This is a genomic window from Garicola koreensis (assembly GCF_014195445.1).
In the GTDB taxonomy this organism is placed as follows: Bacteria; Actinomycetota; Actinomycetes; order Actinomycetales; family Micrococcaceae; genus Nesterenkonia; species Nesterenkonia koreensis.
On record NZ_JACIBT010000003.1, the window covers coordinates 114,098 to 159,951 of the forward strand.

Below are 45,854 nucleotides of genomic sequence, written 5' to 3' on the forward strand. Positions count from 1 at the left end.
CGAAGCCGGATGGCTCTTCGGAGGTTTCTTCAGATGCGGCTTCCCCGCCCTCATCTGAAGAAGCCGCAGCAGGCTCCTCGGCTTCCTCTTCCTCGCTGAGGGCTTCTTCATCTTCGACCTCGGCATCGGCGGCTGCGGCGCTCACCTGAGTCTGCTCGGCATCTGCGCGCAGCTGCTGGATCCGGTAGGTCAGCTGCTGTTCGTCAATCTCGCCGTTCTCATCGAGGAAATCGGCATTGCCCAGGAAGTTATTCAGAAAGCTTGCGAAGTCGCCGTCCCAGTCCTCAAGGTGGCTCTTCACAATTGAGGGTGTAGTCCCGGACTGTGGGCGGATGGGCGCGTCGGTGGCCGGATAGGGGTCGAGGCCTTCCGATGATGGAAGTTCTCACACTGCCTATCTGGAAGACCTCGACGTGGCTGACGCTACCTTCAATGACCCTGACCTGACGAGATTCGCCCGCCTTGATGAGCTCGGCCTGGAAGCCACTGGCCAACGTCCTCGTACCCAAGTGCGATCCAAATTTTTCCCTTGAACGCTTGAGCAATTTTGCCTTGGAGGATCACATAGTCGAGCTTCAGATCATCGGTGAACTCTCGTGCCTCATCGGCTGTGAAGTCGGTAGGTGAGAGCGGTGCGCTCATGCTGCCACCACCTTAGGATCATCATTCGGCTCGAATGGATTGTTATCCGCGCCGGCGAGGATGGTCGCGAGTGGTAGATCCCAAGTTTCAGCAAGCTTGAGGAGTTCCCCGAGTTTCCAATCGACATCCCCATGAAGACGGCGTGAAACGTTCTTCTGCGATGTGTCCAGGACCAGCGCCACATCGGATTGACGCAGTTCTCGTCTCCCCATCTCCGCCAGGACATTCGCTCGTACTTGTTTCGAATACCTCATGCTGCCTACCGTAGGCGCTCACAATCTACGACACAATGCCTGACACGGCATTTTCGGGTCTTTCTAGGCGCTCATCGTTTACAGCCGACCTTCTACGACGTAACCTAGACACATGACAATCCCGACCGCTGAAATCACAGAAAATGAACGTGTGGGCCGAGAGATCAAAGCTTGGCTGGCTCGCCATAGCTTGAAACAGACCGATCTAGCAGACGTAATCGGTGTCGCTCAGAAGAACGTGTCTCGTCGCTTGCGTGGCGAAATTCCCTTTCGCATTGACGAGCTTCTGGCTATCACGCAAGCACTGGACATCACATTGGGCCAGCTCTTGGGGAATGACCTGGTTAACGAGAAGAACCCCCACCTGGTGTCAGGTGAGGGTTCTCGTGGCCAAACTTCGGGCCATTTCGTTGCGGGGGATGGATTTGAACCATCGACCTCCGGGTTATGAGCCCGGCGAGCTACCGAACTGCTCCACCCCGCGTTGGGACTTAGCCAGTTTACACCGGCATGAGCACGACACAAAATCGTGGGAATCGGGGCCCGGCTGTTCGGCCGGGCCCCGATTCCTCAGCGATCACTGGGACTGCGCATCCTGATTCTCCAGGAGCTGCTCGAGCACCTGGTCCAATTCGATCTCCGCGTCATAGTACTCGGCGCGGTCACCGGATTCCCAGGCCTCGTTCTTCTCGTTGAGCAGCTGGCCTGCCCGGTCGAGGAGCTCCTGGGAGTCGGCATCATCCAGGACCGGACCGGGGGCAGGCGAGGTGGTGTCCTCCTCGGGCTCCTGGGTGGCCCCGGCATCCTGGGTGGCCTCGTCCTCCGGGGCGGGGCTCTCCTGGCCGTCGTCGGGAGCGGCTGTTTCCCCCTCAGCGCCAGGATCCACACCAACTTCCTGCTCCACGGCGTCGGGATCGACACCGGCACCCTCGGCCGCCTCGACCCCGGCGTCGCCGTCGAAGATCATGTCCAGGGCTTCCTGCAGGTTGTCGCCGTGGCCGACTTCCTCGCCGAAGGCGACCAGCACCATCCGCAGTGCGGGATAGGCCGCATCGGTGCCGGAGGACTGCACGTAGACCGGCTGTACGTTGAGAATGCCGTCACCGGCCGGGATGGAGAGCATGTTGCCGCGGATCACGTCTGAACCGCCGATCTCCAGCACATTGAGCTGCTGAGCCACGGCCGAGTTCGAGTCGAAGTTGGCCTGGGTCTGTCCCGGGCCGGGAATCGCGGTGTCGCGCGGCAGCTCCAAGAGCTGCATAGTGCCGTAGTTCTCGTTCTTCACTCCGTCTTCGCCGGTGCCGGCGTCCCCGGAGGCACCGAGGAACCCGTAGAGCACGTTGCGCTGGGTGCCGTCGGCTTCAGCGGCTGGCAGGAACGTAGAGGTCAGCTGGAAGCTTGCCTCATCCTGGCCCGGCAGCTGCAGGGTCATGTAGTAGGGCGGCTGATCCACGTCTTCGCCGCTGGTGGGGTCACCGGGAATCGACCAGGCGTCGTTGCCCTCATAGAAGGTGCCTGGGTCGGTGACGTGGTACTCGGTGAGCAGCTCGCGCTGGACCCGGAACATGTCCTCCGGGTAGCGGACGTGGTCCATCAGTTCCGCACTCATCTCGGAGTAGGGCTTCAGCGAGTTGGGGAAGACCTTCTGCCAAGCCTGCAGGATTGGGTCCTCATCGTCCCAGGCGTAGAGCTCCACCGAACCGTCGTAAGCGTCCACAGTGGCCTTGACCGAGTTGCGCAGGTAGTTGACCTGCCCGGTCAGAGCCGGAGCACCCTGGGTCAGCGCGTCCGTGGTGGCCGACTCCAGCTGCTGCTGCGTGGAGTAGGGGAAGTCGCTGGAGGTGGTGTAGCCCTCAAGGATCCATTTGACGCTGCCGTCAACGATGGCCGGATACATGTTCTGGTCCAGCTCCAGGTAGGGAGCGACCTGCTCCACGCGCTCACGGGGGTGGCGGTCATAGAGGATCTGTGACTCTTCGGTCATGTCGTCGGCTAGGAGAATCTCCGGGGCCTGGAACTGCAGAGCGTAGACCAGGCGGTTGAAGACGTTGCCCACTGCGGGTCCACCATCTCCCTGGAAGGTGTACTGCGCATCGCGGCCCTCGTCAGCTTCTGCCTCTTCCGCCTCCTCCTCAGTGAGCTGGGTGGCCGGGCGATCCAGCTCCATGGGAGAGACGCCCTCGGGTGCGCCGACGATCGAGTACTGCGGCGAGTTCTCACCGAAGTAGATGCGCGGCTCGTAGTCCTCATCCGAGGCGAGCTCCCCGGTGGTCGGGATGCCCTCCAGGGTGAACTCCGGGCGTCCCTCGGCGGTGACGGTGTTCGCGTTGGCGGCCACCAGGCCGTAGCCGTGGGTGTAGATGAGGTGCTGGTTGACCCAGGAGCCCTCGGAGGGGGCGTTGACCTCGCGGGCGGTGATGACGGTGTCGCGAGTTTCGCCGTCGATCTCATAACGGTCGAAGCTCAGCGTGTCCGGGAAGCTGTAGTAGGGGCGGAACTGCTGGAACTGCCGAAACGCCGGGGAGACGATGTTCGGGTCCAGCAGGCGGATGTTCTCAACATTGAACTCATCGCCGGCCAGCGCCCCCTCCTCGGCCATCGGCTGCGCGTCGTAGAACTCCTGATTCATGTCGTCCAGGTCGTAGGCGTAGCGGGTCAGCTCCATGTTCCGCTCGATGAACTCGGTCTCCAGGGTCTGCTCTGACGGGTTGACCTGGTATTCCTGGACCAAGAAGGGGTAGACGCCGCCTCCGATGATCGCAGTGAGGATCAGCATGGCGGTGCCGATGATGGCCAGCCGCCAGCGCTTGGTGATCGCAGTGATGATGAAGATCACCGCGACCAGCCCGGCAGCCACTGCCAGGATGGTTTGGGCCGGGATGACGGCGTTGACGTCGGTGTACATGGCGCCAGCCCAATTGCCACTCTGGTCCTGCATCGTCGCATAGCGGTCCAGCCACCAGTTGACCCCCTGCAGGGCCAGGACGACGGCGGCAGTGACAGCCAGGTGCCAGCGGGCGGCCTTCTCGATGACGAACTTGCCGGACTGCTCGATGCGGATCGCGCCGAACAGGTAGTGGCACAGCAGGCCGGCGATTCCGGCCACCAGCACAGCAGAGATCAGAAAGCCGTTGATGAAGCCCAGGAAGGGCAGGGTGAAGACGTAGAACGCGTAGTCCAGGCCGAACTCAGGATCGGTCTGGCCGAAGGGCTCCTGGTTGAAGAACAGCAGGATGTTCTGCCAGTTGGCCTGCGCGGCGCTTCCGGCGAATACGCCCATGAGCACCGGAAGGCCGAACATCAGCAGCCTGCGCATGGAGGTCAGCATGGACTGGTAGCGGGCCACCGAGTCGTTGACGTTCTGGGCCGCCCCCGTGGGTCGGGTGCGGAAGGCCAGGAAGAGGCTGAGCCACACCAGCAGGCCCATGACCAGGAAGGCCGCTGCGAAGACGAGCACCCGCGAGAGCCGTTCGGTCCAGAACACCTCGGAGTAGCCCACTTGGTTGAACCACAGCACATCGGTGTAGAAGCCGGATGCGGCGACGAAGATGCCCACCAGCACGGCGATGATGATGATTGTGATGATCAGCGCCGATGGGCGGCGTGACCTGCCCTCCCCGGAACCGGATCCGCCCGACCTGTTGCCGCCGGACCCGCCTGACCGGGGGCTGTCGCTGTTACCCGATCCGGAGCCGAAAATGCCCCCGGAGAAGGGGTTCGAATTGCCGAATCCCTGAGAGAAGCTCACCCTTGTGTCCTAGTCTCTAGTGCTGTCACTGTGTGCGTGCGATTCTGCTGACCGTAATCAGCGTCCGCAGGGCTCTACCCCTGCGAGAAAGTCCTCATCGCCGTCTCTGACGGCTTCGACAACTGCGACGGCTTCGTCAACATCTTCGACGCCGTAGACATCGAGTCCCTGCGGAAGCCTACCCTCCAGCTCATCACAGTTGTCCCGCGGCGCCAAGAAATGCTCAGCGCCCTGCTCCTGAGCACCGACCAGCTTCAGCGGCGCCCCGCCGATGGGTCCGACGGTGCCGTCCGGGTCCACTGTTCCGGTGCCGGCCCAGTCCTGGCCCCCGGTCATCGACTCCTGCGTCATGGTGTCGATGAGCCCGAGGGAGAACATCAGTCCGGCCGAGGGCCCCCCGACGTCCTCCAGCTGAATCTCGGCCTCGACCGGGAACTCGAACTCATTGCCCAACAGAATGCCGACATAGTACTCACCGTCGGCCTCCTGATAAGTCGGAACCTCGACGTTGACCTGGCCCCCGTCACGGGCCACGGTCAATTCTATCGGTTCTCCGGAGGCTTCGTTGACTGCGGACCGCAGCCCTTCCAGTCCGGTGACCGACTCTCCGGCGGCCCGCAGGATGCGGTCGCCGGCAGTCAGCAGCTCATCAGTGCCGGCCTCGACCGCATCGGGGGTGAAGTCGGCGACGAACAGCTCCACCTCAAAGTCGATCTCAAGGTGGTCAAGCGCTGCCGCCAGGGAGAGCTGCTGGGAGGAGGCCATCGCCTCGGTGTTGCGCTGCCGGACCTCCTCCGCTGTGGTGCCGCTGGGGTATACCAGCTCATCCGGGGTCATATCGGTGTCCCCCGAAGCCCATCCGCGCACCGCCTGCGGCACCCGAACTGTTTGGGTGGGCGCACCGGTGACGTAGATCGTGGTCAGCGCCAGGGTGCCTTCGGCGTCGAAGGTCTCAGCACCGGTGACACTGGTGACCGGCTGATCCTCAATCTCTCCAGTGGTGTTGAAGGTCGGGCCGGGCGACTCCAGCATGTAGGGGCTGGGCATCGCCAGGGAGGCCGCAGCCAACAGCAGGGCACCGGTGCCCGAGGCGAGTTGGACCGTGCGCCGCAGCGGCAGGGTCAAGAGTCCTCTCCCCGGGGGTCCTCAGTGCTGCCGTAGCCGCCGTCGAGGAGCTTCTTCAGCTCGTCATCGATCTTGGCTGACTCTTCTTCGCGCTCGGCACGGCGGGTGAAGAAGCCCTCCGGGTCATCCAGATCCTGTTCGTCGGGCTGGACGTCGGGGTGGCTCCACACCTCATCGCGGCCCTCGATTCCGGAGGTTTCGCGCAGGTGGGCCCACAGCGCGGCCGCATCGCGCAGCCGACGCGGGCGCAGCTCCAGTCCCACCAGCGCGGCGAAGGCGTCCTCAGCGGGGCCGCCGGTGGCACGACGACGGTTCATCGTCTCGCGCAGCTTCTCCAACGAGGGCAGGTGGGCACCGGCCTGGGCGACGACGTCGTCGACCCATCCTTCCACCAGCGCCAGGGTGGTCTCGATCCGGCGCAGCGCGGCCTCCTGCATGGGGGTCCGGTCAGCCTGGAAGAGCCCGTCGCCGAAGAGGTCCTCGATCTCCTGCGGGTTGCTGGGGTCGATCTGGCTGGCGGCCTCCTCGATGCGCTCCATGTTGATGTGGATGCCAGCGGCGTACTGGGAGACGGCGTTGAACAGGTCATCCTCCAGCCAGGGCGCCCGGACGAAGAGCCGCATCCGGGCCGCCTCACGCAGCCCGAGGTAGAGCATGACCTCCTCGTCCTCGACCTGCAGGCCCTTGCCGAACTCAGTGATGTTCTGCGGCACCAGGGCCATGGTCTGCCCGGCCATGGGAAGCCCGATGTCTGAGCCGGAGTGCACCTCTGCGGCGAGTTCGCCGACGGCCTGGCCGATCTGGGCGCCGAAAGAGATTCCGCCCATGCGCTCCATCATCGACGCCACCTGGTCGCCGGCGCCGGCGGGCAACATGCCCTTGAGTTCCTCGGGGATGCCTGCGCCTTCGCCGTCCTCCAGCTGTTGGCGCACGACCTGGCCCATGGCCCGGCCGACTGACTCGGCGACCGGTTCGGTCAGCCGCTTCCACGATTCGAATGTGCGCTCCACCCACTGTTTGCGGCTGAACCCCTGGCCGATCTGACCCAGCGATTCGAACGTGGTCGCCTCGTTGAGCCACATCTGGGCCAGGCGCAGGGCGTCGTCGATGGTTTTGGACTCTGCGGGGGTCACGGCTGCGTCGTCGTTGTCGATGGAGCTCAGCGCGGCCTTCTTGGTGATGTCCCAGTTGACCACCTCGTCGGAGTCCTGATTCTGCATCGCGGAGAACATCGCCTGGACCTGCCCCATGATCTGCTGCATCATCTGCGGGTCAGCGCCGAGGCCACCGGGCAGCTGCGAGGGGTCGAATCCGGGCGGGAAACCGGGGAAGCCGCTCTGCTCGCCGCCTCCGGAGCCGGAGGACCCCGGGTTGCCGGTGAAGCCCATCGACGGCCCGGACTGGTCAGATTTTCCGGATTTGTCAGCGTCTCCGGACTTCTCGTCGTCGTTCTGGTCCTTCTGGCCGAAGGCCTCGCCGAAGAGCTTGCGCAGGAACTCCTCGTCGGGGCCCTGGTCTCCGGAACCTTGGCCGCCGGAACCCTGGTCGCGGTCTTCGCTGTTGCTCATGGCCTTACGCTCCCTGCCTCAGGTCTGCCTGCCGGTGGTGGTTGAAGTCGGTAGGACTGCAAGGGTAACGCTGCGGCCTGGGATTGTCCGCCTGTCAGCGCACGCGTTCGCCGCGGGATGACACGATTTTGATCAGCTGCCGGTGACCAGCGCCTCGCCGCTGGTGATGTGAGGACGCTGACGACGACGCCGCACCCCGGCCCGGCTGCGGTCTGCACGCAGATAGGTCAGGCACCGGCATTCCGGGTGCGGGCTCACACTGCGGTGGTCGATGCGTCCGGTGGCGGTGCGGCCGATCAGTGCCCCGGATTGGACTGCTGCGGCGCTGTCGCCGTCGATCAGCACCTGCACCTGGTGGGCGGCGATCCCTGCTGCGATGGTGCTGGTCGTCGCCGGCGCGATTGCCCTGCTGCCGCGCTCATCGCCAGCCTCGGGATCCTCGGCGAGCCCGTGCAGCACTAAGCACTGGGGGCAGAGTCCGCTGCCGGCGGCGAGCATCGGCCCGATGCAGAATCCGGATGCGGACAGCTCCACCGGCAGCACGGCAGTCTCGCCCTGATCTGCAGCCCGCAGCCTGGCCCAGGCCGGCTCGCCGTCAGCGACCACCAGGCGCAGGTCCAGGCCGATGAGCGCTGAGTCTTCGGGAGCTTCCAGGACTGCGCTGCGCGAGTCCGGGCGCTGAAGCATCCGGCAGGCGACGTCGGCGCGCGGCCGGCCGCGGTCTGCACGTCGGTAGGCAGGGTCGGAGGCGGTGATGGGGCGCTCATCACGCAGCAGCACTGTTCCGATGCCCAATTCGATGAGCTGCTCAGCGATGCGGATACCAGTGGTCCCCAGGCCTTCGACCAGCACCGTGGCGAGCCGGCGGCGGGCGGTTCGGACAGCGTCAGGATGGTCAGCGGCAGGATGGTCAGCGCGGCAAGTCATTGGACACCTTTTGATGTGGTTTGAACGTATTAAGTGCTGATCATTCTTCCTGAAAATCGGCGGCGCTGCTGCGGTTATGCACAGCCGCGGCGTCCGTGCCGCCGATTAGAGTGGAGTTGTGAGTGGGCAGATTGAAGATTCAGTGGTGGTCGACGATGAGGCCGTGATCGTCATCCGTTCGGCCAAACGCAGACGCACGGTCACCGGGGATCTGGTGGCGGGCCAACTGCGCCTGCGCGTGCCGATGCGTTTGGGCCGCGCCGACGTGGAGGCTCATGCCCGCGCCTTCCGGAAACGACTGGTGGGTCGCTCGGGGCACTCGGCAGCAAGCGACGAGCAGCTGCTGACGCGGGCCCAGGAGCTGGCTGTGCAGTACTTCGAGGGCTCGGTGCAGCCCCGTTCGGTCAGCTGGTCCTCGCGGCAGCTGAAGCGTTGGGGTTCCACCACCTCGACCACCGGCAGCATCAGGCTCTCCGCCCGGCTGCAGAATATGCCGGGTTGGGTGGTGGACTCGGTGCTGGTCCACGAACTGGCACACCTGATCGAACCAGACCACGGTGAGCGTTTCCAACAGCTGGTGGCACGGTATCGGCGCACTGCCGAGGCCGACGCGTTCCTCGCCGGGGTCAGCTGGGCCGAACAGCATCTGGTCGCCGGCGACTAAGCCTCACCCGGCCTCGACATAGCTGAAGATGGCGGCTTTGAGCCGTTCCCCGTGCTGCTGCAGCTTGCGCTCACCGATGCCTGGAATCTTCAGCAGCTCCTCATCGGTGGTGGGTTTGTGCTCGGCCAGCAGCTCCAGGGTGGCATCGCCGAGAATCATGAAGGCCTTCATCTGCAGCTCCTTGGCGTAGGAGAGCCTCCAGGAGCGCAGCTGCTCGAAGAGCTGCTCGTCGTAACGGACGGGGCAGTCCTGGCAGCGGCGGCGCTTGATCTGGGTTCCGACGGTGAGGACGTCTCCGCATCCGGCGCAGGTGATCGGCCGGCGTCGACGAGCCGCGGCGTTGGGACTGAGCGTGCCGCCGCCGGGGGCGATGCGGCGCGCCTGCGGTTCGAGTCCGAGCGTTCTGCGCAGCGGGATGAGGAACCGGGAGGGTCGGCGTCGTCCCCTGCCCCCGGCGTGGCGGGCGGAGGCGGAGCTCAGCGACAGGTGGGTGCGTGCCCTGGTGATGCCCACGTAGAGCAGCCGGCGCTCCTCGTCGATCTTCAGCTGGGAGTCGGCGAAGGAGATCGGCATCAGCCCTTCGTTGAGTCCGGCCAGGAAGACCGCGTCCCACTCCAGCCCCTTGGCGGAGTGCAGGGAGGCCAGCGTGACGCCTTCGACCGTGGGTGCGTGCTGGGACGCCGAGCGCTCATCCAGTTCTGCGATGAAGTCACGCAGCGTCATGCCGTGGCGCTCGGAGGCGAGCTGGTCGGCCAGGGCCACCAGTGCGGCCAGGGACTCCCAGCGTTCCCGCACCGCTCCGGCACTGGTGGGTGCCTGGGCCTTCCACCCGTGGGAGGAGAGCACGGCACGCACCTGGTGGCCCAGCTCCTCGGAGCCGTCATCGGCCGTCACAGAGGAGGTCCGCAGCGCGGCCAGCGCCTCCCTCACCTCGGGGCGGGAGAAGAAGCGTTCGGACCCGCGAAGCTGGTAGGAGACTCCGGCGGAGGCCAGGGCCTGTTCGAAGGTCTGGGACTGGCCGTTGGTGCGGTAGAGCACAGCGATCTCGCTCAGCGGTGTCCCTGCATCACGCAGCTGCACGATCTGCTCGGCGACCCAGGATGCTTCGGCGTCGTCGTCGGCGTGCTCGGTGAGCGTCGGCGTGGGCCCGGCCTCCCGCTGGGAGATCAGCTGCAGCGGCTCAGGCCACGGAGCCGCTGAGCTGCTGCGCCGGTCCGCGAGCAGCTGATTGGCCAAGGAGACCACCTGGGGTGTGGACCGGTAGTCGCGGACCAGCTTGACCATCTCGGCGTTGGGATAGCGGCGCCGGAACTTCAGCAGATAATCGGGGGTGGCGCCGGTGAACGAGTAGATGGTCTGAGCGGCGTCGCCGACGACGCAGAGATCGTCGCGGCCGCCCAGCCAGAGGTCCAGCAGCCGCTGCTGCAGCGGTGAGACGTCCTGATACTCATCCACCACGAAGTGCCGGTACTGCCGGCGGACCTGGGCTGCGACGCGCTCCTCGTTCTCCAGCATCCCGGCGGTGAACAGCAGCACGTCTTCGAAGTCCATCAGCTGCCGGTCGGCTTTGATGTCCTCGTACGCCTGGTACAGCTTCGCGAAGCTCTGGTGGTCGGCCCCGCCGGGCTCCGGACGGTCAGCGGCCTGGGCAAGGTACCCCTCGGGGGTCAGCGTGGAGACCTTGGACCACTCGATCTCGGAGGCGAAGTCACGCAGGCTGGCCCGGTCGGTGGTGATGCGCAGCCGTTTGGCCGCCTCGGCCAGCAGACGCACCTTGTAGTCGAGGATCTGCGGCAGCGGCCCTCCTACAGCCACCGGCCAGAAGTACTGCAGCTGGCGCAGCGCGGCCGCGTGGAAGGTGCGCGCCTGTACGCCCGGGGCTCCCAAACCAGTCAGCCGCGAGCGCATCTCGGCCGCCGCCCGGGCGGTGAACGTCACCGCCAGCACCCGATGGGGATCATAGGTTCCGGTGCGCACACCGTAGGCGATGCGGTGGGTGATCGCGCGCGTCTTTCCGGTTCCGGCACCTGCCAGGATGCACAGCGGCCCGGTCAGCGTGGCGGCGGCCACGCGCTGTTCTTCATCGAGTCCGGCCAGGACCCCCTCAGCGTCGGTCATGGCATCTACGGTATCCCCGCAGGCGGACTCTCCGCGCCGAGTTTCCACAGGTTCCCGCGTTGCACCCGTGAACTCGGCCCACGGGTGGCTAGGCTGACCTGCGTGCGATGGACTTCGATGGAACTGGCCGCCCTGGCCACGCGTGCCGTTCCAGGGCTCTCCCCGACCGGGGTGGCAGATGCCCCCGATGATGCGCGCGACTTTATGGCCGCCGTCGTCGTCGACACCTCCGGGAATCGATGGCGGGTCCGTGGCCCCCAGCACGCTCAGGCCGCGATGCGCCTGGAGACTGAGGTCCAGGTGCTGCGCGGATTCTCTACCGCGATCCGCGCGGAGCTCCCGTTCCGGGTGCCCTCGGTGGCCGGGGCCACCCGGGTGGACGATATGCGGGTCTTCGTCTACAACCACCTGCCCGGTGCCACCAGAGATCTGGAGCAGCTCACGGCCTCCGGGGCTGAGCTGACTGAGGACCTGGGCCGGACCATGGCCGCGATCCATGACCTCTCCGAAACGGTGGTCGACCATGCCGATCTGCCGCGGCACACCGCCGAACGGCTGCGGCAGCGGCGGCTGAACGAACTGGACTCCGCCGCCGCCACGGGTCAGGTGCCGCCCGCGCTGCTGCGGCGCTGGGAACACGCCATGGAGGACAAGGACCTCTGGAACTTCACGCCTGCTGTGGTGCACGGCGACCTGCACGAGGACAATCTGCTCGTCGAGGGTGAGCGCGTGGTGGCGGTCACCGGGTGGACCGATCTGCACATCGGCGATCCTGCCGATGACCTGGCCTGGCTGATCGCCTCACCGGAGCGGCAATTCTCTGACGCCGTCGTCGCCGCCTACCGGGCTCAGCGCAGCAGTGAGCCCGATGAGCATATTCTGCGCCGTGCCGCACTGGCTGCCGAGTTCGCGCTGGCGCAGTGGCTGGTGCGCGGCCGGGCCGGGGAGAACCAGCAGATGACCGATGAGGCCCTCGGGCTGCTGAAGCAGCTGGCCTCCGACATTGACACCTACGGCGGACGGCCGATCGCGCTGACCCCACCCGAGTCCGAGGCACCTCAAGCTCCTGCCGAGGTGCAGGATTCCAAGCCGGTGATGCGCCCAGGCGCTGCGGCGACGATCGCCGACACCGGTGAGGTGGAGGGCACCCGGCCCACAGTGGCCGATTCCGAACCGGCGGAGGATCCCGACGACGAACCGGCAGTCATCACAGACGCCGACACCCACGAGGGCCCCACCGGCAAGGTCACAGCACTGCACCCGCGACCCGCGCCGGATCACGGTCCTGCACCGGATCAGGGAGCTGCGGCAGATCAGAATGATCCTGCCACAGAAGAGATCCCCGCCTATGTGGAGGACCACTTCAGCGAAGACTCCCCCACCGACTCTTTCGCCCCGGTGTCCGAGCCGCACCCCACCTCGGGGTCGCTGCCGATTCAGCCGGATTCCACGTCGGAGAACCGCGCGAAGCAGAGGAACTTCTTCCCCGCTTCCGCGGCCTCGGCCGCCTCGGGCCGATCGGCCCAGTCAGCCCAGTCTGCCTCGGGCTCATCAGCGGCCTCTGCTGACTCAGCAGCCGAGGCCGAACCCTCCGCCCCCTCCCCCAATTCCGCCTCCCCCAGTTCTCCGGCAGAGAGCTCCCCGGGTGAGAGCACTCAGGGTGACTCGGACGCCGCCACGGACGGGGCCGGCTCGGTGACTCGTGACACCGTCTACTCTCGGCACCCGGGGCTGCGCCCACCGAGCTGATCGGCGATCTTTGACGATCCGCTCGGTGGGCAGCCTCACCGCGTGCCGTGGTGTGCTCCACTGAAGTCCCACCCCCTCAGGAGCGCCGGGAATGGCACGTGTTCAGAAAGGGTTGGATGCTAGGTGACTGATCAGAGCTCATCTCAGCGGCCCGAGGATGCTGATCCTCAGCAGGCCTCGGCCCCAGCGGCCTCAGGTGCCGCCGCACCGCTCGTGCGACCAGAGCAACCGCCGATGAGCCGCACTCAGATCGCTCTGGCGATTCTGGCCCTGTCGATCGGCGGCTTCGCGGTCGGGGTCACGGAGTTCGCCGTGATGGGTCTGCAGCGGGAGATCGTCTTGGACCTGGGCGTCTCCTACGCCGAGGGCGGGCTATTGGTGACCTTCTACGCGCTGGGCGTGGTGATCGGCGCCCCGGTGCTGGCGCTGCTGGGCGCCAAACGAGAGCGCAAACGGTATGCGCTGTTCCTGCTTGCGCTGTTCGCCGGCGCCCACGTGCTGAGTCTTCTGGCCCCCAACTTCGAGACGATCCTGGCCGCCCGGTTCCTCTCCGGCCTGCCGCACGGGGCGTTCTTCGCCACCGCCGCACTGATGGCCGCGCAGATGGTGGGGCTGGCCAAGCGTGCCCGCGCCATCGCGGTGGTGCTGGGCGGGTTGGCGATCGCCAACGTGAGCGGCGTCCCGGCAGTGACCTGGGTGGGCCAGCAGTTCGGCTGGCGGTGGATGTTCGCCGTGGTCACCCTCCTGGCGCTGATCACCATCGCTGCCATCACCGTCTATGCTCCCCACCAGAAGCCGCCGGAGGGCGCTTCGATCCGCAGAGAGCTGAAAGGGCTGGCGAATCAGCGGCTCTGGGTGGGGATCGGCCTGGCCGTGGTCGGGTTCTCCGGGATGTTCGCGATCTACACCTACCTGTCCCACATCTCGGTGGAGGTGGCTGGCCTCTCAGACTCTGCACTGCCGTGGGTGGTGTTCGTCTTCGGCTCCGGGATGGTGGTCGGCAATTTCGTCGGCGGCTGGGGGTCGGATAAGTCGGTCCTGGGCACCGTGCTGACCGCGATGACCCTGGTGGCGGTATTCATGGCGCTCTTTGGGCTGTTGGCCCACATTCCGTGGCTGATGGTGCTGCTGCTGTTCCTCATCGGCACCTCCGCCAGCGCGCTGAGCCCGTCGATGCAGACACATCTGATCGACACCGCACCGAACGCACCACAGCTGGCGGCAAGCTTTCACCATTCGGCGTTCAACGCTGCCAACGCCATGGGCGCGCTGATGGGCGGGATCGTGATCGACGCCGGGCTGGGGCTGCGCGCCCCGGCCTACTCCGGTGCTGTGGCAGCGGGGCTGGGGGTGCTGATCGCCCTCTACGCGATCGTCTTGACCAAGCGGGCCGGGCAGAAGGTCTGACACCGATGCACGGGCTGCGGTGCAGCCGGGCGATCACCGGCTGAACTGTTGCTGGGCCTGATCAAGGAGCTGTTCCAGACGCTGTGCCGTGGGCAGCTCCTGGTGTGGGATGGTCTTGGTCTCACCGGACTCCCCCTGGTCAACGTAGTGGAATGATGCGGTGATCTTCTCCAGCGGGATGCCGTACATGCGGTGGAACGCGAGCCGGTAGACGGCCAATTGGATCTTGCGGGCCTCCCACACCTTCTGCTCGCGGGGTGGGGATCCGGTCTTCCAGTCCACCAGGTGCCAGTCTGCCTGCAGCATGCGCTGATTGCGCTCGGCGATGGGCTGACGATCGTATCTGTCCTTATCGTCCAGGGTCAGGTACCGCTGCTGGGTGGGGTCGTAGCCGTAGATCGCATCAATCTGTCCGCGGATCACGGTTCCGCCCACCGGTGTGGCAAAGTTCATCTCCAGGGCGAAGGCGCTGCGGTGGGCCCATGGGCTGCGCAGGAATTTCGCCCGCGTGGAGGCCTCGGCGAAGACAGTGCCCGTACTGTCCTCGCCCGGATCCTCAGATTCGAACGCCGGCTGCTGTATGTTTCCCAGGCGCTCTTCGATCCACGAGTGCGTCTGGGTTCCCCGGCGGAATGCGGCACGCGGCTCCTGCGGAATCGGACGGCGCAGTCTGGCCAGCGCGGCGCTGCGATCCTCCTCCAGGGCCACCAAGTTGGAGGCGCTGAGGTGCTCGGGGAACGGGATGATGTCATCCTCGCGGCCCTCGGCCAGTTGGGCGAGAATCAGCTCCGCCTCTTCTGTCCACTGTGCAGCCTCTTCGAGCACCGGTTCTGCCGCCGGGGGCTCTGACTCAAGTGCTTCGATGACCCACGCGGCTGCGGCATCGACCGCTTCCCGTCGGCTGGCTCCGCTCAGCCGCAGCGTCTGCCGCTCCGGGACCTCGTAGTCGGCGGCGGTGCCCTCGCCGTCGAACACCCGCGTGGCGGTGCGGCCCTGCAGCGGGTCGTAGGGCCACGCTGCCTCCGTGGCATAGAGCGACGCAGGATTCTGGGTCCGGGTGAATCCTTCTTCGGCGGCGTCGATGGCCTCGGACTCTCCAATCGCGGCAGCGACCTCGGTGAGGAACTGGGAGGGCCGCATCTTCTGGTTGCGCCGCTTGCCGCTGTGGTCAGTGCCTTTGCCCGCCCCGGAGAACAGGCTCCCGGAGACGATCAGCTCGTCGGCGGCCCGGGTCGCGGCCACATAGGCCAGGCGCCGGTCCTCCTCGGCCCGGAATTCAGGCAGCTGGGTCAGGTACGGGTCGGGCATCCAATCGTCCTGGGCTTTGGCCGGTTTGCCGTTGAGCAGCCAGCTCCACACCTGCCAGCTGTGGGTGAGGTTGTCCTGGAGCCATTCGTCTCCGGAGGCGAAGTCGCCCCAGCGGGGCAGATTCTCAGCATCGGCGCGCAGCGGCCAGGGAAGCCAGCCGCCGCCTGAGGTCCAGGGGTCTTTGGCCGTCTCATCGGGGAAGTCTGGGGCCCGCCACCCGATAGTGGCCACAATGTCCCATTCCAGGCCTTTGGCGGCGTGCATGGTCATCAGTTGGACGGCTTCGGGGTTGCTTTCCACCTCAGCGGGCTCCAAACCCTTCTCCTGGTCCTCGGCGGTCTCCACCCAGTCCAGGAAGTCCTGCAGCGAACCCTGCGGGCTGGTGAGCTCGAAGGTCTCCGACTCTTCGATGAACGCACTGAGCTGGTGGGAGCCCGTTGATTGTCCGCCGTGCTTGGCCTGGACCTCGGCGGTGAGCCCGATCTGGTCAATGACGCGCTCCACCAGGGCGGTGATGCCCTGTGTGCTCCACTGCCGCAGCGTGGAGAAGTTCTCCCACAGCTCACTCATGCGCTGCAGCGCCTCCTCTGAGATGCCCTGCTCAGTCGGGCCCTGCTCAGTCGGGCCCTGCTCAGCCGGGCCAGCTTGGCTGGGCCAGCCCGCAGCGCGGCGGCCGCGGATCAGGTCGGCCAGAGCATCCAACAGGGTCCGCTGCTCCTCGGTTTCGTCGCCGGTGCTGAAGCGGCGGCTCAGCCGTGCGGCGTGCTGACCCAGCGCGTAGAGGTCCCGCGGGCCGATGCGGTATTTGTCTCCGGCCAGAATTCGGATCAGCACCTCGGAGCGGGTGGGATCTGCCAGGACTGTGAGATAGCAGAGCACCTCACGGACTTCGGGGGTGCTCAGCAGTCCGGAGAGCCCGGTGCGTTCGTAGTGGAGGGCGTCCTCCCCTGGGACTGACTGTCGGTCGAAGGCTTCGGCGACGACGTCGAGCTGCCGGTGTGTGCGTGCCAGCACCGCAACTGTGGGTCGCTTGGGAGGCTTGCCTGAAGCCTCAGCCGTGCGCTGTCTGCGCTGCCATACCCGGGCATAGGCATCCTTAAGGTTCGCCACGACGGCATCAGCCTCCTCAGCGCTGGTTTCGAACCAGCCCACACTGACCCGCCCCGGGTCGTCGGCATCCCGGTGCGGGTTCGGCGTCAGACGTTTCTGCGCCTGGGGCCCGGAGAGCTTGGAGACCTCATCGGCGGTGGCGGTGTGCCACGGCTTCTGCAGGGTTTCGCTCTGCCCGAAGTAGCTCAGCAGGGTATTTGCCACCGTGAGGATCTCTGGGCCGTTGCGCCACGCGGTGGTCAGGTACTTCACCTCAGGTTTGACCCCGGCGGCGGTGGGGAACCGGTCTCGGAAGGCGAAGAGCTGGCCGGCGGAGGCCCCGCGGAACCCGTAGATCGACTGGTTCGGGTCTCCCACGGCGGTGACCGAGTGTCCATCGCCGAACAGGCAGTAGAACAGTTTGGACTGCACAAAGGAGGTGTCCTGGAATTCGTCCAGCAGCACGACCCGGTACTGCGAACGCTGCTCCAGGCGTGCCCGCTCCAACTGTTCGGCAACGGTGACTGCCCCGGTGAGCTGATCGGCGTAGGACAGCAGACCCTCCTGCCGCCGTCGCTCATCGAAGTGGGCAGCCAGTATGCCGATCTGCTGGCGGTACCGGAAGTTCTGCACCAGGGTCTTCAGCGCGGCGGGGCTGGCGGGCGGCTCGCCGTGTGTATGGATGCGCGTGGTCAGCAGGTGGTCCAGCCATTGGGCGACGGCGTAGGGGTCTTGGCCGTGCTCGGCGCACTGATCCGACATCTTCATCAGGTCAGCGGTCACCGTGCTGGGTGCACGGTCGGCCTCCAGCAGCACGTTGATGTCCACGGCGGGACCCTCTGATGAGTCGTAGCCGGGCCCACCGAGCCGGTCCACGATGCTTCGGGCCAGCTGCCAGAGGCGGGCCTCGCCGCCGAGGTCGGCGTGGGGCTCGACCCCGACCAGGGTTCCGTACTGCTTCAGCAGGCTGTTGGCATATGAGTTGTAGGTGGAGACTGCCGGTGCCAGCAGGTCGCGCAGCGCGACGTCGTCGCGCTGGTGGGAGCCGGCCCCCTGTTCGCCGGTGATCAGCTGCTGGGCAGGAACCAGCCCGGAGGCGGCGAGCTTGCCCAGCTGTTCGGAGACTTTTCGCTTCAGCCCGGAGGCCGCCTTATTGGTGAAGGTCACTCCGAGGATCTGATCCGGTCTGACGTGCAGATTGGCGCAGAGCCACACCACCCGGTCGGCCATCGTGGTGGTCTTGCCGGACCCCGCCCCGGCGACCACCAGCAGTGGCGCATGCGGGTCTGCTTCGATCACCTGTGCCTGTTCTTTGGTGGGGACGTCACCGCCCAGTGCTGTGGCCAGGCAGACGGCGCAGAGGCAGCCTGGCTGTTCGCCGTTGGGGCAGACGGCGATCACATCGCCCGCCGCCGGTGTCGCAGTTTCGCTGCTCATGGTTCGCTGACCTGCTTTCCTGTGCTGCACAGCGGGCACAGCAGTCCGGCATAGCAGCTGGTGCTCGTCGGTTCGTGGTGTGCCCAGAATTCAGAGCCGGACATCACTCGGGCGGCTTGGGTGATCTGTTCGGGGGCCCGCTGAGCGGCCTCGGCTCCGGCTTCCTGTATTTTCAGCTTCTGGTTCGTGGTGCCCAGTTGGACCAGGGCGGCACCGGCCACCGGCTGCTGAAGGTCGGGGTCGAGTCCGACGCGGACCCGGTGGTCGCCGACGGGGATGGTCAGGGACTCCGCCTCAGGGTCGACGTCGATCCCGGAGATGGCGAAGACGGTGAGCAGGTTCTGTTTGGTCTCCAGCTCCCGGGGCTGCAGATCCGCTTCATCGCTGGTCAGCAGCAGCCGCATCAGGGAGGTGACGGCACCTTGGACGGCGGCCCACTGGTAGATGTCTATCTGTGGGTACCACTGAGTGACTTCGTCGTCTTTGGGGACGCCCTTTCCGGTCTTGAAGTCGACGACGTAGAACCCACCGTCCGTGTCAGTCTCAGGGTCGGGCGGCGCCCATTCCACACGATCAGCTTTTCCGGAGATCTCAATGGTGCGTGTGGACCCCTCGGGTCCGGGGACCTCGAGGCGGTGGTGCAGGAACAGCTCGGTTCCGATCAGCACCCGGCCTGTGCCCTTGGCTTCGGCGTAGTAGAGGCCTAAGAAGCGAATGATCTTCTGCGCGCGGGCCTTGTCCCGGGCGTTGGCCCATGAGGCCCCGGTGCGGAAGGCGTCCCACTCCTGATCGAGCACCGCGTTGAGGGTGTCGAGGTCAGCGTCGGGATGGCGTTCCGCGATGTCGTGAATGAAGGTGCCCAGTGACTGCTGCGGCGAGGATGGTGCTGTGCCGCCGGCGGCATCGGTGAACCAGCCCAATGGGTTGCTGACAGCGGCATCGACTTTCGACGGTGAGAGTCTCAGAGTCTGCTCCGCATCGATGATGGGTTCCTCCGCAGCGGTCATGGGGCGATACCCCCACCAGGAGTCGGGGTGGGCTCCGTGAACCCCGGCCTGATGAAGACGCGCCAGCAGGGACGCGGCGACCCTGTGGTCGCCCGCTGCGAGACGGCTGGGCTGAGCACGGTTGGCTTCAGCGGACCCGCGTTCCAGTACCCCGCCTTCCAGTACCCCGCGCAGCTCCGCCGCCAGCGCCCGGCCTTCGATGGGTCGGGGCACTCGGGTCAGCACTGGCCGGGGGTGCTTCACCCCGTGCCCGTCGGTGGTTTCGGCAGGACTGGCCACCTCGAACAGTGAGCTTGGTGCCGACTCGTCGGCGTCGACGGCGATGAGGGTCACCTGCCGGCGGGCCCGGGAGACGGCGGCGGCAAAGAGCCGGTACTCGTCCTGAAGCGTCTGGGCGCGTTTGCCGCGCAGATCCGTGGTGACGGCCTCTGGGCCGACTTCATGCAGCGCGACCAGGTCGGAGGAGCCCAACAGTTCGCCGCGGGGCTGCAGATTGGGCCATGCCCCCTCCTGCAGCCCGCTGATGATCACCGTGTCGAACTCTCTGCCGGCGGCGGTGGATGGTGTGAGGACTTCGACCGACTCGTACTGCTGCCCGGTCTCCGCGATGGAGTCCATGGGCAGATCCAGGCTGCCGATGTAGTCGATGAAGTCCGCCACGGTGGCACCACTGTGCTGCCCGACGAAGCGTTCTGCTGTCTGGAACAGGGTGATCACGGCGTCCAAGTTGCGGTTTGCTTGGCGGGCAGCGAGATCCTTTCCTCCGGCCTGGTGCTGCCAGCGCTCTGCCACACCGGCAGCCGCCCACACCCGCCAGAGTGCCTGCTCCGGTTCGGCGGCGAGGCTCTCGCGACGGATCGCGGTGCGTGCTGCCTGGGCCATCTGGCGAATGCGGTCCAAGGGTCTGAACACCCATCCGAACTTCTCATCCTGCGCGGATTCGACCGCCTGCAGCTGCTCAGCCAGGCCCTCCGTGGTGATGGCGTGAAGCAGCAGCAGCTCGGCCCGGCTGAGCTCGGCGAAATCGTCGGGCTGCGCCAGTTCCGGAGCCTGGTCTGCGAGACCGCAGTCCAGGGTCAGCAGCTCCTGGTGCAGTCGGCGCAGCTGGACGGCGTCGACTCCCCCATAGGCGCTGCTCAGCAGGGCGAGGACGTCCTGGTAGTTCAGCCCCATAGTGTCGTGGGGCAGGCTGGGGTCCTGGGGCAGGCTGGCGGCCTCCAGCAGTCGCAGCAGAGGTTTGATCGCCGGCTCATCGTGCAGGACGGTGTCGCTGATCGAACGTGCGACGGCGACCCCGTGGGCGTCCAGCACCCGGGCCAGGCTCTTCATCTCGGCTCCGCTGCGCACCAGCACTGCGATCCGGTTCCACGGCACACCGTTTTTGTGGTGAGCCTCCAGCACCTGCTGCAGAACCAGCTGCTCACTCAGGTGCGGCAGCGCGACGGCGTAGGTGCTCACTGCCGCCCCCTGCGGACCCGGCTCGAAGCCGACCTGCTGGGCGGCGTCGTCGTGGTGCTGCGCAAAGAGCAGACTGACCCTGCGCAGCACTGAGGAGACCACCCCGATGCGCTCACTGACGCTTCGGTAGAGGCCGGCGACCTCGCCGCTGATCCGGTGGCTGGTGCTCAGGTGCACAACGGTGGGAGCAGACTGCGAACGGCTGTCGGCAGACGCCATGCTCCCCACCGCCTCGGAGCTTTCGGCAGATCTGATGCGCGCTGCCCATTTGGCCAGCTTGTCCGGACGCGCCCCGCGGAACCCCTGGACGGCGGTGTCGGGACTGGCGAAGGCGATGAGGTGGTGGTCCACGCCGATCAGGCGCAGCAGCCGGTAGACGCTGGGGCCGGCGTCCTGGATGTCATCGACGATGATCCGGTTGAGCCGCTGACGTTCGTGCTCCCAGAAGTACAGCGGCTCCACGCCTTCTCTGGCGGCGGGTATCGGCTGCTCCAGCAGCCGGCAGGCGCGTGTCATCAGCGTGGCGGCGTCGTAGGCGCCGGGATAGTCGTGCTCCAGGGCATGGTCATAGTCCTCGGCCACATCAGCCAGCGCCGCCCACACGGGGCGTCCGACGTCGGCTGCCGCGTACTGCCGCAGCTGATCCGGACCGATGCTGTACTCGCGGCACCGGTCCAGGAAGTCGCGCAGCTGACGGCGCAGCCCGGTCTCGGCCTCGAAGGCGGCCTGCAGCTCATGCCACGGCGAGGCCGGATCCTCTGCGTGGGCCTGGCGACGCTTGACGATCTCACCGATGATGCGGTCCTGCTCCGCGCCGGAGAGCAGCCTGGGCGCCTCATCGGCTCCCGGGATCCGCAGCCTGCGGGCCTCGCCGAGGAGCCAGAAGGCGTAGGAGGCGAAAGACTTCGAGGGCTGTTCGGTGACCGAGAGCGTGTGGCCCTCAGCGCCGGCGGCTGCGATCTGGTGCTCCAGGGCGTCGCGCAGCCGCGCCGCTGACAGTCGGCTGGGTGAGAGCAGCAGCAGGCGGGCGGAGTCGTAGCCGTCCTGAAGGTTGCGCAGCCCAAGTTCGACCGCGAGCGCGGACTTTCCGGTGCCCGGGGCGCCGTAGACCAGCAGCGGGTCCGGCCTGCGCTGTTCGACGATGTCGAACACGGCCTGCTGAGATGTGTCCCAATCGGTCATGGTCCCTACACTAAGGGGCGGCTGCGACAACTGCAGTGTCACTACCGTGGAGGCATCGCGTTCCTTCACACAGTGGCGGCCGGTTGCGTAGCGTGGACCATACACCGTCGGCAGACTGTCGGCTCCCATACGAAACGAAGAGGTACCCCATGTCCCAGGAAGCATCCGCCGCACAGCCGGACCTGAAAGAGAAGTTGGTCACTGCTGCCGATGGCGAAACCACTACTGAGGAGCTGGTCGAGGTGGTCAACGCCTTCCTGAACTCCGAGGTCTACCTGCCATCGGTGGAGAAGCCGGGCGAAGACGGCTCGATCAGCCCGCTGATGCTGCAGGACACCGAGGAGAACGCGGTGATGCCGGTGTTCACCTCGCCCGACGGAGTGCCGGATGAGTACACCGAGAACGCCCCTCATGTGGCCGTCGTCTCCGGAGTAGCCGTGCTGCAGTCGGTGACCAACGCCGGCCTGGTCATCGATCCCGGCGCTGAGCACCAGTTCCCGATCTCCATGGAACAGATGAAGCTGATCCGCGAGCAGATCGCCGCCCAGATGCCCGAAGAGGGCTGAGACGCCCCTCGGCCCGGGACTGTGTCGCAGCGGCAGGGTAAGTTCTTACCTATGAGCGAACCGCTGTTTGATTTTGACCCCTCGGGTCAGTCGTGGCACACCCGGCGCCGGGTCGGCTTTGATCTGGAGACCACCTCCCGGTATCCGCAGGAGGCGCGGATCGTCTCTGCGGCTCTGGTTACCTTCGACCCCGACGACGCCCCAGGCCCCAACGGCTCCGCACCCCGGGTGCGTGAGTGGTTGGTGGACCCTGGGGTGGAGATCCCGGAGGAGACCACCGAGATCCATGGGATCTCCACTGAGTATGCGCGGGCCCAGGGGCAGCCGGCGAACGAAGCGATCGGGCAGATTGTGGTGCAACTGACTAAGGAGTTGGACTCCGGGGCAGCTGTGGTGGTGATGAATGCCCCCTACGATCTGGCCGTTCTGCAGCATGAGGCGCAGCGCTACGGCTATGGGTTCCCTGATCCGCAGCCCATTATTGACCCGCTGGTGCTGGACAAGCTGGTGGATAAGTACCGGCGCGGCAAACGCCGGCTCGCTGACCTCTGCCAGACCTACGGGGTGGTGCTCAGCGACGCCCACTCTGCGGCACCGGATGCGCTGGCCGCTGTGGAGGTTGCCGACTGTCTGGCCGAGAAGTACCCGCAGCTGCAGATGCCCGCCGACCAGCTCCACACCCTGCAGGTGGGGTGGAAGGCCGAGCAGGCTGCCGACTTCCAGGCCTTTCTGCGCCGCACCAAACCCGATGCGGTGATCGACGGATCCTGGCCGATGTGAAGGACAGTGATCCCATGACTGAGAGACCGCCCGACGACGACGCCCGCAGCGGCGACAGCGGACACAGCGGCAACGGCGAGGGCAGTGACGAGAGCAGCGACGACGCACTCGACCGTCCTGGGTCTGATCCGCACCAGCGCGGGAGCCCCGACCAGCGGTGGAGCCGGGACTACGGCGCAGATGTTCCGCGCACGGCCGGTGGTGCGCTGCCGCTGCGCATCATCATCATCGTCATTCTGATCTTCGCCGCCGGTTTCTACCTGTTCCGCCGCTGGCGCCAGCAGTATGTGACTTACGGAGTCGACTCCTCCGGCGAGGTCTCGGCGGTGCTGGCCGCCTTCGGGCTCAGCTGATTCAAACCGCCGCTGAGTCGGACTATTCGGCCTCGGCGGCTGCCTTCGCTGCGGCCGGCAGGGCGGCGATGATCTGTTCCACGGCGGCGTCGTCGTGGGCTGCGGAGAGGAACCAGGCCTCAAACACGCTGGGCGGCAGGTACACACCGGCCTCCAGCATGGCGTGGAAGAAGGGCCCGTAGCGGAAGGACTGCTGGGCTTGGGCCTGCGAATAGTTGGCCACCCCCTCGGCTGAGGTGCCGAAGGCCACCGAGAACAGCGAACCGACCTTCTGGATGGAGTGGTCCACACCGGCGTCGGTCAGCGCCGCGGTGAGCGCGTTGGCCACCACCTGAGCGGTCTTATCGATGTGTGCGTAGACGTCCGCGGAGGCGTTCTGCAGCGTGGCCACCCCGGCGGCCATCGCCACCGGGTTCCCCGACAGGGTCCCGGCGTGGTATACCGGGCCGGTCGGCGACAGGTGCGCCATGACCTCTTCGCGGCCGGCCACAGCGGCGGTGGGCAGGCCTCCGCCGATGACCTTGCCGAAGGTGAACAGGTCCGGGGTCCAGCCCTCCTCGCGTCCGGAGGCCCCCCAATAGCCGGCCTCGGTGATGCGGAAGCCGGTCATCACCTCATCGAAGATCATCAGCGCCCCATGACGCTGGGTCAGCTCACGAATGAAGGCGTTGAACCCGGGATCGGGCGGGACCACTCCCATGTTCGCCGGGGTGGCTTCGGTGATGACGGCGGCGATGCTGGCCCCGTGCTCGGCGAAGACTGCCTCCAGTGCGGCACGGTCGTTGTACTCGATGACCACGGTCTCGCTGGCCTGGGCGTCGGTGACACCAGCCGAACCGGGAAGCCCGAGGGTGGCGACTCCGGAGCCGGCCGCGGCCAGCAGCCCGTCGGAGTGGCCGTGGTAGCAGCCGGCGAACTTGACCACGATGTTCTTCCCCGTGGCACCGCGTGCCAGGCGCACAGCGGTCATCGTCGCCTCCGTGCCGGTGGAGACCATGCGGATCATCTGAGCGCCGGGCACGCGTTCGCGCACCAGCTCAGCCAGCTGAGTCTCCGAGGGGTGGGAGGTGCCGAAGCCCAGGCCGGCGTCGACGGCGCGGTGGACCGCCTCGATCACCGTCGGGTGGCTGTGTCCCAGCAGGGCCGGGCCCCAGGAGCCCACCAGATCCACGTACTGCTTGCCCTCAGCGTCGGTAAGATAGGGGCCCTCCCCGGAGACCATGGAGACGGGCGTACCCCCGACTGAGCCGAAGGCGCGCACCGGCGAGTTCACTCCCCCGGGCATCAGCCGGCGGGCAGAGTCGAAGAGTTGTTGGTTGTTGGTCAATGGTGTCCTTTCAGGAGACCGGCGGGAAGCCGGCGTCGTCGTCGGGCTGGGGTGTGCGGGGGTGGTCGGGCTGTTCGGTGGAGAGGTGGGGCTCGGCAGTGGTGCTGCGCCGCAGCGGGCTCTGGTCCTCGCGGATCCAGCGGGCCGCCTCGGCGGCATAGTAGGTGAGCACGCTGGTGGCCCCGGCACGTCGGATGGCGGTCAGGGACTCCAGCACCACGGCTCTGCGGTCGATCCAGCCGTTGGCCGCGGCCGCCTCGATCATCGCGTACTCTCCGGAGACCTGGTAGGCCGACACCGGCACGTCGGCGACCTCGGCGACGTCGGAGAGGATGTCCAAATAGGAGCCGGCCGGCTTGACCATGACCATATCGGCGCCCTCAGCCAGGTCCAGCTCAGTCTCCTTGATCGCCTCCGTGCGATTGGCCGCGTCCATCTGGTACTGGCGGCGGTCGCCGGTGAGCTGGGAGTCCACCGCTTCGCGGAAGGGACCGTAGTAGGCGGAGGCATACTTCGCCGAGTAGGCCAGGATGGCCACGTTCTGGTGCCCGGCGTCGTCGAGGGCGGCACGGATGACCTCGACCTGGCCGTCCATCATGCCGGAGGGGGCGACGACGTCGGCTCCCGCCGCGGCCTGCACCGCTGCCATGCGGGCGTAGAGCCCGAGGGTGCGGTCATTGTCCACCGCACCCTGATCATCGAGCACCCCGCAGTGTCCGTGGTCGGTGAACTCGTCCAGGCAGAGGTCGCTCATCACCGGCAGCGCATCGCCGACCCGTTCCTTCACCGCGGCGATGCTGCGGTTGAGGATGCCCTCCGGGTCCAGTCCGGCCGAGCCGTGGGCGTCGCGGACGGAGGGAATGCCGAAGAGCATGATGCCGCCCAGGCCCAGCAGTGCGGCGTCGTCTGCGGCCTGCAGCAGGCTCTTCTCGGTGTGCTGAAACACTCCGGGCATCGAACTGATGGGCTCGGGCTGCGTGAGGCCCTCCCGGACGAACACCGGCAGAATCAGATCCGCCGGGTGCAGCCTGATCTCAGCCACCAAGCGGCGCACGGCCGGGGTGCGGCGCAGCCGCCGGGGTCGCTGTGCGGGAAAGGTGGCCATAGTAGTTTCCTCCACGTGGGCTGCGGGCAGTCAGCTTCAGTCTAGTGATTCGGGCCAGCGACCGGGGCCCTGTTCATTCACAGCACTGTCGTGTTCATGACACTGAGGAGACCTGCTGCGGTGGGTTCGGGCAGCACTGCGGCCACGGGCAGCTCCACCCGTGTCAGGGTCTCGGCGGTGGGGCCGCCGATCGCCAGCAGCACCGGCTGCGGTGCGGGGACTTGTCTGTCCGGAGCCTGACGTCGGGCGTAGGCTTCGGCTGCCGTGGAGCTGGTCACCAGGACGACGTCGTCGTGGCCCAGCTCGGTGGGTTCCAGCAGGTCAGCGTCATCGGTGTGCTGATTATCGGTGTCCTGCAGCAGTGCGAGGCGCGGGGATTCCGGTGCGCTCCCATCGCGTGCTGGGTCATCTCGTGCCACGCTGCGGTAGGCCACCACGTGCCTCAGCTGCCAGCCGCGTACTCGCAGACCCTCGGCCAGATCAGGGCGGGCGTGAGCCGACTGGGGCAGCAGCATCTGCGCGCCCTCAGCGGGGCGGGTCTGGTCAGCCGGGAGGGTCAGTTCAGCAACGATCCCGGCGGCGGAGTGATCGTAGGGCATCCAGTGCGGTCGGAGCCCGGTGTGCTCGTGCAGCACACGGGCGGTGCCGGGGCCCACCACCGCCACCGATGTCTCAGCCGGCAGCAGCCCGTCCCAGCCGCAGGCTCGCAGTGCCCGCACCGTGTTGGGGCTGGTGAGCAGCAGCCAGTCGAACGCGCCGCGCTGCAGGTCGTCGAGCGCGCGGGTGAGGTCGCCGAGATCCTCGGGCAGCTGCTGCTGAGTCAGCGGCATGAAGCGGACGTCGTATCCGGCCCGGCGGGCGGCGGCTTCCATGTCGCCGGCCTGGCCGGGGTGCCGGGTCAGCACTAGGCGCACGGGGGCTTCTGCCTCATGGTGGGCTCAGCTGTCTACGACGTGCTTGAGCAGCCCAAAGTCCTCATCCAGCAGGGTCTGGGCGACCTGACGGCCCAGGTGCTCGGCGCGCTCCAGGCCGACATCACGGTCAGCGCCCATTTCCAGGTGGACTTCGGAGCCGGCCTGCTGGACCTCTGTGCCATCCGGCGCGCAGACCACGGTGTCCATTCGCAGCCGCAGTCCGCCGTCGGCCTCGCTCTCGCAGCGTGCCAGAGCGCCGATGGGCGCGGAGCACCCAGCATTCAGCCGGGCCAGCAGGGCGCGTTCGGCGGTGGTCTCCAGCCGGGACTCCATGTGGTCCAGCTGGGCGAGTCCCACGCCCAGCGGCTGGGTCGGTGCGGCCTCGTCGTGGCGGACTTCCACTGCCAACGCTCCCTGGCCGGGGGCGGGAAGCATGACCTCGGGGCTGAGCAGCTCGCTGATGTGCTCGTGCAGCTCGAGGCGGGCCAGCCCAGCTCCTGCCAGCACCACGGCGTCGAGGTCACCGCGGGCGGCGTCGGGGGCCTGGCTGGAGGTTTCGGCGGCGTCTTCGCGTCCGCGGACCCGGGCGAGTCGGGTGCCGACGTTGCCGCGGATGTCGACGATCTGCAAGTCGGGGCGGGCGGCGAGCAGCTGGGCGGCCCGCCGCGGGGAGCCGGTGCCGACCTGTGCGCCCTCGGGCAGCTGATCCAGTCTCAGGTCATCAGCTGCGCAGAGCGCGTCGCGCTCCTCGGCGCGCTGCGGGACGGCGGCAATCTTCAGGTCCTCGACGTCCTTGGCCGGCAGGTCCTTCAGCGAATGCACCGCGACGTCGCACTCATCATCCAGCAGCGCCTGGCGCAACGCGGCGGCGAAGACTCCGGTGCCGCCCATCTGGCTCAGCGGACCGGTGAGCACATCGCCTTCGGATTTGACGGTGACCAGCTCATACTCCAGGCTGGTCAGCTCCGCCAGGGCCTCGGCTGTGGCTGTGCTCTGGGTGCGTGCCAAGCGACTGCCGCGCGTTCCTACCCGAAATGTGTCCATGGCTCCAGGCTACCGGCCAGCCCCAACTTCGGCTCGGTCGCAGGCGGTGCCCCATACGCTCATGCGTGGACTCCCACCTCGGAGTCCACTGCGGCCACCGTCGGCTTCTGGGTCCCATCGCGCATGGTTTTCACGCAGCAGTCGGGGCGGCAGACGTCGTACCAGGGGCCGAACTCGCTCATGCCCGCACGCTGCGGTCGCTCATCTAGCTGGGCGAGGCGTTCGGCGACCATGTCCACCAGTCCGGCCACGAACCTCTGGTGCGTGCCGGGGGTGGGGGTGCGCACGAACTCCAGGTTCAGCTCCTCGGCGGTCTCCTTCGCCTCAGTGTCCAGATCCCATACGACCTCCATATGGTCTGAGACGAACCCCAGCGGCACCACTACGACTCCGGCGATGTCCTGCTGCTGGGCCAGCTCTTCCATGGCGTCGTTGATGTCGGGCTCCAGCCAGGGCACCGAGGGCGGGCCGGAGCGGGACTGGTAGACCAGCGACCAATCGATGCCCGCGGCCTCATCGACCACCTCCATGAGGATCTCGGCCACGGCCAGGTGCTGGGCCGAGTAGGCGTCGGCGCCGTTGGTCTCGCCGGGCTCGGCCCCGGTTCGGCGCGTCAGCTCCTCGGCCAGCGGTCGCGGCCCGGCCGCGGCGGCGTCGGAGTCGGGGATGGAGTGGGTGGCGAAGAAGACGTGGATCTTCGAGGTGTCATCCACCCGCTCCAGCATGGTGCGCAGACCGTCTCGCATCCCCTCAGCGAAGGACTGTACAAATCCGGGGTGGTCGAAGTACTGCCGGACCTTGTCGACCTCCAGCTTCCCCTCCAGGCGGGTCTCACGCAGTGCGACGCCGAGGTCCTCCCGGTACTGGCGGCAGGAGGAGTAGCCGGAATAGGCCGAGGTGGTCACCGTCAGGGCACGGCGGTGGCCGTCGTCGTAGATCTGCTGCAGCGTCTCTGGGACATAGGGATCCCAGTTGCGGTTGCCCCAGTAGACGGGCAGGTCGATGTTTCGGCGGCTCAGCTCCTCCTCCAGGGCCGCCTTCAGCGCACGGTTCTGGTCGTTGATGGGGCTGACGCCTCCATGGGCGCGGTAGTGGGCGGCGACCTCTTCCAGCCGCTCATCGGGGATGCCTCGGCCGCGGGTGACGTTGCGCAGGAACGGGATGACGTCGTCCTGGCCTTCGGGGCCGCCGAAGCTGGCCAGCAGCAGTGCGTCATAGGCCTTGGGCTCCATGACGCCGTTCTCGTCGTAGCCGGCACGCGGGTCGAAACTGGGTGCAGCGGGGTTCTCCGTCATGGTCAGGCAAGCACCTCAAGGATGTCGGCGGTGCTGGAGAGCCGGCGACCGGTGTAGAACGGGGTCTCCTCGCGCACGTGGTAGCGGGTTTCGGAGTCGCGCAGCCGGCGCATCATGTCCACCAGGTCGGTGAGCTGCGGGGACTCCAGGGCCAGCATCCACTCCCAGTCGTTGAGCGCAAAGGCGGAGGTGGTGTTGGCCAGAACGGAGGGGAACTCCTGGCCCAGCTGTCCGTGCTCGCGCAGCATCTGGCCGCGCTTCTGCGGGTCCATCAGGTACCAGTCGTAGCTGCGGTTGAACGGGTAGACCACCAGCCAGTCCTCGGCCTCGACTCCCTGGGTGAATGCCGGCACGTGGGCCCGAGCGAATTCGGCGGTGCGGTGCACCCCCATGGCGGAGAAAGCGATCTCGGTGGTGTTCAGCAGCGTGGTGCGGTGCAGGGTGCGCAGTGCGGCCTGCAGGTTCTCGGCTTTGTGACCGGTCATCCAGACCATCAGGTCGGCATCGGCCCGCATTCCGGAGACGTCGTAGATTCCGCGCACTGCCACGGCGTCGTCGTCGGTGCCCATCTGCTGGCCGGTCAGCTCAGTCACCACGTCGTCGAACTCGGTGATGATGGCGTCCTGGTTGGTGAAGAAATCGGTGACAGCGCGGGCCACCCGGTCGCCGCCGGCCAGTTTGCTGCTCTCGCCGGGGCGCATCCGCTTGATCGAGGTGCCGGCTCGCTTGAAGACGGTGTAGAGGGTGAACCAGTCCTTGCCGGAGGCGTTGACCTCCTCGGGGCTGCGCTGGGGATTACGGCCGTAGCTCATCGCACGATCTCCTATTCCGAATAGCTCGCAACTACTCTATCGCGCCGCCGAGTCGACTTCTACGTGATGTAGTAGAACAACGACGACGGCCCTCCTCTGCGTCGATTGCTGGATTTGTGTCGCTCTGAGCACAGCTCGGGGGCTATTCCACCAAAAATCCATCACTCGATGGTGGGCTGGGTGGCATTGCAGGGGTTCGGTCGAGACGGCACATCGTTTTACTAGCTTAGCTACTTATATCCTCGCCTACAGAATGAGTCGACCGGCTCGGAACGTGGAGGTGCTTGATGAAACGCCAGCAGACGACGTCGTGGGCTATGCCGGTGGTGACCGTCATTGCCGTGGCTGCCTCGATAGTCGCCGCGTTCTTCGGATCGGGTGCGTTGGGAGGCACTGCGGTCAGCGAAGCCGCCGGCGGCTGGCTGTCCACCAGTGCCACTCCGCTGGCACCAGGTGGGGGTGCATTCCGCATCTGGAGCGTGATCTACCTCGGTCTGGCCGGGTATGCGATCTGGCAGCTCTCCGCAGGCGCGCGAGCCTCATCGCGGCAGCGAGCGCTGCGCCCATGGGCCATGCTCTCGGCGGCCCTGAACGCGGCATGGATCTGGATGGTCCAATTGGACTTGCTGGCAGGAAGCGTCGTGGTGATCCTCGCCCTGTTGGCAGTGCTCATCCGCATGCTGCTTCTGCTGCGGGACTCCCAGCCGCGCAGCTGGGCCGAGCTGATTCTGAGCGACGGGACCTTCGGGCTGTACCTGGGCTGGGTCTGCGTGGCAACGGTGGCGAACATCGCCGGCTGGCTGGGCTCCCTCGGGGCGACGACGTTCACCGGGTGGATCCTCGCTGTCTATGGTGTCCTTGCGGTGGCCGCGGCGGTCGGTATCGCCACCGCCCGCTATACCCAGGGGCGGCTCGCTGTGGGCCTCGCCCTCTCCTGGGGGCTGCTGTGGATCGCTGCCGGGCGCTTCAGCGGTGAATTCGAGTCGGCAGCCACGGCCTGGGGCGCAGTTGCCGCCGGGATCGCTGTGCTGGTGGCCACTGTGCTGATTCGCATCCGGTCCAGGCGCCCGCTTGGGCCCGCCTGAATGCCCTGACGGCCCTCCTGTGCATCAGTTGCTGGATTCTTGTCGCTCTGAGCACAGTTCGAGAGTTATTCCACCAAGAATCCATCGATGGCGGGCTGGCCGCTCGCTCCGGGCTCTCGCTCCGGGCCGCTCCGCTCTCCCGGACTCTGTGCTCGCTCGCGGGGTCAGGCATTGGCTAGGATCGCCCGGGCGGTTGCGCGGGCATCGGGGATCACCTGCGCCAGTCCGGTGCCGGCCAACCAGCCGCCCACTGCCCACAGCTGCGGCTGGTGATCGCTGCCAGAGACGCTCGCGCTGCGCTGGGACGCCAACGCGCGGCGGAACTGCTCGGCTCGGTGTCGGTGCTCCGCTGAGGCCCCCGGCAGCACCCGGGGCCAACGCACGACGGCGGCGTCGAGGATCTGCCCGGCCTCCACGTCCACCCCGGTCAGGGCCGGCAGATCGGCTGCGGCGGCCCTCACCAGCTGCGCGTCGCTGGAGTTCAGTCCCAGGGCGCCGGAGTCCGGGTCATCGGTGACTCGGCCGTAGGAGAGCCGCAGCAGGTGATGGCCCGGGCCCAGCTGCTGGTGCAGCGCCTCCCCCACCCATGCCCATTTGGCCGAGACATGAGTCATCGACTTCGCCCCGATGTGGGCCACACTGGGGGCCACCAGCATGCCGGTGCCGCGCGGGAACTGGTCCAATTCCGGGGCCCGCACCAGCATGGTCACCAGCGCGACGCCGGAGGGCACCCCCGTCGGAGGATCGGTCACTTGCAGATAGGGGCTCGCCAGCGCGGCCGCCCGCTCTAAGTCTGCGGCCAGCACAATATGCTCCGGCCGCTGCTCGGCGTGCAGCTGCCGCAGGTCCTGCACCTCGGTGTTCAGCCGGATGCTCGCCCCGGCCTGGCGCAGCTGGGCATCAAGTTCGGCGGTGAGCGTGTGCATCCCGCCGCGCAGCGACTGCACCGCTGATCCTGCCGGGGCGGCGGCCTTCAGGTCAGCGACTGCCCGGGCCAGGGATCCCGCACGCAGCATTGTCTGGTAGAGCCTCGGGTGCGCGGCGCTGATCGCCAGATCATCCGGAGCCGCCGAGTGCACCCCAGAGGTGATGGGGCTGACCAGCTGCTCCACCACGGCCTCGCCCATTCGGTCACGGACCACCTCCCCCAAGGATGGTGGCCGTTCGGAGGCCCGTTCAGCAGTCCAGGTCATCGGCGCGCTGAGGTCCTCAGCGGCGCGGGCGGCGACCTCAGCACCCAGGACGGCGACGACGTCCTCGGCCTGCGGGTCCCCTGGTATGCCGAGCACCCCGGTGGCCGGCAGCGGGGCGGCCAGATGGGGAAGCTGCAGCCAGGCGCCGGCCGGGTTCGGCGAGACGATGCGCTCGGCCAGCCCCAGGTCGCCGATCAGATCGGCCACGGCGCTGCTGCGGGTGGCGAAGGCTTCGGCCCCGGCGTCGACGCTCAGCGCACTCAGCTGACTCACCCCGTCCAGCTGGTTCCCCGCGCCCAGCTGAAGCGGCGCGACGGCTCCGCCGGTGCGGTCGGAGGCCTCATACAGCTGGACCTCGGCGCCGGCGCGCGCCAACTCCCAGGCCACACTCAACCCCGCAGCCCCACCACCGACGACGGCGACCCTGCTCCTGGAAGAACTGGTCATGGAAGAACTCCGCTCATAGGCCCACACAGCTCATAGGTCGACGCGGCGGTCGTCATCACGCGGCGTCGTCGTAGGCGATCGAGTGGATCAGCTCCACCACGCGGGTGAGCACCTGCGGGTCAGTCTCCGGCGGCACCCCGTGGCCGAGGTTGAGCACATGCCCGGCAGCCCCGGAGCCGGCTGCCACCACCTCGCGCACGTGGGCTTCCAGCACCGGCCAGTCCGCGGTGAGCAGTGCGGGGTTGATGTTGCCCTGCAGCGGGGTCTCGGCGCCGAGCCGGCGGGTGGCCTCGGCCAGGTTGAGCCGGTAGTCGATGCCCACCACATCGGCGCCGGCGGACTTCATCAGGTCCAGGATCTCGCTGGTGCCGGTGCCGAAGTGCACCAGCGGGGCTCCGAGGCCGGCCACATGACCCAGTGCAGCCGCCGAGTGCTCAAGGACGTGGCGCTGGTAGTCCTCCCGGCCCAGGGATCCGGCCCAGGAGTCGAAGAGCTGCGCGGCGGAGGCCCCGGCCCGCAGCTGGGCGGCCATGAACCGGCCCGAAGCCTCAGCGGCCCAGGCAGCCAGCGCGTGCCAGGTCTCGGGGTCGGTGTGCATCATCGCCCGCGGGCCCATGTGGTCCCGGGACGGGCGGCCCTCCACCATATAGGCGGCCAGGGTGAATGGAGCGCCGGCAAACCCGATCAGCGGCACGGCGCTGCCCTCGGGGCCCAGGGTCGCCAACTCGGCCACAGTGCGCTGGACCGCCTCAACGATCGGGGCGAAGGCCTCGTCGTCGATCTGCGGCAGCGCGGCCACGTCAGCGGGGGTGCGCACCGGGGATCCGAGCACCGGCCCCACCCCGGGCTCGATCTCCACATCGATGCCGGCCAGCCGCAGCGGGATCACAATGTCGGAGAAGAAGATCGCGGCGTCCACGTCGTGCCGGCGCACCGGCTGCAGGGTGATCTCGCTGGCCATCTCCGGCTTCAGGCAGGAGTCGAGCATCGTGGTGCCCTCGCGCAGCTTCCGGTACTCCGGCAGGGAACGGCCGGCCTGGCGCTGGAACCACACCGGCCGGCGCTGCGGGCGCGCGGGCTCGCCGGCGGCGCTGAGCCCTCCGCGGTACTGGTTGAGCAGGGGCGAGTCAGCGGTGAGTCCACTCACCAGCGGATGCTCGGCAGGCAGGGCGGCAGGCGTCGTCGTCATAGTCCCTATTCTGCCCTGAACCGCAGTGTGCGTCGCATTATTGACTCCAGGATTTCGACAACACGTAGAAAAGGGTAGAATTGCGGCGCTGTGGTTCTCTTTTCACTTGTCGCATCCCACTCCGACCTTGATCTGGAGACCGTGGGAACACTCTCCTCAGGGGCAGCGAGCGTCGCTGGCTCTGTCGACCTGCCTGCCGTGACGCTGGCGACCTGCAACCGCTTAGAGATCTACGCGGAGGCCCCTTCGGACTCCCCGGAGGATGTGGCGGCCGGGCAGCAGAAACTTCTTCACGCCGTCGCCGAGGCCAGCGGGCTGGACAGCGAGACCGTGGCCGCATCCTTCAAAACCCTGATTGAGGACGACGCCGTCAACCATCTGTTCACCGTCGGGGCCGGTCTGGATTCCGCGGTGATCGGCGAGCGCGAGATCGCCGGGCAGGTCCGGCGTTCCTTGGCGCAGGCACAGTCAGCCGGCACCGTCTCGGGCAACCTGACCAAACTGTTCGAATCCGCCACCCGCACGGCCAAGGACGTCGGCGCCAAGACGGTCCTGGGCACCCGCGGCCGCTCCATCGTCTCGGTGGCGCTGGACATCGCCGGCGATATGCGAAGCGAGCGGCCCGACTTCTACCGCGAGGCGAAGGCCGTGCTGATCGGCACCGGCGCCTACGCGGGGACCTCGCTGGCCCAGCTGGCCGAACGCGGTGTGGGCGATATCGGCGTCTTCTCCGGATCCGGCCGCGCGGCAGAGTTCCTGCACGAGCGCGGACCCTCGGCGGCCCAGTACGGATCCCGTGCCCGCGCGTTGGAGATGCATGAGCTCAGTCAGGCCTTTGCTGAGGCCGACCTGATCATCGGCTGCTCCGGCGGAAGCCGGCAGATCACCGCCGCTGAGGTGCAGTCGCTGGGCCGGCTCGATGAGCGCGCGCAGCCGCTGACGATTGTTGATCTGGCCCTGTCCCACGACTTCGACCCCGAGGTCGCCGAGCTCGACGGGGTGGAGCTGATCACTCTGGAATCGGTGAAGGTCGCCGCCCCGGACGAAGCCTCAGCCTCATTGGAGCAGGCCCACGCTGTGGTCGGCGATTCGGTGCAGCAGTTTCTCACCGAGCGTCGCGAGCGCACCGCTGATGATGCGATCGTGGCCCTGCGCAAGCACACCCAGCAGCTGCTGGACTCCGAGATGGACAAGGTGCGTAAGCAGCACGGCTGCACGGCCGCCGGCGATGAGGTCGAGTTCGCGGTGCGCCGCATTGTGCGCAAACTGCTGCACACCCCCACGGTGCGCGCTCGCGAGTTGGCTGCGGAGGGGCGCACCGATGAGTACGTCAGCGCCCTGCAGGCCCTCTACGGCATCGAGGTCTCCCCCCGGGAGGACTCCGTGCGGGAGGCTCCGGCCATGCGTCGTCGTGCCGAGGAGTTCTCGGCCGCCGAACTGGCTCAGATGGCCGCCTACCAGCAGCAGATCCCCGACGGCGGCTTCTGCCGCCACCACAGTGCCGGCGAGTTCGCCGCCGAACGCATCCCTGCCCTGCAGCAGCTGCGCAAGAGCGCCTGAGCGCTGCCTCCCCCGTCACGGTGGCCGCGCTGAAACTGCGCGGAACCCGGTTCCTGTGAACGTAGAGGCGCTGTCCAGCTGGCATGACGCCGACACTGATTGGAGAATCGTTAGGGTGAAGGTATTGGTCGAGCAGATCGATAAGTCGACCCCTACGTAAAGAAGGTGACGATCATGCAGCTCGCAACACTTCGAGACATCTACGAGGCTGAGGAGCCGCTGGCCACGGTCTACATGCAGGCACTGCCGGTCAGTGCCGATGCTGAGCACGAGGTCCGCCTACGCTGGGACGCCCTGCGCAGGCAGCTGGCCGACGCCGGTGCGCACCAGGAGACGCTCGACGCCCTGGACGAGACCATCATGGACACTGAAGCCTTCGGCGCTGTGCAGGCTGAGGGACGAGTGCTGGTGGCTGGCCGCGATGGCCTGCTGCTGGACGAGGACTTCGACGCCACCGGTGAGGAGGGCGACCAGGCGGTGTTGGCCCCGGTGGCACAGCTGGGCGACTACCTGCGCCAGCGGCTGCGCTCCGTACGGGCCCTGGTGGTGCTGGTCGATCAGAAGCAGGCCACCATCCGGCGCGAGATCTTCACCTCCACTGAGCTGCTTGACAGCGGTGCTGAGACGCAGGTGCAGGGCTCAGCCTACGAGTCGGTGCACAAGCCGCGCGAGGGCGCGCTGCACCACCGAAGGATGCAGCAGCGGTCTGAGGACGCGGCCGCCATGAACATCCGCGACGTCAGCGAGCGGCTGCGGAGAATCAGTGAGCGGTGGCACCCGGATGTGATCGCCGTTGCCGGTGAGGTGCAGGGCCGCAAGCTGCTGCTGGATGAGCTGCGCGCTCCGCTGGCCGAGGTGGCCTATGAGATCGAATCGGGCGGGTCCGACGACGCCGGAGCCGAGGAGGCCATGGCTGATGAGCTGGCCAACCTGGCCCGCAGGATCACCGTTGAGCGTGTCACCGAGCAGACTGAACGCTTCGGCACCGCCGAAGGCAATGGTCTGGCCGTTCAGGGCGCCGAGGACGTCTTCCGGGCGGTGCGCCTGGGCGCGGTCGATACTCTGCTTCTGCGCTATGGCCAGCCGGCCCAGGATGAGGATGAGCTGCTGCGTGCAGCGGCCGGCGTGGATGCCTCTGTTGCCCTCGTGAGCACGGCCGTGACCGATAATGTGGCCGCCGTCCTGCGCTACCAGGCACCGGTCGACGAGATGGATCACCAGCCGACTTCCGCCTGAGGGCAGTTCCAGCCGCTGGCTGCGGTCCACCTCGATCCGGCGGTGACGGTGTAGACGAGAGCTCCTGTTCTGTGGTGACGTGATAGCAGACGTCCCCTGTTGAACAGGAGCTCTCCTCAGTAAAAGTCACCGAGTACCTGCTCGCTGCCATCACCCCTGCCCCGAAGGATCAACGGATATGAAGGCGCTGATCTGCGGAGCCGGCATCGCAGGACTGACCCTGGCGGTTCGCCTCGAGCACCACGGCTGGAATGTCACTGTGGTCGACCGCGCCGACACCCCGCGCCAGCAGGGCTACATGATGGACTTCTACGGACTGGGCTTCCAAGCGGTCAAAGCCATGGGCCTGGAGCGGCAGCTGCGCATGCACGCCAGCCGCGTGGGAGAATTCCGCTACGTCGACAGCAATGGCCGCACCAGCGTCAGTCTGGACTATGACGTGTTCGTCAAGGCCCTCGATGGAGACGTTGTCGGCATCATGCGTCCTGCACTGGAACGGATGCTGCGTCACGCACTTGGAGACGGTGTGCAGGTCCGTTACGGAACCACGATCACGCGGCTGGACGACATGACGGCTGAGCTCTCTGACGGCACCGCCATGGAACCGGATGTGATCGTCGGCGCCGACGGCATCCACTCACACATCCGTGCGCTGACCTTCGGCCCCGAACGGGACTGTCTGCACTATCTCGGTATGCACACCAGCGCATTCGCCTTCCATGACCCCGAACTCTTCGATAAGGTTCACGGCCAGTTCCTCCTCACCGAGACACTCGATCGTCAGCTGGGCCTCTATGGCCTCCAGGAGGGACACGTCGCGGCCTTCACCGTGCACCGGTCACCGGATGAGACCCCGCCCGATGATGCGCGCGAGGAGCTGCGCGGTGAGTTCTGCGGCATGGGCGACCTCGTCGACCGCGCCATGGCACACTGCCCGCCGTCCACTCAGATGTACTACGACACCGTGGCACAGATCATCATGCCGCAGTGGACCAGGGGCCGCATCGCCTTAGTGGGAGACGCTGCCCATGCGGTCTCCCTCGTGGCCGGACAAGGCGCCTCGTTGGGAGTTGCCGGAGCCTACGTGCTGGCCGAGATGCTCGCGACACAAAGCTCGGTGCCGGATGCACTCATCGAATACGAGCGACGCTGGCGGCCAGTGGCGACCGGGATCCAGGACGCGAGCCGTGAGCGTGGAATTGAGGTGTTCCTGCCCAGCTCGCCACGAACCTTGCTGCTGCGCCGCTGGGGGGTCCGGGCGATGCGGGTACCGGGTCTTCACCAGGTGATGGTGAGGTCGCTGGTCCCGAAGAGCCGAGAAACGATCACCGAACTCAGCGCACCGGCTCGGCGATGAGGGGCTGGTGGCGACTGCCGGCGCACGAGAAAGCCCCCGGACCAGCTGCGTGAGGGGGACGCTAGAAACGCTGGCCCGGGGGCTTGAATCACTCGCACCTTGAAGAGGCAGTATCTAATGTACGGGCCTACCTTGACGGAACACCCCAAAGAACCTTAATTTTCCCTATGAATTTTTCGCCCCCGCTGCCCCGCGGTGGCGCGACTAGACTGGATCGAGTGACTGAGGTTCCCGAAAGCGCCGCCCACACACCCGATGCGCAGCTGCGCGAAGAGTATGCACAGCTGGCCGAAGAGGTTCGTGGCCACCAGGCCGCCTACCACCAGAGGGATTCGCCGGTCATCGCCGACGCCGAATATGACCAGCTGATCCACCGGCTGCGCAAGATCGAGCGCGAGCACCCCGAGCTGGTGGCTGCGGACTCCCCCACGCAGCAGGTGGGCGGTGCGCCGTCGAAGGCTTTTGACCCGGTGCAGCACATTCAGCGGCTCTACTCCCTGGAGGACCTCTTCAGCCGCTCCGAGCTGCGCACCTGGTACGAGCGTGCCGTGGCCTCGCTGGCGGAACTGCGCGGCGATGAGCCGGTGCGCTGGCTGGTGGAGGTCAAGATCGACGGTTTGGCGATCAACCTGCTCTACCGCCGCGGGGAACTGGTCCGCGGAATCACCCGCGGCGACGGGGTCACCGGTGAGGATGTGACCCACAATGTGCGCACGATCAAAGCCATCCCGCACCGGCTGCACGGCTCCGGTCACCCCGAGGAGCTGGAGGTGCGCGGCGAGATCTTCATGCCCTCGGCGGAGTTCGGCGCCTTCAACGATCAGCTCATCGCGGCCGGGAACCCTCCGCTGGCCAACCCGCGCAATGCCGCCGCCGGGTCGCTGCGGCAGAAGGATCCGGCCAAGACTGCCGAACGGCCGCTGTCGATGTTCGTCCACGGCGTCGGCGCGCGTGCGGGCCTGGGGCTGACCAGCCAGCACCAGACCTATGAGCAGCTGGCCGAATGGGGCCTGCCGGTCAGCCCCTACACCCAGATCCTGCAGACGCGCGAGCAGATCGAGGAGTACCTCGACGAGCACCAGCGCAGGCGCCACGAGTTGGTCCATGAGATCGACGGGGTGGTCATCAAGGTCGACGACTTCGACCAGCAGCGCGCCCTGGGCCACACGTCCCGGGTGCCACGCTGGGCCGCCGCGTTCAAATATCCGCCGGAAGAGGTGACCACCCGGCTGCGCGATATTCGCGAGCAGGTCGGCCGCACCGGCCGGGTGACTCCCTACGCAGTCCTGGATAAGGTGAAGGTGGCCGGCTCCGATGTGCGGCGCGCCACGCTGCACAACCAGGAGGTGGTCCGGGCCAAAGGCGTCCTCATCGGTGACGACGTCTTCATCCGTAAGGCCGGCGATGTGATCCCGGAGGTCCTGGGCCCAGTGCTGGGCGCCCGCGAAGGTCGCGAGGAGGAGCTGTACGAGTACGTTTTTCCCACGCACTGCCCGGCCTGCGGAACCCGGCTGGCCCCCAGCAAGGAGGGCGATGTGGATATGCGCTGCCCCAATGCCGAGACCTGCCCAGCCCAGCTGAGCGAACGGGTCATCCACATCGGATCCCGCGGTGCGCTCGACATTGAGGCACTGGGCGATGAGGCCGGCATTGCGCTGACCAACCCGGATCTGCGCCGGCCCCCGGCAGAGCTGATCGACCACAGCGCGCTGCAGTCCTCCGAGGTGCAGGTCAGCTTCGACGACGACGAACCGCGACCGCAGACCCCGGTGCTGCGCAACGAAGCTGAGCTCTTCGACCTCACGGCAGAGGACCTCAAGGACGTCTACGTCTGGCGAGAAGTGCGCGTCTCCGGTGAGCCCACCGGTCAGTGGGCGCCGTCGCTGTACTTCTGGACCAAGCCCCGGTTCGATGCCGGTGAGCTGAAGAAGGCTTCAGAGCCCACCGCCAACACTCTCCAGCTGATCGAAGAGCTGGACAAGGCCAAGGACCAGCCGCTGTGGCGGGTGCTGGTGGCGCTGTCGATCCGGCACGTGGGCCCCACGGCCTCACGCGCGCTGGCCAGCGCCTACGGGTCGCTGGAGAAGATCCGTGCCGCGCAGAAGGAGGAGCTGGCCGGCATCGACGGCGTCGGGCCGGTGATCGCCGCCTCCATCCGCGACTGGTTCAGCGTGGACTGGCACCACCGGGTGCTGCAGCGCTGGGCTGAGGCTGGGGTGCGCACCGAGGACGAGGGCGACGAGTCCACCCCGCGCACTCTGGAGGGGCTGACCGTAGTGGTGACCGGCTCGCTGGAGGGGTTTTCCCGCGACGAGTCCAAAGAGGCGATCACCGCCCGCGGAGGTCGAGCCGCCGGCTCGGTCTCGAAGAAGACCGACTATGTCATCGCCGGGGCCAATGCCGGCTCCAAACTCGCCAAAGCCGAGTCGTTGGGGGTGACGATGCTGAATGAGGAGCAGTTTCAGGCGTTGCTGAACAGTGGACCAGAAGGGTTGAATGCGTGAGTGAAGAGACCAGGACGCTGCAGCAGCTGCTGAGCATCGCCCAGCAGGCCGCCGCCGCGGGTGCCGCAGTGCTGGCCGAACGCGACCAGGCGGCCCCCGCCGGGCTGTCGCTGAACAGTCAGGACCACGGGATCCAGACGAAATCCTCCATTTCGGACTTCGTCACCGACTTCGACAGGCGGGCAGAGGAAGCGGTGCGTGAGGTGATCACCACCCACCGCCCCCGCGATGTGATCTCCGGTGAGGAGTACGGCACCACCGAGGTCTCTGATCCCTCCGGCTACCGGTGGTCGATCGATCCGCTGGACGGCACCACCAACTTTGTGCGCGGCATCGTCTACTACGGCACCTCAGTGGGGCTGCAAGCACCCGACGGCGAGTGGGTCATCGGCGTGGTCGACGCGCCGGCCCTGGGCCGCACCTGGTGGGCCGTGGCCGGACAGGGCGCCTTCGCCGCACGCGCCGGGGCGGACCCGGTGCCGCTGCACGGGCCCACCGGCGAGCTGAGTGCGGGCCTGCTGGCCACCGGGTTCGGCTACGAGCCCCAGCGCCGCGCCCAACAGCTGGCCTCGGCGGCAGCCATGAACGAGCACTTCGGCAACCTGCGGCGGCTGGGAGCCGCGGCCCTGGACATCTGCATGGTCGCCGACGGCACGCTCGACGCCTACGCCGAGTACGGCATCCAGGAGCACGACTGGGCCGCTGCCGCCGTCATCGCCGAGGAGGCGGGAGTCACGGTGCGCCGGCCCGCCTCGGCCGACGGGGAGGAGCACCCTGACTGGTGCGTCGCCGGCAACATCGGCATCGACTACGCCCAGCTGGCCCCCACCCCGACGGGGCTCTGATCGGCACCTCTGATGAGTTTCGCCAAACGCACCCCCGCCGCGCATCCGCAGGCCGCCCTGGTCGAAGCGGCCGGGCTGGAGTGGCTGAAGTCCGCTGAAGCCTGCGGCGGACCCGCCGTCGTCGCGGTGCTCGCCGCCGAGCCGGGGCTGCTGCGGCTGCAGGAGGTGACCGCCGCCCCGCCGAGCGCTGAAGCGGCCGCTGAATTCGGGGCCGCGCTGGCCCGCATGCACCGCAGCCTGGGCCCCGACACGCCGTTCGGCACGCTGGGGGCGGGCCACCCGGCGGACCAGCCGCCGCTCTTCGGCCCTGCGGATCAGCCGCTGCCCATGGGCACCGGCCAGCACCGCAGCTGGGGCGCTTTCCACGCGCAGCAGCGCCTCGACCCGGTGTTGGAGAGGCTGAGGCCGATGGCGTCGTCCTCGGATTGGAAGGTTCTGCTCGCCGCACGCGATCAGATCTGCGCCGGCGTTTACGACGACGAGGAGACCGCCTCGCTGATCCACGGAGACCTGTGGAGCGGCAATGTGCTGTGGAGTCCGGCAGGTGCGGTGCTGATCGACCCGGCCGCCCACGCCGGGCACCGCGAGTCCGACATCGCGATGCTCCAGCTCTTCGGGATGCCGCACCTGGATGAGCTGCTGGGCGCCTACCAGCAGACCGCTGCGCTGCAAACCGGGTGGCAGCAGCGCACGGCGGTCCACCAGCTCTTCTACCTGGCAGTGCACTGGCTGCTGTTCGGCTCCGCATACCGCGGCCCCACGCTGGCCGCGGCACGGGCGACTGTCGAGTACTGACCGTCCCGCAAGTGGCAGGTGGGCACTAGGGTGGGTGCTATGAGTGAAGGACCGACGACGCCGGTGCGGGCAGATGCCTGGCTGTGGTCGGTGCGCATGTTCAAGACCAGGTCCGCTGCCACCGAGGCCTGTCGGGCGGGGAAGATCAAGGTCGACGGCGATGCGGTCAAACCGGCCACGAAGCTCTCCCCCGGCACGCGGGTGCAGATCAGTCGGCCCGGCTATGTGGTGATCCTGGAGGTCATCCACACCCACGCCAAGCGGGTCGGCGCCCCAGCGGCGCGCACGGCCTATGCCGACCACTCCCCCGAACAGATCAGACCCCGCGATGTCGGGCTGCCCCGGCGCGAACGTGGAACCGGGCGCCCCACCAAACGCGAGCGTCGCCAACTGGAGCGGCTGCGCGGCTACACCAAAGACCGCTCGGGTCTGCGGTGAGTCTGTGACGTCGTCGAACCTTTGAGATGATGGATCCGCTGACGCCCCAATAACCCTGCCCCGAGGATGAAAGGTCCGATTCATGAGCGCACGTGTTGACTTAGGCCCGACCGATCAGCTGCCGGAGGGCGAAGTCATGCAGGTTACCGCCGACACGTCCGGCCACAGCGGCGATATCGCGCTGGTTCACGCCGAAGAGGGCGGATTCTATGCCCTGGACGATGAATGTTCCCATGAGGCAGTCCCACTCTCCGGCGGGTTCGTGGAGGAGGACACCCTGGAGTGTCCCAAACACGCCTCGGCCTTCTGCCTCAAGACCGGGGTGCCGGAGACGCTGCCGGCCATCTCGCCGGTGAAGACGCATCTGGTGACCGTCGAAGATGGACATCTGATTCTGCACCCGGGGACTCCGCATCCTGAGGCGAACTCCTGACATCTGCCCCCTGACGGGACGCCTCCTGAGACCTGCGAAAAACTCACAGCAAATGTCCAGTTTCTATGGGGTGTTCCGTCAAGGTCGACCCCTATATTAGTAAGTACCTCATCAAGGTGCGAGTGATTCAAAGCTCCCGGATCAGCGTTTCTGGCGTCCCCCTCACGCCGCTGATCCGGGAGCTTTTCTCATGCCCGCCGGCTTGTCGCCCGGGAGCCGGGAGACCTCTCAGGAGGAGGCAGGCACCGACTTGCGGATGGTCACATAGCTGAGCACACCGAACCCCAGAGTGGGCAGCATAAGCCATCCGGAGATGCTCAGTGCAGTCTGATTCTGGAGCCACTCCCACACGGTTCCCCACCCGTCGTTGACCGTCACCAGCATCACCGCTGCGGCGAGGACCGCCACTGTCCCCAGCAGGGCGGCCCAGAAGGCCAGCAGCCCCACCCGTTGGTAGAACATGGTCACGCCGAAGGCCAGCAGCATCAGCATCAGGCACACCACCGTCATCGCCAGGCCCGCGCTGAGGATGCCACCCGGACCCTCGGTCAGATAGGGCAGATCGAAGTTGTAGGCTTCGATTCCGTAGCCGCCGGTGATGTCTTCTATCCAGGCAGCCAAAGCGTAGGCAGCGCCGAAGCCCAGCGACAGGGCAGCGAAGGCGAGAAATGCACCGATGACAAAGACTCGGCGGCTGTAGCTCAGCGCCATGGAGAACGGGAAGGCGTGGGTGGCCGAATAGGCGGCCATGAAGACCAGGCACCAGAGCGCAGCCTGACTGGCTCCGGTGTATATCGGTTCGGCCGCCAGATCAGCTCCGCGGTCATCGACCTGGTGAACCCAGACCACGATCCCCAGGGCCAGCGCCCACGCCGCGACGAACACCAACACCGGCACGCCGATCATTGTCCCGGGGACGGCGAACTGCAGCCGGAAGGCCGCTGGCACGCGGGCAAAGCTGGAACGTTGTTCAGCGACGGCACTCATCGGGCCACCTCCTGGTCCCCGGACTGCGGGTCTCTGGTCGTCAGGTGCACCACCAGTTGCTGCAGGGACACCGGCACGACGTCGACGTCCAGCTCGACCATTCGACGCTGCTCAGTCTCAGTCAGAGCGCCCAGCACAGTGGTGCGCTCCATCCGGCCCAAGCTCTCCCGGCTGAGCACCTCACGATCTGCGGTGATCTCCCTGACCGCATCCGCTCTGCCCACCAGGGTGACTGCGCGGCCGCGCAGCTGCTCCACCGGCTCGGTGAGCAGCACTCTGCCGCTGTCGATGAGCACCACGTTCTCGATCAGGTGTGCGATCTCATCGATGAGATGACTGGAGAGCACGATGGTGCGGGGATGCTCGGCGTAGTCCTGCAGCAGCCGGTCGTAGAAGGTCTGCCGGGCCACGGCGTCCAGACCCATATACGGCTCATCGAAGAACGTGATATCTGCCCGGGATGCCAGGCCGATGATCACCGCGACCGCCGAACGCTGGCCCTTGGACATCTTCTTGATCCGGGTCTTCTGCGGCAGGTTGAAGTCGCTGATGAGCCGCTCGGCCAAGCCCCAGTCCCAGTTGGGGAACGCCAGGGCCGCAGCGTTGAAGGCATGGCTGGCCTTGGCGTCGTCGATATAGCGCTGATCCTCGCGAACAAAGCAGATCCGGGGAAGCACCTGCTCGTTCTCATGAGGTCGCTGGCCGAAGACGTCGACCTCGCCCTCGCTGGGCCAGTCCTGGCCGGTGACGATCGACATCAGCGAGGTCTTTCCGGCACCGTTGCGCCCCAGCAGCCCGTGGATCATGTCCTGTTGGAAGCCGACGGTGACGTCGTCCAGGGCTGTGGCGCTGCGATACCGGCGGGTGACCCCGCGGACCTGTGCTGCTGTGCCGGTGGTGTCGTAACTCATCGGCACTCTCCTCTCACGTTGGTCGCTGCTGGTCGCGTTCGCGCAGCAGCTCTATGACGGTCTCGACCGAGAGCCCGATATAGCGGGCCTCGGCAAGCATTGGTGTGAGGTAGTGATCGGCGAATCGCTGGCGTCGCTGTGCGCGCAGAGTCTCCTGAGCGCCCTCAGCGACGAACATTCCCAGCCCGCGCCGCTTGATGAGGATCTCGCGGTCCACCAGCAGATTGATTCCCTTGGCCGCGGTGGCCGGGTTGATCCGGTGGAAGACGGCCAGCTCATTGGTGGATGGCGCGCGTTCTCCCTCAGCCAGGGAACCGTCCAGCACAGAAGATTCGACCTCTTCTGCGATCTGCACGAACAGTGGGCGTCCGTCCTCCATGAGCTCACCTCCTTCCGCCGGCGGGAATTGCACCAGTCTACTCTCACTTCTATACCTGAGCGGTTCACTACTTGACCAATGAACCGCGTAACTAAGTAACCATGATCCTGCAGATGATGTCAACCCCTGGGACCTCGCGGGCACCTAGGATGGAGAAATGGACGGTGAGAACATCGAATGCTGGCTGACAGACATGGACGGCGTGCTCGTCCGCGAACACGAGGCGCTGCCCGGCGCCGCCGAGCTGCTGGAGCAGTGGCGGCGCAAAGACCTTCCCTACCTGGTGCTGACCAACAACTCCATCTTCACCGCCCGCGACCTCTCGGCCAGGCTGCGCCATTCTGGGCTGGTTGTTCCCGAGGACCGCATCTGGACCTCTGCGCTGGCCACCGCCACCTTCCTGGCGAATCAGGTCGATCGCGAGAAGGGCGCCGGCTCCTGCTATGTGGTCGGCGAAGCGGGGCTGACCACCGCACTCCATGAGACCGGGTTCATCATGACCGACACGGCCCCCGACTACGTGGTGGTGGGCGAAACCCGCAACTACAGCTTCGAGGCTATCACCAAGGCCGTGCGGCTGATCCGTGACGGTGCCCGGTTCATCGCCACCAACCCG

The 45,854-nt window shown here is 67.0% G+C and carries 38 protein-coding genes and 1 tRNA gene (1 of these 39 cut by a window edge); 17 read left to right on the forward strand and 22 right to left on the reverse strand.

Annotated features, from left to right (window positions below; genetic code table 11):
- The 3 genes from FHX47_RS11065 to FHX47_RS06930 form a co-directional block, all read right to left on the reverse strand.
- A protein-coding gene (locus FHX47_RS11065; protein WP_183358194.1) for an NlpC/P60 family protein crosses the window boundary here: on the reverse strand, positions 1–301 show its 5' end (the start). 1,406 nt of this gene lie to the left of the window's left edge; 301 of the gene's 1,707 nt are visible here — the first part of the coding sequence; its start codon is at positions 299–301; its stop codon lies off the left edge, out of view.
- A gap of 128 nt (positions 302–429) precedes the next feature.
- Positions 430–642, reverse strand: coding sequence for a hypothetical protein (locus FHX47_RS06925; protein ID WP_183358238.1), 213 nt, complete (start codon positions 640–642; stop codon positions 430–432).
- Complete coding sequence (locus tag FHX47_RS06930) at positions 639–896, reverse strand: helix-turn-helix domain-containing protein (protein ID WP_183358195.1); 258 nt, start codon at positions 894–896, stop codon at positions 639–641. The genes FHX47_RS06925 and FHX47_RS06930 overlap by 4 nt, the downstream gene beginning before the upstream one ends.
- Positions 897–1,008: 112 nt before the next feature.
- On the opposite strand from FHX47_RS06930, the gene FHX47_RS11125 reads away from it, so the two are divergent.
- A complete protein-coding gene (locus FHX47_RS11125; protein ID WP_183358236.1) occupies positions 1,009–1,347 on the forward strand; it encodes a helix-turn-helix transcriptional regulator in 339 nt (112 codons plus the stop codon).
- On the opposite strand, the gene FHX47_RS06940 is transcribed toward FHX47_RS11125, so the two are convergent.
- From FHX47_RS06940 to FHX47_RS06960, 5 genes are all read right to left on the reverse strand, one after another.
- Positions 1,307–1,380: transfer RNA gene (locus FHX47_RS06940), tRNA-Met, on the reverse strand. The genes FHX47_RS11125 and FHX47_RS06940 overlap by 41 nt on opposite strands.
- A gap of 93 nt (positions 1,381–1,473) precedes the next feature.
- Positions 1,474–4,644 carry a UPF0182 family protein gene (locus tag FHX47_RS06945; RefSeq protein ID WP_183358196.1) on the reverse strand — a complete coding sequence of 1,057 codons (3,171 nt, stop codon included), beginning with the start codon at positions 4,642–4,644 and terminating at the stop codon, positions 1,474–1,476.
- A 57-nt stretch (positions 4,645–4,701) separates the two neighbouring features.
- Positions 4,702–5,769: a YlbL family protein gene (locus FHX47_RS06950; RefSeq protein ID WP_183358197.1), complete on the reverse strand. Its 1,068-nt coding sequence runs from the start codon at positions 5,767–5,769 to the stop codon at positions 4,702–4,704.
- On the reverse strand, positions 5,766–7,337 hold the full coding sequence (locus FHX47_RS06955) for a zinc-dependent metalloprotease (protein WP_183358198.1): 1,572 nt from the start codon (positions 7,335–7,337) through the stop codon (positions 5,766–5,768). Before FHX47_RS06955 ends, FHX47_RS06950 begins: the two co-directional genes overlap by 4 nt.
- Positions 7,338–7,469: 132 nt before the next feature.
- A complete protein-coding gene (locus tag FHX47_RS06960) occupies positions 7,470–8,264 on the reverse strand; it encodes a hypothetical protein (RefSeq protein WP_183358199.1) in 795 nt (264 codons plus the stop codon).
- Between the two features lie 118 nt (positions 8,265–8,382).
- On the opposite strand from FHX47_RS06960, the gene FHX47_RS06965 reads away from it, so the two are divergent.
- On the forward strand, positions 8,383–8,928 hold the full coding sequence (locus tag FHX47_RS06965) for a SprT-like domain-containing protein (RefSeq protein ID WP_183358200.1): 546 nt from the start codon (positions 8,383–8,385) through the stop codon (positions 8,926–8,928).
- Positions 8,929–8,931: 3 nt separating this feature from the next.
- Here the strand turns inward: FHX47_RS06965 and FHX47_RS06970 are convergent, their stop codons facing one another.
- Positions 8,932–11,046: an ATP-dependent DNA helicase UvrD2 gene (locus tag FHX47_RS06970; RefSeq protein ID WP_183358201.1), complete on the reverse strand. Its 2,115-nt coding sequence runs from the start codon at positions 11,044–11,046 to the stop codon at positions 8,932–8,934.
- A 102-nt stretch (positions 11,047–11,148) separates the two neighbouring features.
- Here FHX47_RS06970 and FHX47_RS06975 point away from each other — a divergent pair, with 102 nt between their 5' ends.
- Both FHX47_RS06975 and FHX47_RS06980 read left to right on the forward strand, forming a co-directional pair.
- The gene (locus FHX47_RS06975) at positions 11,149–12,795 is read left to right on the forward strand and encodes a phosphotransferase (RefSeq protein WP_183358202.1); all 1,647 of its coding nucleotides are present in this window, start codon (positions 11,149–11,151) and stop codon (positions 12,793–12,795) included.
- 234 nt (positions 12,796–13,029) lie between these two features.
- The gene (locus FHX47_RS06980; RefSeq protein ID WP_183358203.1) at positions 13,030–14,202 is read left to right on the forward strand and encodes an MFS transporter; all 1,173 of its coding nucleotides are present in this window, start codon (positions 13,030–13,032) and stop codon (positions 14,200–14,202) included.
- Positions 14,203–14,235: 33 nt separating this feature from the next.
- On the opposite strand, the gene FHX47_RS06985 is transcribed toward FHX47_RS06980, so the two are convergent.
- A complete protein-coding gene (locus FHX47_RS06985; RefSeq protein WP_183358204.1) occupies positions 14,236–18,036 on the reverse strand; it encodes an ATP-dependent helicase in 3,801 nt (1,266 codons plus the stop codon).
- Positions 18,033–21,683, reverse strand: coding sequence for a PD-(D/E)XK nuclease family protein (locus FHX47_RS06990; protein WP_183358205.1), 3,651 nt, complete (start codon positions 21,681–21,683; stop codon positions 18,033–18,035). Before FHX47_RS06990 ends, FHX47_RS06985 begins: the two co-directional genes overlap by 4 nt.
- Before the next feature lie 149 nt (positions 21,684–21,832).
- Here FHX47_RS06990 and FHX47_RS06995 point away from each other — a divergent pair, with 149 nt between their 5' ends.
- Genes FHX47_RS06995 through FHX47_RS07005 form a run of 3 tightly spaced genes read left to right on the forward strand, consistent with a single transcriptional unit; the run spans position 21,833 to position 23,382 of the window.
- Positions 21,833–22,249 (forward strand): SseB family protein, encoded by a 417-nt coding sequence (locus FHX47_RS06995; RefSeq protein ID WP_183358206.1) that lies wholly within the window; start codon positions 21,833–21,835, stop codon positions 22,247–22,249.
- Positions 22,250–22,300: 51 nt separating this feature from the next.
- A complete protein-coding gene (locus FHX47_RS07000; RefSeq protein ID WP_183358207.1) occupies positions 22,301–23,029 on the forward strand; it encodes a 3'-5' exonuclease in 729 nt (242 codons plus the stop codon).
- Positions 23,030–23,043: 14 nt separating this feature from the next.
- Positions 23,044–23,382, forward strand: a complete 339-nt coding sequence (locus tag FHX47_RS07005) for a hypothetical protein (RefSeq protein WP_183358208.1) — start codon at positions 23,044–23,046, stop codon at positions 23,380–23,382.
- Between the two features lie 22 nt (positions 23,383–23,404).
- Here FHX47_RS07005 and hemL read toward each other — a convergent pair whose 3' ends face one another.
- The 6 genes from hemL to hemQ all read right to left on the reverse strand — a co-directional run bounded on the left by hemL (position 23,405) and on the right by hemQ (position 29,879).
- The gene (gene hemL, locus FHX47_RS07010; RefSeq protein ID WP_183358239.1) at positions 23,405–24,709 is read right to left on the reverse strand and encodes a glutamate-1-semialdehyde 2,1-aminomutase; all 1,305 of its coding nucleotides are present in this window, start codon (positions 24,707–24,709) and stop codon (positions 23,405–23,407) included.
- Positions 24,710–24,719: 10 nt separating this feature from the next.
- On the reverse strand, positions 24,720–25,814 hold the full coding sequence (gene hemB, locus FHX47_RS07015) for a porphobilinogen synthase (protein WP_183358209.1): 1,095 nt from the start codon (positions 25,812–25,814) through the stop codon (positions 24,720–24,722).
- Positions 25,815–25,891: 77 nt separating this feature from the next.
- Positions 25,892–26,728 carry a uroporphyrinogen-III synthase gene (locus FHX47_RS07020; RefSeq protein WP_183358210.1) on the reverse strand — a complete coding sequence of 279 codons (837 nt, stop codon included), beginning with the start codon at positions 26,726–26,728 and terminating at the stop codon, positions 25,892–25,894.
- Positions 26,729–26,752: 24 nt separating this feature from the next.
- Entirely contained in the window at positions 26,753–27,772 is a 1,020-nt protein-coding gene (gene hemC, locus FHX47_RS07025) for a hydroxymethylbilane synthase (protein WP_183358211.1), read from the reverse strand.
- A 59-nt stretch (positions 27,773–27,831) separates the two neighbouring features.
- Positions 27,832–29,067 (reverse strand): ferrochelatase, encoded by a 1,236-nt coding sequence (locus FHX47_RS07030; protein ID WP_183358212.1) that lies wholly within the window; start codon positions 29,065–29,067, stop codon positions 27,832–27,834.
- A gap of 2 nt (positions 29,068–29,069) precedes the next feature.
- Complete coding sequence (hemQ, locus tag FHX47_RS07035) at positions 29,070–29,879, reverse strand: hydrogen peroxide-dependent heme synthase (RefSeq protein ID WP_183358213.1); 810 nt, start codon at positions 29,877–29,879, stop codon at positions 29,070–29,072.
- Positions 29,880–30,166: 287 nt separating this feature from the next.
- Here hemQ and FHX47_RS07040 point away from each other — a divergent pair, with 287 nt between their 5' ends.
- The gene (locus FHX47_RS07040) at positions 30,167–30,964 is read left to right on the forward strand and encodes a tryptophan-rich sensory protein (RefSeq protein WP_221206174.1); all 798 of its coding nucleotides are present in this window, start codon (positions 30,167–30,169) and stop codon (positions 30,962–30,964) included.
- A 164-nt stretch (positions 30,965–31,128) separates the two neighbouring features.
- Here FHX47_RS07040 and FHX47_RS07045 read toward each other — a convergent pair whose 3' ends face one another.
- On the reverse strand, positions 31,129–32,604 hold the full coding sequence (locus FHX47_RS07045) for a protoporphyrinogen/coproporphyrinogen oxidase (RefSeq protein ID WP_183358214.1): 1,476 nt from the start codon (positions 32,602–32,604) through the stop codon (positions 31,129–31,131).
- 55 nt (positions 32,605–32,659) lie between these two features.
- Positions 32,660–33,793 (reverse strand): uroporphyrinogen decarboxylase, encoded by a 1,134-nt coding sequence (gene hemE, locus FHX47_RS07050; protein WP_183358215.1) that lies wholly within the window; start codon positions 33,791–33,793, stop codon positions 32,660–32,662.
- A 90-nt stretch (positions 33,794–33,883) separates the two neighbouring features.
- Here hemE and FHX47_RS07055 point away from each other — a divergent pair, with 90 nt between their 5' ends.
- The 8 genes from FHX47_RS07055 to FHX47_RS07090 all read left to right on the forward strand — a co-directional run bounded on the left by FHX47_RS07055 (position 33,884) and on the right by FHX47_RS07090 (position 42,961).
- Positions 33,884–35,353 carry a glutamyl-tRNA reductase gene (locus FHX47_RS07055; protein WP_183358216.1) on the forward strand — a complete coding sequence of 490 codons (1,470 nt, stop codon included), beginning with the start codon at positions 33,884–33,886 and terminating at the stop codon, positions 35,351–35,353.
- 174 nt (positions 35,354–35,527) lie between these two features.
- On the forward strand, positions 35,528–36,589 hold the full coding sequence (locus FHX47_RS07060; RefSeq protein ID WP_183358217.1) for a baeRF2 domain-containing protein: 1,062 nt from the start codon (positions 35,528–35,530) through the stop codon (positions 36,587–36,589).
- 178 nt (positions 36,590–36,767) lie between these two features.
- Positions 36,768–37,946: an FAD-dependent monooxygenase gene (locus FHX47_RS07065; protein WP_183358218.1), complete on the forward strand. Its 1,179-nt coding sequence runs from the start codon at positions 36,768–36,770 to the stop codon at positions 37,944–37,946.
- A 167-nt stretch (positions 37,947–38,113) separates the two neighbouring features.
- On the forward strand, positions 38,114–40,450 hold the full coding sequence (gene ligA, locus FHX47_RS07070) for an NAD-dependent DNA ligase LigA (RefSeq protein ID WP_183358219.1): 2,337 nt from the start codon (positions 38,114–38,116) through the stop codon (positions 40,448–40,450).
- A complete protein-coding gene (locus tag FHX47_RS07075) occupies positions 40,447–41,295 on the forward strand; it encodes an inositol monophosphatase family protein (protein ID WP_183358220.1) in 849 nt (282 codons plus the stop codon). Before ligA ends, FHX47_RS07075 begins: the two co-directional genes overlap by 4 nt.
- A 12-nt stretch (positions 41,296–41,307) precedes the next feature.
- Entirely contained in the window at positions 41,308–42,090 is a 783-nt protein-coding gene (locus tag FHX47_RS07080) for a fructosamine kinase family protein (protein WP_183358221.1), read from the forward strand.
- Positions 42,091–42,129: 39 nt separating this feature from the next.
- Entirely contained in the window at positions 42,130–42,528 is a 399-nt protein-coding gene (locus FHX47_RS07085) for an RNA-binding S4 domain-containing protein (RefSeq protein ID WP_183358222.1), read from the forward strand.
- A gap of 82 nt (positions 42,529–42,610) precedes the next feature.
- Positions 42,611–42,961, forward strand: a complete 351-nt coding sequence (locus tag FHX47_RS07090; RefSeq protein WP_183358223.1) for a non-heme iron oxygenase ferredoxin subunit — start codon at positions 42,611–42,613, stop codon at positions 42,959–42,961.
- A gap of 228 nt (positions 42,962–43,189) precedes the next feature.
- Here FHX47_RS07090 and FHX47_RS07095 read toward each other — a convergent pair whose 3' ends face one another.
- From FHX47_RS07095 to FHX47_RS07105, 3 genes are read right to left on the reverse strand one after another with little or no spacing between them, the layout of a single operon-like run.
- Complete coding sequence (locus tag FHX47_RS07095; RefSeq protein ID WP_183358224.1) at positions 43,190–43,948, reverse strand: hypothetical protein; 759 nt, start codon at positions 43,946–43,948, stop codon at positions 43,190–43,192.
- The gene (locus FHX47_RS07100; RefSeq protein ID WP_183358225.1) at positions 43,945–44,859 is read right to left on the reverse strand and encodes an ATP-binding cassette domain-containing protein; all 915 of its coding nucleotides are present in this window, start codon (positions 44,857–44,859) and stop codon (positions 43,945–43,947) included. The genes FHX47_RS07095 and FHX47_RS07100 overlap by 4 nt, the downstream gene beginning before the upstream one ends.
- A 13-nt stretch (positions 44,860–44,872) precedes the next feature.
- On the reverse strand, positions 44,873–45,238 hold the full coding sequence (locus tag FHX47_RS07105) for a GntR family transcriptional regulator (protein ID WP_183358226.1): 366 nt from the start codon (positions 45,236–45,238) through the stop codon (positions 44,873–44,875).
- A gap of 157 nt (positions 45,239–45,395) precedes the next feature.
- Here FHX47_RS07105 and FHX47_RS07110 point away from each other — a divergent pair.
- The coding region (locus FHX47_RS07110; protein ID WP_484494479.1) for an HAD family hydrolase at positions 45,396–45,854 on the forward strand (459 nt) is incomplete at its 3' end.

Coding starts and splice junctions, on each gene's coding strand:
- FHX47_RS06925 (WP_183358238.1), bottom strand. CDS start 642: ATGAGCGCACCGCTCTCACCTACCGACTTCACAGCCGATGAGGCACGA.
- FHX47_RS06930 (WP_183358195.1), bottom strand. CDS start 896: ATGAGGTATTCGAAACAAGTACGAGCGAATGTCCTGGCGGAGATGGGG.
- FHX47_RS11125 (WP_183358236.1), top strand. CDS start 1,009: ATGACAATCCCGACCGCTGAAATCACAGAAAATGAACGTGTGGGCCGA.
- FHX47_RS06955 (WP_183358198.1), bottom strand. CDS start 7,337: ATGAGCAACAGCGAAGACCGCGACCAGGGTTCCGGCGGCCAAGGTTCC.
- FHX47_RS06960 (WP_183358199.1), bottom strand. CDS start 8,264: ATGACTTGCCGCGCTGACCATCCTGCCGCTGACCATCCTGACGCTGTC.
- FHX47_RS06970 (WP_183358201.1), bottom strand. CDS start 11,046: ATGACCGACGCTGAGGGGGTCCTGGCCGGACTCGATGAAGAACAGCGC.
- FHX47_RS06980 (WP_183358203.1), top strand. CDS start 13,030: ATGAGCCGCACTCAGATCGCTCTGGCGATTCTGGCCCTGTCGATCGGC.
- FHX47_RS06985 (WP_183358204.1), bottom strand. CDS start 18,036: ATGAGCAGCGAAACTGCGACACCGGCGGCGGGCGATGTGATCGCCGTC.
- FHX47_RS06990 (WP_183358205.1), bottom strand. CDS start 21,683: ATGACCGATTGGGACACATCTCAGCAGGCCGTGTTCGACATCGTCGAA.
- FHX47_RS06995 (WP_183358206.1), top strand. CDS start 21,833: ATGTCCCAGGAAGCATCCGCCGCACAGCCGGACCTGAAAGAGAAGTTG.
- FHX47_RS07000 (WP_183358207.1), top strand. CDS start 22,301: ATGAGCGAACCGCTGTTTGATTTTGACCCCTCGGGTCAGTCGTGGCAC.
- FHX47_RS07005 (WP_183358208.1), top strand. CDS start 23,044: ATGACTGAGAGACCGCCCGACGACGACGCCCGCAGCGGCGACAGCGGA.
- hemB (WP_183358209.1), bottom strand. CDS start 25,814: ATGGCCACCTTTCCCGCACAGCGACCCCGGCGGCTGCGCCGCACCCCG.
- hemC (WP_183358211.1), bottom strand. CDS start 27,772: ATGGACACATTTCGGGTAGGAACGCGCGGCAGTCGCTTGGCACGCACC.
- FHX47_RS07030 (WP_183358212.1), bottom strand. CDS start 29,067: ATGACGGAGAACCCCGCTGCACCCAGTTTCGACCCGCGTGCCGGCTAC.
- hemQ (WP_183358213.1), bottom strand. CDS start 29,879: ATGAGCTACGGCCGTAATCCCCAGCGCAGCCCCGAGGAGGTCAACGCC.
- FHX47_RS07040 (WP_221206174.1), top strand. CDS start 30,167: ATGAAACGCCAGCAGACGACGTCGTGGGCTATGCCGGTGGTGACCGTC.
- FHX47_RS07045 (WP_183358214.1), bottom strand. CDS start 32,604: ATGACCAGTTCTTCCAGGAGCAGGGTCGCCGTCGTCGGTGGTGGGGCT.
- hemE (WP_183358215.1), bottom strand. CDS start 33,793: ATGACGACGACGCCTGCCGCCCTGCCTGCCGAGCATCCGCTGGTGAGT.
- FHX47_RS07060 (WP_183358217.1), top strand. CDS start 35,528: ATGCAGCTCGCAACACTTCGAGACATCTACGAGGCTGAGGAGCCGCTG.
- FHX47_RS07065 (WP_183358218.1), top strand. CDS start 36,768: ATGAAGGCGCTGATCTGCGGAGCCGGCATCGCAGGACTGACCCTGGCG.
- ligA (WP_183358219.1), top strand. CDS start 38,114: ATGAATTTTTCGCCCCCGCTGCCCCGCGGTGGCGCGACTAGACTGGAT.
- FHX47_RS07080 (WP_183358221.1), top strand. CDS start 41,308: ATGAGTTTCGCCAAACGCACCCCCGCCGCGCATCCGCAGGCCGCCCTG.
- FHX47_RS07085 (WP_183358222.1), top strand. CDS start 42,130: ATGAGTGAAGGACCGACGACGCCGGTGCGGGCAGATGCCTGGCTGTGG.
- FHX47_RS07090 (WP_183358223.1), top strand. CDS start 42,611: ATGAGCGCACGTGTTGACTTAGGCCCGACCGATCAGCTGCCGGAGGGC.
- FHX47_RS07095 (WP_183358224.1), bottom strand. CDS start 43,948: ATGAGTGCCGTCGCTGAACAACGTTCCAGCTTTGCCCGCGTGCCAGCG.
- FHX47_RS07100 (WP_183358225.1), bottom strand. CDS start 44,859: ATGAGTTACGACACCACCGGCACAGCAGCACAGGTCCGCGGGGTCACC.
- FHX47_RS07105 (WP_183358226.1), bottom strand. CDS start 45,238: ATGGAGGACGGACGCCCACTGTTCGTGCAGATCGCAGAAGAGGTCGAA.